The organism is Pseudomonas sp. RIT-PI-S (assembly GCF_025642975.1).
Taxonomy (GTDB): Bacteria; Pseudomonadota; Gammaproteobacteria; order Pseudomonadales; family Pseudomonadaceae; genus Aquipseudomonas.
Genome location: NZ_JANZKJ010000004.1, coordinates 56,796 through 110,241, shown reverse-complemented (window position 1 = coordinate 110,241; position 53,446 = coordinate 56,796). Strand labels below are relative to the sequence as shown.

58 protein-coding genes, 2 tRNA genes and 2 pseudogenes (2 of these 62 only partly in view) are annotated in these 53,446 nt (G+C 63.1%); 24 read left to right on the top strand and 38 right to left on the bottom strand.

The window, feature by feature from the left end; genetic code table 11:
- The 4 genes from nagA to nagE form a co-directional block, all read left to right on the top strand.
- Positions 1–105, top strand: partial view of an N-acetylglucosamine-6-phosphate deacetylase gene (gene nagA / locus OGL93_RS08330; RefSeq protein WP_263262097.1) — the end only. It extends 1,002 nt beyond the left edge of the window; only the last 105 of its 1,107 coding nucleotides appear in the window; its start codon lies beyond the left edge, outside the window; its stop codon occupies positions 103–105.
- The gene (locus OGL93_RS08325) at positions 98–1,108 is read left to right on the top strand and encodes an SIS domain-containing protein (protein ID WP_263262334.1); all 1,011 of its coding nucleotides are present in this window, start codon (positions 98–100) and stop codon (positions 1,106–1,108) included. The genes nagA and OGL93_RS08325 overlap by 8 nt, the downstream gene beginning before the upstream one ends.
- 38 nt (positions 1,109–1,146) lie before the next feature.
- A complete protein-coding gene (gene ptsP / locus OGL93_RS08320; protein ID WP_263262095.1) occupies positions 1,147–3,669 on the top strand; it encodes a phosphoenolpyruvate--protein phosphotransferase in 2,523 nt (840 codons plus the stop codon).
- A 67-nt stretch (positions 3,670–3,736) separates the two neighbouring features.
- The gene (nagE, locus tag OGL93_RS08315) at positions 3,737–5,428 is read left to right on the top strand and encodes an N-acetylglucosamine-specific PTS transporter subunit IIBC (protein ID WP_263262093.1); all 1,692 of its coding nucleotides are present in this window, start codon (positions 3,737–3,739) and stop codon (positions 5,426–5,428) included.
- Positions 5,429–5,484: 56 nt separating this feature from the next.
- Here nagE and OGL93_RS08310 read toward each other — a convergent pair whose 3' ends face one another.
- The 18 genes and pseudogenes from OGL93_RS08310 to thrS all read right to left on the bottom strand — a co-directional run bounded on the left by OGL93_RS08310 (position 5,485) and on the right by thrS (position 22,962).
- Positions 5,485–6,417, bottom strand: coding sequence for an alpha/beta hydrolase (locus OGL93_RS08310; RefSeq protein WP_263262092.1), 933 nt, complete (start codon positions 6,415–6,417; stop codon positions 5,485–5,487).
- Between the two features lie 245 nt (positions 6,418–6,662).
- Positions 6,663–7,181 carry a hypothetical protein gene (locus OGL93_RS08305; RefSeq protein WP_263262091.1) on the bottom strand — a complete coding sequence of 173 codons (519 nt, stop codon included), beginning with the start codon at positions 7,179–7,181 and terminating at the stop codon, positions 6,663–6,665.
- 93 nt (positions 7,182–7,274) lie between these two features.
- Entirely contained in the window at positions 7,275–7,661 is a 387-nt protein-coding gene (locus tag OGL93_RS08300) for a RidA family protein (protein ID WP_263262090.1), read from the bottom strand.
- Complete coding sequence (locus OGL93_RS08295) at positions 7,658–9,151, bottom strand: D-aminoacylase (protein WP_263262088.1); 1,494 nt, start codon at positions 9,149–9,151, stop codon at positions 7,658–7,660. Before OGL93_RS08295 ends, OGL93_RS08300 begins: the two co-directional genes overlap by 4 nt.
- A gap of 2 nt (positions 9,152–9,153) precedes the next feature.
- Complete coding sequence (locus OGL93_RS08290) at positions 9,154–10,011, bottom strand: MurR/RpiR family transcriptional regulator (RefSeq protein WP_263262086.1); 858 nt, start codon at positions 10,009–10,011, stop codon at positions 9,154–9,156.
- A complete protein-coding gene (locus tag OGL93_RS08285) occupies positions 10,011–11,357 on the bottom strand; it encodes a GntP family permease (RefSeq protein ID WP_263262085.1) in 1,347 nt (448 codons plus the stop codon). Before OGL93_RS08285 ends, OGL93_RS08290 begins: the two co-directional genes overlap by 1 nt.
- Before the next feature lie 74 nt (positions 11,358–11,431).
- Complete coding sequence (locus OGL93_RS08280) at positions 11,432–12,544, bottom strand: amino acid deaminase (protein ID WP_263262333.1); 1,113 nt, start codon at positions 12,542–12,544, stop codon at positions 11,432–11,434.
- Positions 12,545–13,067: 523 nt separating this feature from the next.
- Positions 13,068–14,282 (bottom strand): annotated as a pseudogene (locus tag OGL93_RS08275) (ATP-binding protein); the annotation flags it as partial.
- Between the two features lie 186 nt (positions 14,283–14,468).
- A pseudogene (locus OGL93_RS22235) lies at positions 14,469–14,678 on the bottom strand (hypothetical protein); the annotation flags it as partial.
- A gap of 813 nt (positions 14,679–15,491) precedes the next feature.
- Positions 15,492–15,568: transfer RNA gene (locus OGL93_RS08265), tRNA-Pro, on the bottom strand.
- A 97-nt stretch (positions 15,569–15,665) separates the two neighbouring features.
- Entirely contained in the window at positions 15,666–16,022 is a 357-nt protein-coding gene (locus tag OGL93_RS08260) for a MerR family transcriptional regulator (protein WP_263262082.1), read from the bottom strand.
- Positions 16,003–16,305 carry an integration host factor subunit alpha gene (ihfA, locus tag OGL93_RS08255; protein WP_002553164.1) on the bottom strand — a complete coding sequence of 101 codons (303 nt, stop codon included), beginning with the start codon at positions 16,303–16,305 and terminating at the stop codon, positions 16,003–16,005. Before ihfA ends, OGL93_RS08260 begins: the two co-directional genes overlap by 20 nt.
- A 3-nt stretch (positions 16,306–16,308) precedes the next feature.
- Complete coding sequence (gene pheT, locus OGL93_RS08250; RefSeq protein WP_263262081.1) at positions 16,309–18,690, bottom strand: phenylalanine--tRNA ligase subunit beta; 2,382 nt, start codon at positions 18,688–18,690, stop codon at positions 16,309–16,311.
- Positions 18,691–18,717: 27 nt separating this feature from the next.
- Positions 18,718–19,734, bottom strand: coding sequence for a phenylalanine--tRNA ligase subunit alpha (pheS, locus tag OGL93_RS08245; protein WP_263262079.1), 1,017 nt, complete (start codon positions 19,732–19,734; stop codon positions 18,718–18,720).
- 108 nt (positions 19,735–19,842) lie between these two features.
- The gene (gene rplT, locus OGL93_RS08240; protein ID WP_040262863.1) at positions 19,843–20,199 is read right to left on the bottom strand and encodes a 50S ribosomal protein L20; all 357 of its coding nucleotides are present in this window, start codon (positions 20,197–20,199) and stop codon (positions 19,843–19,845) included.
- A 34-nt stretch (positions 20,200–20,233) separates the two neighbouring features.
- Entirely contained in the window at positions 20,234–20,428 is a 195-nt protein-coding gene (gene rpmI, locus OGL93_RS08235) for a 50S ribosomal protein L35 (RefSeq protein ID WP_009394045.1), read from the bottom strand.
- Between the two features lie 60 nt (positions 20,429–20,488).
- On the bottom strand, positions 20,489–21,040 hold the full coding sequence (gene infC / locus OGL93_RS08230) for a translation initiation factor IF-3 (protein ID WP_263262332.1): 552 nt from the start codon (positions 21,038–21,040) through the stop codon (positions 20,489–20,491).
- Positions 21,040–22,962 (bottom strand): threonine--tRNA ligase, encoded by a 1,923-nt coding sequence (gene thrS / locus OGL93_RS08225; RefSeq protein ID WP_263262078.1) that lies wholly within the window; start codon positions 22,960–22,962, stop codon positions 21,040–21,042. Before thrS ends, infC begins: the two co-directional genes overlap by 1 nt.
- 453 nt (positions 22,963–23,415) lie before the next feature.
- On the opposite strand from thrS, the gene OGL93_RS08220 reads away from it, so the two are divergent.
- On the top strand, positions 23,416–23,628 hold the full coding sequence (locus tag OGL93_RS08220; RefSeq protein WP_263262077.1) for a cold-shock protein: 213 nt from the start codon (positions 23,416–23,418) through the stop codon (positions 23,626–23,628).
- 88 nt (positions 23,629–23,716) lie between these two features.
- Here the strand turns inward: OGL93_RS08220 and OGL93_RS08215 are convergent, their stop codons facing one another.
- Together OGL93_RS08215 and OGL93_RS08210 are read right to left on the bottom strand one after the other, a co-directional pair.
- Positions 23,717–24,037 (bottom strand): I78 family peptidase inhibitor, encoded by a 321-nt coding sequence (locus OGL93_RS08215; RefSeq protein WP_263262075.1) that lies wholly within the window; start codon positions 24,035–24,037, stop codon positions 23,717–23,719.
- Between the two features lie 144 nt (positions 24,038–24,181).
- A complete protein-coding gene (locus OGL93_RS08210; protein WP_263262074.1) occupies positions 24,182–24,487 on the bottom strand; it encodes a hypothetical protein in 306 nt (101 codons plus the stop codon).
- A gap of 123 nt (positions 24,488–24,610) precedes the next feature.
- Between OGL93_RS08210 and OGL93_RS08205 the strand changes: the two genes are divergently transcribed.
- A complete protein-coding gene (locus OGL93_RS08205) occupies positions 24,611–24,826 on the top strand; it encodes a hypothetical protein (protein WP_263262073.1) in 216 nt (71 codons plus the stop codon).
- Here OGL93_RS08205 and OGL93_RS08200 read toward each other — a convergent pair whose 3' ends face one another.
- From OGL93_RS08200 to OGL93_RS08175, 6 genes are read right to left on the bottom strand one after another with little or no spacing between them, the layout of a single operon-like run.
- On the bottom strand, positions 24,827–25,759 hold the full coding sequence (locus tag OGL93_RS08200) for a nucleoside hydrolase (RefSeq protein WP_263262072.1): 933 nt from the start codon (positions 25,757–25,759) through the stop codon (positions 24,827–24,829).
- Positions 25,760–25,764: 5 nt separating this feature from the next.
- Entirely contained in the window at positions 25,765–26,706 is a 942-nt protein-coding gene (gene rbsK, locus OGL93_RS08195) for a ribokinase (protein ID WP_263262071.1), read from the bottom strand.
- Positions 26,703–27,743 (bottom strand): LacI family DNA-binding transcriptional regulator, encoded by a 1,041-nt coding sequence (locus tag OGL93_RS08190; RefSeq protein WP_263262069.1) that lies wholly within the window; start codon positions 27,741–27,743, stop codon positions 26,703–26,705. The genes rbsK and OGL93_RS08190 overlap by 4 nt, the downstream gene beginning before the upstream one ends.
- 1 nt (position 27,744) lies before the next feature.
- Positions 27,745–28,734 carry an ABC transporter permease gene (locus tag OGL93_RS08185; protein WP_263262067.1) on the bottom strand — a complete coding sequence of 330 codons (990 nt, stop codon included), beginning with the start codon at positions 28,732–28,734 and terminating at the stop codon, positions 27,745–27,747.
- Positions 28,731–30,269, bottom strand: coding sequence for a sugar ABC transporter ATP-binding protein (locus tag OGL93_RS08180; protein ID WP_263262066.1), 1,539 nt, complete (start codon positions 30,267–30,269; stop codon positions 28,731–28,733). The genes OGL93_RS08185 and OGL93_RS08180 overlap by 4 nt, the downstream gene beginning before the upstream one ends.
- Positions 30,266–31,213, bottom strand: a complete 948-nt coding sequence (locus OGL93_RS08175) for a sugar ABC transporter substrate-binding protein (RefSeq protein ID WP_263262064.1) — start codon at positions 31,211–31,213, stop codon at positions 30,266–30,268. Before OGL93_RS08175 ends, OGL93_RS08180 begins: the two co-directional genes overlap by 4 nt.
- Before the next feature lie 208 nt (positions 31,214–31,421).
- Between OGL93_RS08175 and OGL93_RS08170 the strand changes: the two genes are divergently transcribed.
- Together OGL93_RS08170 and OGL93_RS08165 are read left to right on the top strand one after the other, a co-directional pair.
- Positions 31,422–31,670 (top strand): DUF1654 domain-containing protein, encoded by a 249-nt coding sequence (locus OGL93_RS08170; protein WP_263262063.1) that lies wholly within the window; start codon positions 31,422–31,424, stop codon positions 31,668–31,670.
- Positions 31,671–31,707: 37 nt separating this feature from the next.
- Complete coding sequence (locus OGL93_RS08165; RefSeq protein ID WP_263262331.1) at positions 31,708–32,364, top strand: endonuclease I family protein; 657 nt, start codon at positions 31,708–31,710, stop codon at positions 32,362–32,364.
- A gap of 1 nt (position 32,365) precedes the next feature.
- Here the strand turns inward: OGL93_RS08165 and OGL93_RS08160 are convergent, their stop codons facing one another.
- Positions 32,366–32,923 carry an SPOR domain-containing protein gene (locus tag OGL93_RS08160; RefSeq protein WP_263262061.1) on the bottom strand — a complete coding sequence of 186 codons (558 nt, stop codon included), beginning with the start codon at positions 32,921–32,923 and terminating at the stop codon, positions 32,366–32,368.
- 113 nt (positions 32,924–33,036) lie between these two features.
- Between OGL93_RS08160 and OGL93_RS08155 the strand changes: the two genes are divergently transcribed.
- On the top strand, positions 33,037–33,327 hold the full coding sequence (locus tag OGL93_RS08155; protein ID WP_263262059.1) for a DUF6388 family protein: 291 nt from the start codon (positions 33,037–33,039) through the stop codon (positions 33,325–33,327).
- 102 nt (positions 33,328–33,429) lie between these two features.
- On the opposite strand, the gene OGL93_RS08150 is transcribed toward OGL93_RS08155, so the two are convergent.
- Positions 33,430–33,506 (bottom strand) — tRNA-Val (locus OGL93_RS08150).
- Positions 33,507–33,691: 185 nt separating this feature from the next.
- On the opposite strand from OGL93_RS08150, the gene OGL93_RS08145 reads away from it, so the two are divergent.
- Positions 33,692–34,975: an FAD-binding oxidoreductase gene (locus tag OGL93_RS08145; RefSeq protein WP_263262057.1), complete on the top strand. Its 1,284-nt coding sequence runs from the start codon at positions 33,692–33,694 to the stop codon at positions 34,973–34,975.
- A gap of 2 nt (positions 34,976–34,977) precedes the next feature.
- On the opposite strand, the gene OGL93_RS08140 is transcribed toward OGL93_RS08145, so the two are convergent.
- Positions 34,978–35,658, bottom strand: coding sequence for a peptidase C39 family protein (locus tag OGL93_RS08140; RefSeq protein ID WP_263262056.1), 681 nt, complete (start codon positions 35,656–35,658; stop codon positions 34,978–34,980).
- Positions 35,659–35,878: 220 nt separating this feature from the next.
- Here OGL93_RS08140 and OGL93_RS08135 point away from each other — a divergent pair, with 220 nt between their 5' ends.
- Complete coding sequence (locus tag OGL93_RS08135; RefSeq protein WP_263262055.1) at positions 35,879–36,061, top strand: hypothetical protein; 183 nt, start codon at positions 35,879–35,881, stop codon at positions 36,059–36,061.
- 11 nt (positions 36,062–36,072) lie between these two features.
- Here OGL93_RS08135 and OGL93_RS08130 read toward each other — a convergent pair whose 3' ends face one another.
- Entirely contained in the window at positions 36,073–36,819 is a 747-nt protein-coding gene (locus tag OGL93_RS08130; RefSeq protein ID WP_263262054.1) for a TerC family protein, read from the bottom strand.
- A gap of 109 nt (positions 36,820–36,928) precedes the next feature.
- Between OGL93_RS08130 and nhaR the strand changes: the two genes are divergently transcribed.
- From nhaR to OGL93_RS08115, 3 genes are all read left to right on the top strand, one after another.
- A complete protein-coding gene (gene nhaR, locus OGL93_RS08125) occupies positions 36,929–37,828 on the top strand; it encodes a transcriptional activator NhaR (RefSeq protein WP_263262052.1) in 900 nt (299 codons plus the stop codon).
- A gap of 69 nt (positions 37,829–37,897) precedes the next feature.
- On the top strand, positions 37,898–38,530 hold the full coding sequence (locus OGL93_RS08120) for a DUF480 domain-containing protein (RefSeq protein WP_263262050.1): 633 nt from the start codon (positions 37,898–37,900) through the stop codon (positions 38,528–38,530).
- 292 nt (positions 38,531–38,822) lie between these two features.
- Entirely contained in the window at positions 38,823–39,893 is a 1,071-nt protein-coding gene (locus OGL93_RS08115; protein WP_263262048.1) for a sialidase family protein, read from the top strand.
- 119 nt (positions 39,894–40,012) lie between these two features.
- Here the strand turns inward: OGL93_RS08115 and OGL93_RS08110 are convergent, their stop codons facing one another.
- Positions 40,013–40,834: a shikimate 5-dehydrogenase gene (locus OGL93_RS08110; protein WP_263262046.1), complete on the bottom strand. Its 822-nt coding sequence runs from the start codon at positions 40,832–40,834 to the stop codon at positions 40,013–40,015.
- Between the two features lie 165 nt (positions 40,835–40,999).
- On the opposite strand from OGL93_RS08110, the gene OGL93_RS08105 reads away from it, so the two are divergent.
- The 3 genes from OGL93_RS08105 (at position 41,000) to pbpG (ending at position 42,702) form a co-directional block, all read left to right on the top strand.
- The gene (locus OGL93_RS08105; protein WP_263262045.1) at positions 41,000–41,311 is read left to right on the top strand and encodes a hypothetical protein; all 312 of its coding nucleotides are present in this window, start codon (positions 41,000–41,002) and stop codon (positions 41,309–41,311) included.
- 112 nt (positions 41,312–41,423) lie between these two features.
- Positions 41,424–41,603 carry a hypothetical protein gene (locus OGL93_RS08100; RefSeq protein WP_263262044.1) on the top strand — a complete coding sequence of 60 codons (180 nt, stop codon included), beginning with the start codon at positions 41,424–41,426 and terminating at the stop codon, positions 41,601–41,603.
- 187 nt (positions 41,604–41,790) lie between these two features.
- Positions 41,791–42,702 (top strand): D-alanyl-D-alanine endopeptidase, encoded by a 912-nt coding sequence (gene pbpG, locus OGL93_RS08095; protein ID WP_263262043.1) that lies wholly within the window; start codon positions 41,791–41,793, stop codon positions 42,700–42,702.
- A 140-nt stretch (positions 42,703–42,842) separates the two neighbouring features.
- Here the strand turns inward: pbpG and OGL93_RS08090 are convergent, their stop codons facing one another.
- A complete protein-coding gene (locus OGL93_RS08090) occupies positions 42,843–43,310 on the bottom strand; it encodes a hypothetical protein (protein ID WP_263262042.1) in 468 nt (155 codons plus the stop codon).
- Positions 43,311–43,511: 201 nt separating this feature from the next.
- On the opposite strand from OGL93_RS08090, the gene OGL93_RS08085 reads away from it, so the two are divergent.
- The 3 genes from OGL93_RS08085 to OGL93_RS08075 are packed head-to-tail and all read left to right on the top strand — an operon-like array spanning position 43,512 to position 46,223.
- Positions 43,512–44,195, top strand: a complete 684-nt coding sequence (locus OGL93_RS08085; protein ID WP_263262041.1) for a response regulator transcription factor — start codon at positions 43,512–43,514, stop codon at positions 44,193–44,195.
- Complete coding sequence (locus OGL93_RS08080; protein WP_263262040.1) at positions 44,173–45,567, top strand: HAMP domain-containing sensor histidine kinase; 1,395 nt, start codon at positions 44,173–44,175, stop codon at positions 45,565–45,567. The genes OGL93_RS08085 and OGL93_RS08080 overlap by 23 nt, the downstream gene beginning before the upstream one ends.
- Entirely contained in the window at positions 45,564–46,223 is a 660-nt protein-coding gene (locus tag OGL93_RS08075) for a winged helix-turn-helix domain-containing protein (protein WP_263262038.1), read from the top strand. Before OGL93_RS08080 ends, OGL93_RS08075 begins: the two co-directional genes overlap by 4 nt.
- Positions 46,224–46,228: 5 nt before the next feature.
- On the opposite strand, the gene OGL93_RS08070 is transcribed toward OGL93_RS08075, so the two are convergent.
- The 4 genes from OGL93_RS08070 to OGL93_RS08055 form a co-directional block, all read right to left on the bottom strand.
- Positions 46,229–47,005: an enoyl-CoA hydratase gene (locus tag OGL93_RS08070; RefSeq protein ID WP_263262037.1), complete on the bottom strand. Its 777-nt coding sequence runs from the start codon at positions 47,003–47,005 to the stop codon at positions 46,229–46,231.
- 19 nt (positions 47,006–47,024) lie between these two features.
- Complete coding sequence (locus tag OGL93_RS08065) at positions 47,025–48,209, bottom strand: acetyl-CoA C-acyltransferase (RefSeq protein ID WP_263262036.1); 1,185 nt, start codon at positions 48,207–48,209, stop codon at positions 47,025–47,027.
- Positions 48,210–48,219: 10 nt separating this feature from the next.
- Entirely contained in the window at positions 48,220–48,981 is a 762-nt protein-coding gene (locus OGL93_RS08060) for an SDR family NAD(P)-dependent oxidoreductase (RefSeq protein WP_263262035.1), read from the bottom strand.
- 72 nt (positions 48,982–49,053) lie between these two features.
- Complete coding sequence (locus tag OGL93_RS08055; protein WP_263262034.1) at positions 49,054–50,073, bottom strand: AraC family transcriptional regulator; 1,020 nt, start codon at positions 50,071–50,073, stop codon at positions 49,054–49,056.
- Positions 50,074–50,190: 117 nt separating this feature from the next.
- Here OGL93_RS08055 and OGL93_RS08050 point away from each other — a divergent pair, with 117 nt between their 5' ends.
- Positions 50,191–51,219, top strand: a complete 1,029-nt coding sequence (locus tag OGL93_RS08050; protein ID WP_263262033.1) for an alpha/beta hydrolase — start codon at positions 50,191–50,193, stop codon at positions 51,217–51,219.
- A 5-nt stretch (positions 51,220–51,224) separates the two neighbouring features.
- Entirely contained in the window at positions 51,225–52,199 is a 975-nt protein-coding gene (locus OGL93_RS08045) for a D-2-hydroxyacid dehydrogenase family protein (protein WP_263262032.1), read from the top strand.
- Here OGL93_RS08045 and OGL93_RS08040 read toward each other — a convergent pair.
- Positions 52,196–52,465 carry a hypothetical protein gene (locus tag OGL93_RS08040; protein WP_263262330.1) on the bottom strand — a complete coding sequence of 90 codons (270 nt, stop codon included), beginning with the start codon at positions 52,463–52,465 and terminating at the stop codon, positions 52,196–52,198. The genes OGL93_RS08045 and OGL93_RS08040 overlap by 4 nt on opposite strands.
- Positions 52,466–52,569: 104 nt before the next feature.
- Between OGL93_RS08040 and OGL93_RS08035 the strand changes: the two genes are divergently transcribed.
- Entirely contained in the window at positions 52,570–53,055 is a 486-nt protein-coding gene (locus tag OGL93_RS08035; protein ID WP_263262031.1) for an LEA type 2 family protein, read from the top strand.
- 3 nt (positions 53,056–53,058) lie between these two features.
- Here the strand turns inward: OGL93_RS08035 and OGL93_RS08030 are convergent, their stop codons facing one another.
- On the bottom strand, positions 53,059–53,313 hold the full coding sequence (locus OGL93_RS08030) for a hypothetical protein (protein ID WP_263262030.1): 255 nt from the start codon (positions 53,311–53,313) through the stop codon (positions 53,059–53,061).
- Between the two features lie 107 nt (positions 53,314–53,420).
- Here OGL93_RS08030 and OGL93_RS08025 point away from each other — a divergent pair, with 107 nt between their 5' ends.
- Positions 53,421–53,446, top strand: the beginning of a protein-coding gene (locus OGL93_RS08025; protein ID WP_263262029.1) for a hypothetical protein. 289 nt of this gene lie beyond the right edge of the window; only the first 26 of its 315 coding nucleotides appear in the window; the start codon lies at positions 53,421–53,423; its stop codon lies beyond the right edge, outside the window.

Below are 53,446 nucleotides of genomic sequence, written 5' to 3'. Positions count from 1 at the left end.
CGCCTGCAACCGGGCAGTTGGGCGGATGCCGTGTACCTGGACCGTGATCTGAAGCTGACCGCCGTGATGGTCGAAGGAGAAGCCGTTGAAATCGAAAATGCTTGAAGAGGCCCTGTCCTCCGAGGAAAGCGTGCGCCGTCAACTGGACCTGCTCGAGCCGGGCCTGATCACGCTGGGTGAGCGTCTGCGGCACGCGGCGCCAAGCGTGGTGTTGACGGTCGCCCGTGGCAGTTCTGATCACGCGGCGAGCTATTTTGCCTATCTAACGACGCAAATGACTGGCATCCCGGTGGCGTCGTTGCCGATGTCTGTGGCAACGCTGCATGCCTCCCCGCTCAAGGTCGAAGGCCAGCCGGCGTTCGCGTTCTCGCAGTCTGGCCAGAGCCCAGACCTGGTGGGCACGATGCATAAGCTGCGCGACCATGGCGCCCTGAGCATCGCCGTAGTGAACGCACAAGGCTCCCCTCTCGAACAGGCTTGCGAGTACCTGTTGCCGCTCGGCGCAGGCCCTGAACTGAGTGTCGCCGCCACCAAGAGCTTTATCTGCACCCTTAGCGCCAGCGCGCGGCTGCTCGCCCACTGGCAACAGGACAAGCCTTTGCTGGATGCAGGCAGAACGTTGCCCGAACGCCTGCTGGCGGCGACACAGCAAGAGTGGTCCGCTGCAGTGAACGCCTTGAGAAGCTGTGAGCGCCTGATGGTCATTGGCCGCGGCCTGGGGTTTGCCGTGGCCCAGGAAGCCGCGCTGAAATTCAAGGAAACCTCGGCCATACAGGCCGAAGCGTTCAGCAGTGCGGAGGTGCGACATGGCCCCATGGCGCTGGTCGACGATCAATACCCCTTGCTGATTTTCGCCCTTCGGGGCCCTGAACAAGCCGGGCTGCTGGCGCTGGCCGCCGACATGCGGCAACGCGGCGCGAAGGTGTTGCTGGCGGCGCCGGACGACATCGCTGACCGTGACCTGACGCTGAGCTGCGCCGATCACCCCGCCCTGGACCCGCTCCTGGCCATCCAGTCGTTTTATGTCATGGCCGCAGCCCTTGCCCAGGCGCGAGGGCTGGATCCTGACCAGCCGCGGCACCTGAGCAAAGTGACCCGAACCCGTTGACCCGTCCCGCTCTGGCGGGCTACTGCAAGGACAATGTCATGCCCAATAACAATTACATGACGCTAAACGCGCCGTTCAGCGGCCCGGTGATTACGCTGAACAATATCCCCGATCCGGTGTTCGCCAGCGGCGCCCTGGGCGACGGGATGGCGATCGACCCCCTGGGCGATGTTTTGCATGCGCCCTTCTCCGGCCAGGTGATCAACGTCGCGCGCACCCGGCACGCGATCAACCTGCGAGCGCACAACGGCAGTGAATGGCTGCTGCACGTGGGCATCGACACAGTGGAACTCAATGGCGAGGGCTTCCACGCGCTAGTGACCGAAGGCCAGCGCGTGAGCCAAGGCGAACCGCTGCTGCGCATGGATCTGGACCAGGTCGCCCGTCACAGCCGCAGCCTTGTCAGCGCCTTCATCCTGCTCAACGGGGACCAGTTCAAACTCACGCCGATTGCCGGCCCGCGCTCGGTAAACGTTGGCGACGCCCTGCTGGAAGTCATCCCGCTGTCGGCCGCGGCAGGCGCGCCCTCGACGCTGAACGCAGGGCCTGCCGGCGAAGCCCGCGGCAGGGCCCGGATCGCCCATGGCGGTGGGCTGCATGCACGCCCGGCGGCGCTCGTGCGCGAGGCCGCGCGGCAGTTCGAGAGCCGCGTTCATGTGCATTTCGCTGGCGCCAGCGCTTCTGCCGACAGCGTTACTGCCCTGATGGCGCTTGGTACCCGCGAACAGGATGAAGTCGAGGTGAGGTGCGAGGGGCCCGATTGCGACAGGGCTTTAGAAGCCGTGCTTGCGGCGCTGGCCACGCCCACGGTGCACGAAGCCGCCGGCATGGCGGTATCGACGCCCGCCCCGCACCGTGCTGGCGACAGGGAAAACGGGATGTTCAATGGCGTTCCGGCATCTCCTGGGCTGGTAAGCGGACCGTTGGTCCGGTTGGATGCCCTTGAATTGCCCAAGGATCCGGGCGGCCACTGCGCCAACCAGCAGCGGCACCAACTGACCCAGGCTCTGGCGCAGGTTCGTGCGGACATCAATGCATCGCTTGACTCGCACCCTGGTGAACACAACGCGATCTTCGCGACCCACATGGCGATGCTCGAAGATCCAGCCTTGCTGAGCGCCGCCTATGCCCACATCGAGCAAGGGCATGGCGCCGCCCATGCCTGGAGCCACTCGGTGCTGGCCCAATGCGAGGTACTGGAAACCCTCGGCAACCCCTTGCTTGGCGAGCGCGCCGGTGACCTGCGCGACCTGCGCCAACGCGTGCTGCTGAACCTGCTGGGAGACGCACGGGCGCCCGAGATTCCGCCCGGGGCGATCGTACTGGCCCAAGAGCTGACCCCTTCGGACCTGGTGATGCTGAGCAGTCGCGGGGTCGGCGGGATCTGCATGGCGCTCGGCGGCCCTACCTCGCATGTCGCCATTCTCGCCAGGGGCGCCGGCATACCCTGTGTGGTGGCGCTTGGGGCTGCGGTACTCGAGCCCCTCGCCGCGGCCACTCACCCAGAGGTTGTATTGGACGCCGATGCCGGCCGCCTGGAGCTCAAGCCTGGTGCCGAACGCTTGGCCCTGGTGCGCGCCCAGATGCAGGAACGAGCGCACATCCGCCAGCGTGAGCAACAGCACGCCCACTCGCCGGCCGCCACCTGCGACGGTGTGCGCATAGAAGTGGCAGCGAACGTTGCCTCGGCCGAGGATGCGCAACGTGCCCGCGGCAATGGCGCAGACAGCGTGGGGCTGTTGCGCAGCGAATTTCTCTTCGTTGACCGCGCCACCGCACCGACTCAGGCGGAGCAAACCCTGGCGTACCAGGCCGTTCTCGATGCGATGGTCGATCAGCCAGTGATCATCCGGACCATCGACATCGGCGGTGACAAGCAACTGGACTACCTGCCGCTGCCCGCCGAAGCCAATCCGGTCCTGGGCCTGCGCGGCATCCGCCTGGGCCAGGCCCGCCCGGAGCTGCTCGACGAGCAGCTGCGCGCCTTGCTACAGGTCAAGCCCCTGGCCCGCTGCCGGATACTCCTGCCGATGATCAGCGAGATCGATGAACTGCTCGCCGTGCGCGCCCGCATCGATCACCTGGCGAGCGAGCTGGGCCTGCAAGAGCGCCCGGAGCTGGGCGTGATGATCGAAGTGCCGTCCGCGGCGTTGATGGCAGAACAACTGGCCGAACATGCGGATTTTCTCTCCATCGGCACCAATGACCTCACGCAGTACACGCTGGCCATGGACAGAGACCACACCGGGCTCGCCGAGCGGGTCGACGCCTTGCATCCGGCAGTGTTGCGGTTGATCGGGATGACTTGCCGGGCGGCAGAGGCCCACGGTTGCTGGGTAGGTGTCTGCGGTGCGCTGGCGTCGGACCCTTTGGCCACGGCCGCGTTGATCGGCCTGGGTGTGCGCGAGTTGTCGGTAAGCCCGCCGCAAATCGGCCAGATCAAAGCCCGTGTGCGTGAGCTCGATTCAGCACGTTGCCAAGCTTTGGCAAGTCAGCTCCAGGCCTTGGGCAGCGCAGCGCAAGCCCGAGTGGCATGCGCTGCCTTCGAGCGCCGCCCGTGATGCGCCCCCTAGGGCTTTCCACGGGCAGCCATGAATAAAAATAACGAGAGCAGCAAGGAGAATCGCCGTGTATCAACACTTCATAGAAGGCTTGCAACGGCTGGGGCGCGCATTGATGCTGCCAGTGGCCATTCTTCCCATTGCCGGGCTGTTGTTGCGGCTGGGGGACACTGACCTGCTGAACATCGCCCTCATCCATTCGGCGGGCGGCGCGATCTTCAGCAACCTGCCGCTGATTTTCGCCATCGGCATCTCGGTCGGGTTCGCGCGGGATAACAACGGCACGGCGGGCCTGGCCGGCGCCATCGGTTACCTGGTGCTGACCTCGACGCTCAAGGTGATGGACGAGCAGATCAACATGGGCATGCTGGCCGGGATCATCGCCGGCCTGCTAGGCGGCGCGCTTTACAACCGCTTCAAGGACATTGCCCTGCCCGCGTACCTGGCGTTCTTCGGCGGGCGGCGTTTCGTACCGATCGCGACGGGGCTTTGCGCCTTGATCCTGGGCGTGCTGTTTGGATGGATCTGGCTGCCCGTGCAGCACGGGATCAACGTACTTGGCCAGCTGATGCTGGAAAGCGGCAGCGTGGGCGCGTTCTTCTTCGGGGTGCTCAACCGCATCCTGATCGTTACGGGCCTGCACCATATCCTCAATAACCTGGTGTGGTTTGTGTTCGGCACCTTTACCGACCCCAGCACCGGCCAGGTCGTTACCGGGGACCTGGCCCGCTATTTTGCAGGCGACCGGCAGGCGGGCCAGTTCATGACCGGTATGTTCCCCATGATGGTGTTCGGCCTGCCAGCAGCGTGCCTGGCCATGTACCGCAATGCCTTGCCCGACCAGCGCAAGCTCATCGGCGGCTTGCTTCTGTCCATGGCACTGACCTCGGCCCTGACCGGGGTCACCGAGCCCATCGAGTTCGCCTTTATGTTCCTGGCACCGCTGCTGTATGTGGTGCATGCATTGCTCACCGGGCTTTCCATGGCACTGGCCAACCTGCTGGACATACACCTGGGTTTCACCTTCTCCGGCGGCGCCATCGATATGGTCCTGGGCTGGGGCAAATCGACCCACGGCTGGCGGATACTGCCACTGGGCGCCGCTTACGCGCTCATCTACTACGTGGCGTTCGACCAGTGCATCAAACGCTTCAACCTCAAGACCCCTGGGCGCGAGCGCGCCGCCACCAGCACGGCCGAGGTCGCGCAGAGCGACCGCGCGGCCGCGTACATCCAGGCGTTGGGCGGCGCGCAAAACCTGCTCGGGATCGACGCCTGCACCACGCGCCTGCGCCTCCAAGTGGTCGACCGTAGCAAGGCACAAGACGCTGCCCTCAAAGCCCTGGGCGCCTTGGCGGTCGTGCGCCCGGGCAACGGCGGCAGCCTGCAGGTGGTGGTTGGGCCCATGGCGGACAGCCTGGCGGACGAACTACGCAATGCCCTGCCCCGCACCGCCGACCACTGCGCTGCGCCCGCCCCTGCCGCCTCGACGCAGGACACGCAGCCCGAGGTCGATGCCAATGACGCCGCGCGCTGGCTCCAAGCGTTGGGCGGCGCGAGGGTGGCAGAAGTGGAATGCGTGGCACTGACCCGTTTGCGGGTGCGGCTAAAGGATGGTCAGCTTGCGGCTACCAGCGAACTGGAGACCCTGGGCTGCCAGGGCGTGAGCAGCATGGGGGGTGGCGTTTGGCATGTGCTTGTAGGCGACACCGCCCAGGCGTTGAGTAACCGCTTGCGGGGTTTGATCCAGGCGGCCTGATGGCCCCTGCCAGCCGTGCCAGCCGACGCGAGGGCCTGGCACGGCCGCCAGGGCGGCTACGACGCGAAGAAACGGGCTAATTCAGCAGCGACCCGCTCCGACGCTTCTTCGGGCAGATAATGCCCGGCCCCTTCGATCACCCCACCCTCCACCTGGGTAGCCAAGGGCTCCAGGGCCTTGAGGATGTGCTCTCCCATCCCCCGCTCCGCGCCCCATGCCATCACGGGGATGGCGAGCTGAGTCTCGGAACGTCGACGGTTGGCGGCGACACCTTCGGGCGATAGCGCGCTTTGGTAGTAGCGCCCCGCCGCGCGTATGGCACCGGGGGCGGCCAGTTGCCGGGCATAGACATCGATGTCTTCGGCGGTGATGGTCCAGGGATGAACGGCCTTGGCGCGCAACAGCCAAGTGATGAAGGCGTGCTCACGGCCAGCGATCAGCACCTCCGGCAGGCCGTCCAATTGGTTGAACGCAAAGTGCCAACTGCGCAGGTTCGCCTCACGGTGCTCCAAGTCAGTCCGCGGTGACGACAGCCCGGGAATCGCAGCGTCGAACAGCGCCAACCGGCTGACCGCCTCGGGCGAGTCCGCGGCCAGCGCATAGGCAATCCAGGCACCCACATCATGGCCCGCCACATGGATGGGCCCGCTGTCGAGCAGGCCTGCAAGCCGGGCGAAGGCATGGACCTCGGCCGCCACGGTCGTCAGGTCGTAAGCGCCGTCTGGCGCATCGCTCTCGCCCATGCCGCGGGGGTCGAGGGCCACCACCCGATAGCCCGCGCTCACCAGCTGCGGCATCACATAGCGCCAGGCGTACCAGCTTTGTGGCCAGCCCGGGATAAGGAGCACCACGGGCCCCTCCCCACCTTCCACGTAGTGGAGGTTTACCTCGTTGAGGCGCACACCCTTGTGGTGAAAGGTTTCCCAGAAGTTGGTTCGGTGGAAGAAATGCGCGCCAATGGCGCCAGGTTGGTCTGCAGTAGCTGGCATCACAGCCTCCTCTGTACGGGTTCAGGGCAGCTCAAAAGATGAAGTGCCTGCGTTCTCGGGTGGGATACCGCCCGTCAGCGCGGGTTCAAACTTGTGCCCACGGCGCCGACTTCTGTCATGCCCACTGACCACCCTGGAGTCGACATGAAGCAGATCCTCGCCCTCTTAATGATCGTGACCATTTTCGTAGCGCCGCTGGTGGCCCCGCTGGTGTAGCGTGCCCAGCCCCCTGGCATGCCAGCACTTCAGTAGACGTTCAACTCGAACGGCGTCATCTGAGCTTTGAGTGTGCTGGAGTAGAACGGCTTGGCAGAGGGCTTCTGTTGCGCATCCTGCCAAAGCTGGAGCACCGTGCTTTTCACAGTGCCTGGTGGTTGGGCCGTGGGTTGCAGCGTTCTCATGGTGGCGTACGTCGCGCACAGCATCAGCGTCAAATGCGCCTGATCCTTCACCTCAGCCGCGAACCTGATGTTCGTTAGCTGTCCTGACTGGGCGACGTCAAGCACCATATTGACCTTCGCCCCTTCACGTTCGAGTTGCTGCCGTATCCTTGCACCCTTCAACGGGACGATTTTCCCAAAATCGGTAGAACGGCAATCCGCTTCTTCCTGGATGTATTTCTTCATGCCGGTTTGCAGCCCTTCAGGCGTCAGCTCGAGCGCCTTCGTGGGGGTGGCGTGCTTGGGCGGATGGGTCTTTTTAGCGGCTTCAGCCGCGTGGATCGGCAGCAGTAACACGCTCAACAGCAGCAGGCGGGCAATCATTTCCTTATCCTTGGCTCAGTTCTCAGAGGTGCGGGGGCGGCCGCGAGATGCACCGCGTTGCGGACGAAAGCCCCCTCACCGCAGTCGGAGACCTCAGGCCTTTTTGTAGGCGATGCAATCTACCTCGACCTTGCAGTCGATGACCATGCTTGCCTGCACGCAGGCGCGCGCGGGTGGATGCTCGCCGAAGTACTCCTTGAAGATCCGGTTGAAGGACATGAAGTCCCGCGGATCATCCAGCCACACGCCGCAGCGCACCACATGCTCGGGACCATAGCCGGCTTCAGCCAGGATCGCCATGACGTTGTCCAGGCACTGGCGGGTCTGGGTGACGATGCCACCCTCCACCACCTCGCCGTTGACCATAGGGGTTTGCCCAGACACATACAGCCAGCCATCGGCCTCGGTTGCACGGGCGAAGGGCAGGTGTTGGCCGCCGGTGCCGCTGCCGCCTTCGACGCCGTATCGTTTGATGCTCATAAAGGAAGGTCTCCGTTGGGTTGGGAATTGAACGTTGTGCGCAGGTCGCCGGCGCGCGGCAGGAAGCGCCCGTGTCGGCTGCTTGCCGGAGGCTGCGCCGGACGGTAGGCCAGCGCGCCGTTGACCCATACCGCGTCGATGCCCTCGGCTGGGCGGCAAGGGTCTAAAAAGGTGGCCACGTCGTGGATGCGCCGCGGGTCGAACAACACCAGGTCCGCCGCCTGGCCCAAGGCAATGCGGCCGCGGTCGACGAGGCCAAAGCGCGCGGCGGTGAGGCCGGTCATCTTGTGGACGGCCGTGTGCAGCGGGAACAGCGCCAGGTCTCGGCTGTAATGGCCCAGCACCCGGGCGAACGCGCCCCACAAGCGTGGGTGCGGGTGCGGGTCTTCGGGCAGGCCGTCGGAGCCGACCATGCTCAGGGGGTGGGCGAGGATGCGCTGCACATCGTTTTCATCCATGCCGTAGTAGATCGCCCCGGCCGGTTGCAGGCGGCGCGCGGCCTCCTGCTGGCTAATGCCCCACTCGCTGGCGATGTCCGCCAGGTCACGGCCGCCCATGTGCGGATGCGGCGTGGACCAGGTGATGGTGATGCGGTACTCACCCGTGACCTGCTTCAGATCCAGGGTCGAAGAACTGGCTGAATAAGGGTAGCAATCACAACCCACCGGATGCCCATGGGCCGCCTGCTCCAAGGCCGCAAGCAACTGCCCCGCTCTCCCCCAGTTGCCGGCACCGGCGCATTTCAAGTGAGAGATGATCACCGGCGCGCGGGCGCTGCGGCCGATGTCGAAAGCCTCATCCATTGCCTCCAGCACCGGCTCGAATTCGCTGCGCAGGTGGGTAGCGTACAACCCGCCTACCGCCTCCAACTCGGCGGCCAGGGCCTTGACCTCATCGGTTTCAGCGGCGAACGCGGTGGCGTAGGCCAGCCCGGTGGACAAGCCCAAGGCGCCGTCGGCCAGGCTCTGCCGCAACTCGGCGCGCATCGCGGTGATCTCCTCGGCGCTGGCGCTGCGGTAGAGGTCGCTCAAGTGGTTGCTGCGCAGCGCCGTGTGGCCCACCAGGGCCGCCACGTTCACTGCCGGGCGGGCCTGGTCCACCGCGCGGCGGTAGCTGGCGAAATCAGGGTAGGCGAAGGCGCTGGCATCGCCCAGCAGGTTCATCGGGTCCGGTGGTGCGCCGGTGAGCCGCACCGGGCTGGCGCTGATGCCGCAGTTGCCAACGATGACCGTGGTGACCCCTTGGCTGACCTTGGCAATCATGTCCGGGGCGCGGATCACCACGGTGTCGTCGTGGGTGTGGGCGTCGATAAAACCTGGGGCCAGCACCCGGCCAGTGCCCTCCAGGCGCCGTGTGGCGCTGGCGCCGCTGAGGTCGCCGATGGCCTCTATGCGGCCGGCGCGCACGCCCACGTCGGTGTGCACCCCGGGGCGGTCAGTGCCGTCGATTACCAGGGCGCCGCTGATCAGCCAATCGAAAGGTACAGCCATGTTCAGTCTCCCAGCGGTTGGCGGTCGCCGCCGCCGCGATGTTCGTCCAGCGCCAGTTTGATGCGCCGCAGGTGCTCGCGGCTGCGCGCGGGCGCGCGCAAGGCAAGCTCGGTCGCTAGCAGGTCCACCGCCAGCAGCATGCCGTAGCGCGCCGCGGTGGGTTTGAAGATGAAATCGGTCTCGGCCTGTACCAGCGGCAGGGTCAGGGTGGCCAGGGCCGCCAGGGGTGAGCCAGGTGCAGTCACCGCCAGCACCGGCACGCCGTAATCGCGCGCCAGCCGCGCCACAGGCAACAGGTCGGGGTTATGCCCGCTCAAGGAAAACAGCATCAGCGCTTGGCGCGGGCCCAAGGTCGCGGCCGTCACGCGCATCAGGATCGGGTCGTGGCAGGCGGCGATCGGCAAGCCCAGGCGCACCAGGCGCACTTGCAGCTCACTGGCACACAGGCTTGACGCGCCGCCCATGCCGAAGGCATGGATCATCTCAGCACTGGCCAGGCACTCGGCCACCGCCTTGAACGAGGCCTCGTCGAACCCCGCCAGGTGCTGGCGCAGCGTGGTTTCGATGTCCGCCACGATCTGCCCGAAAAACGCCGACGGCGGCTGCTCGGCCTCTTCCAGAAAGCGCGCACCCACCCCGCCCGCCTGGGCCAGTTGCAAGCGCAGATCGCGCAGGTCCTTGCAGCCCACCCGGCGGGCGAAACGCGACAGCGTGGCGCCACTCACCTCGGCGCGCTCGGCCAGGTCATCCAGGCTGGCGGCCGCCGCCCAGGCCACATCATCGAGGATCAACCGCGCGATGCGGCCTTCCCCTGCGCTGAAGTCGCCTTGCTGGGTCCGTAGTTTGTACAACACATCCATTAAACGACGCTCGCGAGTAACAAGGTGAAGCCCAGGCCGCCCACGGAGATCAGCGTCTCCAGCACGGACCAGGTTTTGAAGGTCTGGCCAACGGTAAGGTTAAAGTACTCTTTGATCAGCCAGAAACCGCCATCGTTGACGTGGGAGAAGATCACCGAGCCGGCCCCGGTGGCCAGCACCAGCAGCTCCAGGTGCGGGTAGCCGACGCTCATGGCCACCGGTGCGACGATGCCGGCGGCGGTGGTCATGGCCACGGTTGCCGAGCCCGTGGCGATGCGCATGGCCGCGGCGAACAGCCAGCCCATCCACAGCGGCGAGAGCTGGAACGCCTGGGCCAGCGCCACTACTTGGTCGGTGATGCCGGCGTCCACCAGGATTTTATTGAGCCCGCCGCCGGCGCCGACCAGCAAAGTAATGCTGGCGGTGGGCGCCAGGCACTCGGTGGTGAACTTCAGAATCGCCGCGCGGTTGAAGCCTTGGGCCAGGCCTAGGGTCCAGAAGCTGACCACGGTAGCGATCAACAGCGCCATCACCGAGTTGCCGATGAACTGCAAGAAGCTATGCAGGCCCGTGCCCTTGGTGGCGAAGGTGTCGGCCCAGCCACCGATCAACATCAGCGCCACTGGCAGGAGGATAGTCGCCAAGGTGATGCCGAAGCCCGGCAGGCGCTGGCGCTCGCTGTGGCGCAAAAACTGCGCTTCCAAGGGGTTCTGGTCAGGCAGAAACACCCGCGGCACGATCACCTTGGCGAACAGCGGCCCTGCGATCAGCGCGGTCGGAATGCCGACCAGCACCGCATAGGCAAGGGTTTTGCCCACCGAGGCGTGGTAGGCCTGCACGGCCAGCATCGCTGCCGGGTGCGGCGGCACCAGCGCGTGAACCACCGACAGCCCCGCGACCATCGGCAGGCCGACCATCAACAGCGGCACCCCGGCACGCTTGGCCACGGTGAAAGCGATCGGCACCAAGAGCACGAAGCCCACTTCGAAGAACAATGGCAGGCCCACCAAGAAGGCGATGCAGACCATCGCCCAGTGCGCATTGCGCTCGCCGAACACCCGCAACAGCGTGCGCGCTACCTGCTCGGCGCCACCGGACTCGGCCATCATCTTGCCAAGCATGGTGCCCAGGGCCACTACCAGCGCGATGTGGCCGAGGGTCTTGCCTACGCCCGCCTCATAACTGGCGATGATGGTGTTGGTGGGCATACCGGCGACGGCGGCCAGGCCCACGGACACCAGCGTGATGACGATAAAAGGGTTGAGCCGATAGCGCGCGATCAACACGATCAGCAGCACGATGGCGACAGCGGCGTAGATGAGCAGAACGGTACCGTTGCTGGGCATGGCAAGCTCCTGCGAAAGGGTGGCGATCAAAACCGGTCGGGGTGGTGTGGCGCGTTAATGGCCGCGTGACCGGCTTAGAAAAACGTGGTGATCGCACCGGTGACCCGATACGCGTCGTCCACCAGCAGCAGGTGCTTCCATTTGTCGAAGGTCAGGCACGGATGCGAGATTTCGAACCCCAGCAGGTCGCCTACCTGCACGTCCGCCTCGGCGGGTACTTGCAGGAACGCGTGTTGGTCCATCATCGCGGTCAGCGCCCAGCCATCCGGAACGTCGCCAGGCGCCTCGGCCCCAGGGCGGTAGTGCATGGACGGCACCGGCAGGCCGGCATCGAACGCCGCGTCACGCTTGCCCAAGGCAACGATCACCCGCGTAGGCTCCGGTCGGCTCTGCACGTAGGCCCATACTTGCAAGGCCGGCAACAGGCTGCCCTGCAAACTGGCCGCGATGGGGTTGTCGCGGTCGATGCGCGCCTGGGCGGCCTTGTAGATGCCCACGTCGTGGGTCAGGTAGCAGCCGGGCCGCAGCACGATGTCCAGCGGCAGCTCGTCCCGCGCCGGGCCCCAGACCGCGGCGACCCGGTCATACCAGGCTGACCCGGCGCCAGAGAGGATCACCTGCGGTTCGGCGAAAGCGCCTTGGGCGTGCAACGCGCGGGTGCGGGCCAGGGCGTGCTGAAGAAAGCCATCCACCGCGTCAGCGGTTTGCAGCACCCCTTCGTAAAGCTCCACCCCCACCAGCTTGAGGGCTTGCGGCCAGCGCGACAGAGCCGCCAGCAGCGCCTGCTCGCCAGCTTCGTCGCGCACCCCGGTGCGCCCGCCCATCACGCCGTACTCCAGCAACACGCGCAGGGCCAGCCCACGGCGTTGGAAGAACGCGCCCAGAGCCTCGACATTGGCGACCGAGTCCACCAGACAGCAACATTCGAAGGTCGGGTCCGCCGCCAGCAGGTCAGCGAGGATCGCCATATTGGCCTTGCCCACCACTTGGTTGGCTAGGATCACTCGGCGCACGCCATGGGCGTGGGCGATACGCACCTGCCCGGCAGTGCCTAGCGTGATGCCCCAAGCGCCCGCCGCCAGTTGCCGCGCAAACAGTTGCGGGCTCAAGGTGGTTTTACCGTGGGGTGCCAGCTTCACGCCGTAGCGCTCGATAAATGCCTGCATCCATTGAAGGTTGTGAACCATGCGGCTTTCGCGCAGCACTGCGGTGGGCAACGCCACATCTTCGGCCAGCAGGTTCCAGCCCAGGGCACCCACCTGCTCGCATGGCGTGGGGTCGGGCAACGGGCCTAGGCCTTTGCCAAGGGGAGACAGGGGCGACTCAGCGGGGGAATACAGGGCGGGCATTGGGCGATATCTCCGGCGATGAAATTTTTATTTAAATAAAGCCTTAAATACCTCACCAATATGAAAATAGTTTTCACCGCTGTCAATGGGTAGATTGATTGTTGGCGGCATATTCGTTCGCCAATCACTAAGCACGGGAGAGGAACTGCCAACGCTGCTCCATGTGCAGCGGCGGCTCATGGACGACCAGATGACAGCCGACCAGGGCAATGAAGGCCCGCGGTTGCTAGGGCATGAGTGCATAGCGGGAGGCGTGCAGGCGCTTGTGGGCGACATTGCTCAGCGAGTAGTCGCTTGCGGAAGGCTGATCATAGCGGCCTGCCGGCCGCCACGACCTGGGAATGCTCAAACGAGGTTGCTGTTAACGCATGGCCAGCAATTCGCGCACACGGCTTTCAAGTGTTTCAACCGCGAACGGTTTAGTTAGCACCCGCATCCCGGGTGGCTGCTGGCCGCTGATTAAGTCAGCGCTCTGCGCATAACCCGTAATGAAGAGCGTCTTGAGGCTGGGCCGGTGCGCCGATCCTGCGTCGGCCATTTGCCTGCCATTCATGCCTCCGGGCAAGCCTACGTCGGTGATCAGCAAGTCTATGTGTATGTCCGAGCGCAACAGCTTGAGGCCTGCGGCGCTATCGGCCGCCTCGATGACGGTGTAGCCAAGGTCGCCCAAGGTGTCTGCGAGCAGCATGCGAACCGTAGGCTCGTCGTCCACCAGCAGCACGGTTTCGTTATGGCGGGTGGCCGCTGACTCTGGCTTTTCGAGCGTAGGCTCCTCCAGCAGCACGCGGCCGTGATGCCGGGGGAGATAGATAGTCACCGACGTGCCTTCGCCCACCTTGGAGCGAATGCGCACCTGGCCCCCAGACTGTTGCGCAAAACCATAGATCATTGACAGCCCGAGCCCGGTTCCCTGGCCAATAGGCTTGGTGGTGAAAAAGGGCTCGAACACATGGGCCATGATCTCCGGCGACATGCCTTGGCCGGTATCACTGACGCTGAGACACAGGTACTGCCCTGGGGGAATATCCAATGCCTGGGCCGCTGCTTCATCGAACCACTGGTTAGCCGTTTCAAGGTTGATCCGGCCTGCATCGGGCATCGCATCGCGGGCGTTGATGCACAGGTTGAGCAAAGCGTTTTCGAGCTGGCTGGCGTCCACGAATGCGGGCCATAGATCAGCTGCAGCCCTGGTCTCGATTTGAATGCCAGGCCCGACCGTACGCTGGATAAGCTCGATCATTCCGTACATGAGTGCGTTTATATCGGTAGGGCGTGCGTCGAGCGTCTGCTGGCGCGAGAACGCCAACAGCCGATGTGTCAAAGACCCCGCACGCTTCGCAGCGCTCTGGGCCGCAACCACGTACTTATCTATGTCGTTCAATCGCCCTTGACCAATGCGCCGCTCCAACAGTTCGAGCGCGCCTGAAATCCCTGCGACCAGGTTGTTGAAGTCATGGGCAAGGCCACCGGTCAGTTGACCAACCGCTTCCATCTTCTGCGACTGCCGCAACTTCTCTTCTGCTTGCATGAGCTTTGCCGTGCGCTCGCTCACACGTTGTTCAAGGGTCTCATTGAGCTTGAGCAACCGCGCTTCGGCCAGGCGCTGCTGCTCTTCGATCTTCAGCAACTGGGTGCAGGTGCGGTCGAGTTCCTGTTCCCTAGCCCGCAGCGTCTCCTCCCCTATCGTGCGCTCAAGCAGGTCGGCAGCCTGCCGTGCGAGGATATCGAGCAACCGCAGATCCCGGTCGGAAGGCTGATGAGGCGTACGCCAATGGGTCGAGATCATGCCGAGTAGGTTGCCGTTACGTGACAGCAGTGGCGTGGTCTGAGCAGAGCGGACCCCGCGCGTCGAAAGGCAAGCAAGTCCTCGCTGCCGGCGATGTCCGGCCAGCGCTCGAAATCCGGGATGACGGCCCGGCGCCCGAACTTCAGCGCCATGGTGCAACTGCTGTATGCCGTCGGGCTTACCCACTGCCAGAACGTCACCGCCTCGGGTGGCAACCCTCGGGAGCAAAGAAGCTGAAGCTCACCGCCATGCCCCGAGCTATGCCCTTTAGGGCAGAGCAGTTGCATCGTCCCGAACTGAGAGCCTGTGATAGCCACTGCGGCATCGACGATCTTGCCGTAAAGCGCTTCCCGGTCATGCTCCCCAATGAGCGCGATACTGATGTTATGCAGCAGCTCAATATCAGAAATCTCGCCATCTGAGGCGTTGGCACTCTCGGGAAGCTCTTCGGTAATAACAGCGTTCAAGGCTTGCATGATTGCTCCGATGACTTAGAGTCAGGCTGCAGGCAGCGCGCGGCATCCACTGCACACGAGACGCGAAAGGCAGCCAAACAGCGGATCACACTGAGAGAAGAGGTTATAAGCCCAAGTTAACGTCTGACGGGCCTTGGCGACGGTTAAAGCACGGGCGCCATTTGACATGGCAATGCTAGCTTTGCCGATTGGGCGGAGCCAGCAATACCGATACAGAACGGCGCATAGCTGTTCACGGGCTTCGCAGTGACAACCGATTACACAGGCCGCGCCATATGAACCGAAGCGGCGAATAAGGTTCCGGCGCACGGCTCGCCACTATCGAATGGAAATCGGGATTCTCTAAGCGCAGGGATATCTTCCGAAGGCACAGGTTTCTCGGCAAAGTGTTTTGCCCACAAACCCAAGCGTTCCCGTACTGGCAATTGAAGAGCAACGCGGCAAGGAAAAAAGAAGCCGCTTGGAAATTCACTGACTTCAGAAACAACAAAGCCACCCGAAGGTGGCTAAGTCATTGAATAAATGGTCGGGACGGAGTGATTCGAACACTCGACCCCTTGCACCCCATGCAAGTGCGCTACCGGGCTGCGCTACGCCCCGACTAGGCGTTTAAACCTGCTCTCGTTAGCAGCGAGAACGGAGAGGAAGATACCTTAACCTTTTGAATTATGGAAGCTTTTTCTCCGATATTTTTTGCTTACTTCTTCAGCACCTGCAACACATCTTCCAACTCGCTGATCATCTGGCGAATGAGCTGCTTGTACTGGGTCGTGTCTTCCTTGGCTTCGTCGCCGGAAAGGCGTAGGCGCGCCCCGCCGATGGTAAAGCCTTGGTCGTAAAGCAGCGCGCGGATCTGCCGGATCATCAACACATCCTGGCGCTGATAGTAACGGCGGTTGCCACGACGCTTTACGGGGTTGAGCTGGGGAAATTCCTGTTCCCAATACCGCAGCACGTGCGGCTTGACGGCACACAAGTCGCTAACCTCACCAATGGTGAAGTAGCGCTTGCCAGGAATGGGCGGGAGCTCGTCGTTATGACTTGGTTCCAGCATAGGCTTCCACTCGGGCCTTTAGTTTCTGCCCTGGACGAAAGGTGACGACGCGGCGCGCGGTGATCGGGATTTCCTCACCCGTTTTCGGGTTGCGGCCCGGCCGCTGGCGCTTGTCTCGGAGGTCGAAGTTGCCGAACCCGGATAACTTGACCTGTTCGTTGTCTTCGAGCGCATGCCGGATTTCCTCGAAGAAGAGCTCTACCAATTCCTTGGCTTCGCGCTTGTTCAGGCCCAGCTCCTCATAAAGACGTTCTGCCATCTCAGCTTTCGTCAGAGCCCCCATACGTCACTTCCTTAACGTGGCGTTCAACCTTTGTTCGAGCGAGGTGAGGATTTGCGAAGTGGTCGAGTTCACCTCATCGTCGGTAAGAGTGCGCGATGGATGCTGCCAGGTCAAGCCAACTGCCAGGCTTTTTCTATGCGGATCAATACCTTTACCTTGGTACACGTCAAACAGCCTGAGGTCGGCCAGCCACTCCCCCGCATTTTCGCGGATCACTGCCAAAACCGCCTCGCTTGCCACGGTTTGATCGACTACAAGGGCGATGTCCCGACGCACTTCAGGGAAGCGCGATAGCTCCTTGAACTTGGGCAGGCGTCCTTCCACTACCGTTTCCAGCAACAGCTCGAACACATAGACAGCACGGTCGAGGCCCAGTTTCTTTTGCAACTCGGGATGCAGAGCGCCAAGGTAGCCCACGTTCTGACCGTCCCGCTCGATACGCGCAGTTTGGCCAGGATGCAGCGCGGGGTGGCTGCCCGGTACGAAGGTAAACGCCGCCAATGCGCCGGCATGCCCCAGCACCGCTTCTACGTCCGCCTTGATATCGAAGAAGTCCACCTTCGCGTCGCCTTGAGCCCAGCCTTCGGGTAGGCGGCTACCGCACACCACGCCAGCCAGCATCGGTTCCTGCTTCAAGTCGCCCAGCTGGCCCACGAAACGCAGCCCGCTTTCGAACAGGCGCACACGGTTCTGTTGGCGGTTGAGGTTGTGTTGCAGTGCCTGGATCAGCCCTGGCCACAACGATACCCGCATGGCGGCCATGTCCGAGGAAATAGGGTTTGCCAGCGTCAACGGCTGTACGCCCGGGCTGAACAGCTCGAACAGCTTAGGATCGATGAAGCTATAGGTAATTGCTTCCTGATAACCACGCGCAACCAGCAACCGCCGCAGCGCTGGCAACTCTGCCTTGGCCTCGGTGCGCAACTGCGGGGCGAGGCGTGCCTGGGGGTAGCGCACTGGCAAACGGTTGTAGCCATACAGGCGGCCGAGTTCCTCGATCAGGTCCACTTCCAGGCTGATGTCGAAGCGGTGGCTGGGGACGGTGACGTTCCACTGCCCGGCCCCTTCAGCGCTCACGCCCAGATCGAGGCCCTTGAGCAACCCTTCGATAGTAGCCACGCCCATGTCCAGGCCAAGCATCTGCTCCACCCGCTCCGCACGCAGGGTGATCGGGGCGACCTTGGGCAGGTGCGTTTCGCTGCTGGCGTCGATGATGGGCCCGGCTTCGCCGCCGGTGATTTCCAGCAGCAGTGCAGTGGCGCGCTCCATGGCTTCGCGGGCCAGGTTGAAGTCCACGCCCCGCTCGTAGCGATGCGAGGCATCAGTATGCAGGCCATAGGAGCGCGCTTTGCCAGCCACGGAAATCGGTTCGAAGAAAGCGCTTTCCAGGAACAGGTCGCGGGTGGTGGCCGTGCTCACGCCGCTGTGCTCGCCACCCATCACGCCGGCGATCGCCAGGGCGCGCTCATGGTCGGCAATGACCAGGGTATCGCTGCGCAGAGCGACTTCCTGGCCGTCCAGCAATACCAGCTTCTCGCCTTCTTCGGCCATGCGTACGCGGATGCCACCGTTGATCTGGGCAAGGTCGAACGCGTGCATCGGCTGGCCCAACTCGAGCATCACATAGTTGGTAATGTCCACGGCGGCGTCGATGCTGCGCACTTCAGCACGGCGCAGGCGCTCGACCATCCACAACGGCGTTGGGCGGCTGAGGTCCACATTGCGGATGACGCGGCCCAGATAGCGTGGGCAGGCCGCCGCTGCGAGCACTTCGACCGGGCGAACGTCGTCGATGGCGGGCGCCACCGGCTTGATCTGTGGGCGAGTGACAGGCGCAGCGTAAAGCGCGCCCACTTCCCGAGCCAGGCCGGCCAAGGACAGGCAGTCCCCACGGTTGGGGGTCAGGCCCAACTCGATGATCACATCGTCGAAGTCGAGGTATTCGCGCATGTCCTTGCCGACCGGCGCGTCGGCTGGCAACTCGAACAGCCCGTCATTGCCCTCGCCCACTTGCAACTCGGCCTGCGAGCAGAGCATGCCATTGGACTCCACGCCCCGCAGCTTGGCTTTCTTGATCTTGAAGTCGCCGGGCAATTGGGCGCCGATCATGGCGAACGGAATTTTCAGGCCGGGGCGCACGTTAGGGGCGCCGCACACTACCTGAAAAGTTTCGCTGCCATCGCTGACCTGGCATACGCGCAGTTTGTCCGCATCGGGATGTTGCTCGGTGCTTAGCACCTCGCCAACTACTACACCGCTGAAGGCACCGGCGACCGGGGACACACTGTCGACCTCAAGGCCGGCCATGGACAGACGCGCTACTAGGTCATCGCGGGAAACCTGCGGGCTCACCCAGCCGCGCAGCCATTGTTCACTGAATTTCATCCTGTTCTCCTGAAAATGTCGTTATGGCTAGCGAAATTGCGCAAGGAATCGCAAGTCATTGTCGAAGAACAAGCGCAGATCATTCACACCGTAACGCAGCATGGCCAGGCGCTCGGCGCCCATGCCAAAGGCAAATCCGGAAAACACCTCCGGATCGATGCCGGACATCCGCAGCACGTTAGGGTGAACCATGCCGCATCCCATCACTTCCAGCCAGCCGGTCTGCTTGCAGACGCGGCAACCGCCACCGCTGCAGATCACGCATTGGATATCCACCTCAGCCGACGGCTCGGTGAAGGGGAAGAACGAGGGACGGAAACGTACCGCTAATTCTTTCTCGAAGAACACCCGAAGAAACTCTTCGATCGTGCCCTTGAGGTCCGCGAAGTTGATATCACGGTCAATCAACAGCCCTTCGACTTGATGGAACATAGGCGAATGGGTCAGGTCCGAGTCGCAGCGGTAAACACGCCCCGGGCACACGATACGAATAGGCGGCTGGCTGGACTCCATCGTCCGCACCTGTACAGGCGAGGTATGGGTGCGCAGCAGCATGTTCGCGTTGAAATAGAAGGTGTCGTGCATTGCACGCGCGGGATGATGACCCGGAATGTTAAGGGCTTCGAAGTTGTGATAGTCGTCCTCGACTTCCGGCCCTTCCGCAATGCCATAGCCTATATGGGTGAAAAACTGCTCGATGCGCTCCAGGGTGCGAGTGATCGGGTGCAGGCCGCCACTGGCCTGGCCGCGCCCCGGAAGGGTCACGTCGATCTGCTCTGCCGCCAGCCGGGCGTTCAGTTCAGCTTGCTCGAACGCCGTCATGCGGGCGTTGAGCACTTCGGTGACACGCTCCTTGGCTTCGTTGATCAGCGCACCGACCTTAGGCCGGTCCTCAGCGGGCAGGTTGCCCAAGGTCTTCATGACCTGGGTCAGTTCGCCTTTCTTGCCGAGGTATTGAACCCGGATCTGCTCCAGGGCGTTGATGTCTTGCGCATTGTGCACGGCCTCCAAAGCTTGGCTGACCAGCGCATCCAGGTTTTCCATGTACAGGCTCCAGATACGAAATAGGGGAAGAGCGCAGGCCCTTCCCCTATTCAAAGACGTTCTACACCGCTACCTACACTGGTACGCAACGGTGATTGTCGGGGGTACTCAAGCCAGCGAGGCTTTAGCTTTCTCGACAATCGCAGCAAACGCCGCTTTTTCGTTCACTGCCAGATCGGCCAGTACCTTACGGTCGATCTCGATGGCTGCCTTTTTCAGGCCAGCGATCAAGCGGCTGTAGGACAAGCCGTTGGTACGAGCACCAGCGTTGATACGAGCGATCCACAGAGCGCGGAACTGGCGTTTCTTCTGACGACGATCTCGGTAGGCGTACTGGCCTGCCTTGATGACAGCCTGCTTGGCAACGCGGAATACGCGCGAACGCGCACCGTAGTAGCCTTTAGCAAGTTTCAGAATTTTCTTGTGACGCTTACGGGCAATGACGCCACGCTTAACACGAGCCATGAGTTATATCCTCTATCTTTGACCGAAAACGGAATCAACGAACGCGCAGCATGCGCTCCACTTTTGCCACGTCAGACGGGTGCAGCAGGCTGCTACCACGCAGTTGACGCTTACGCTTGGTGGACATCTTGGTCAGGATGTGGCTCTTGAAAGCGTGTTTGTGTTTGAAGCCGGAAGCGGTTTTCAGGAAACGCTTCGCGGCGCCACTTTTGGTTTTCATTTTTGGCATGTTCGGATACTCCGCATTCAGTGAATAAACATAACCACAAGGCCTGCCGTGCCCTGGAGGTTATTTCTTGCGTTTGGGGGCGATGACCATGATCAGCTGGCGTCCTTCCATCTTAGGATGCTGTTCAACGGCGCCGTATTCCGCGAGGTCACCTTCGACCCGCTTCAACAGATCCATGCCCAGCTCCTGGTGGGCCATCTCACGACCACGAAATCTCAAGGAAATCTTGGCCCTGTCCCCATCACTCAGGAAACGTACCAGGTTGCGCAGTTTTACCTGGTAATCCCCTTCTTCCGTCCCTGGACGAAACTTGATTTCTTTAATCTGGATCTGCTTCTGGTTCTTCTTGGCTTCGTTAGCCTGCTTCTTCTTTTCGAAGAGGTGCTTGCCGTAGTCCATGACCTTGCAGACGGGCGGTTGCGCGTCCGCGGAGATCTCAACCAGATCCAGCTTCGCTTCTTCAGCGATACGAAGCGCTTCATCAATAGAGACGATGCCAACCTGCTCACCGTCAGCACCGATTAACCGAACCTCGCGGGCCGAGATATTCTCGTTGATCGGGGCCTTCGGTGCAGTTCGTTTATCCTGTCTCATTTCACGCTTAATAATGATTACTCCAAATCTTGGCGACCACGCCGGGAAACCGCCTGTGCGAGGTACTCCTGGAACTGGGCGACCGGCATCGAGCCAAGGTCAGCACCTTCACGGGTACGCACGGCGACAGTTTGCGTCTCCACCTCACGATCCCCGATAACGAGCAAGAACGGGACCTTGAGCAGAGTATGCTCGCGGATTTTAAAGCCAATTTTCTCGTTTCTCAAGTCCGACTTGGCACGGAACCCGCTTCCATTGAGCATTCCTTCCACTTGGCGAGCAAAATCGGCCTGGTTGTCGGTGATATTCATGATCACCGCTTGAGTCGGTGCCAGCCATGCAGGGAAGGCGCCAGCGTAGTGCTCGATGAGCATGCCGATGAAGCGCTCGAACGAGCCGAGGATTGCCCGATGCAGCATCACTGGGCGCTTGCGGCCATTGTCTTCGGCGATATAGCTGGCGTCGAGGCGGTCCGGAAGGTTCGGATCGTACTGCAAGGTACCGCACTGCCAGCTACGGCCAAGGCAATCCTTGAGGGTGAATTCGATCTTCGGCCCATAAAACGCGCCTTCGCCCGGGAGATATTCCCACGGCAAGCCGGACTCGGTCAGGGCATCGGCCAAGGCTTTCTCGGCACGGTCCCACAGCTCTTCGGAGCCCACGCGCTTGGCGGGACGAGTGGAGAGTTTCATGGTGACGTCATGGAAGCCGAAGTCCTTGTAGACCTGCAGGGTCAACCGGATGAAATCGGCCGACTCGCGCTGCACTTGATCCTCGGTGCAGAAAATATGTGCGTCGTCCTGGGTAAAGCCACGTACCCGCATGATGCCGTGCAGTGCGCCCGAGGCCTCGTTGCGGTGGCAAGAGCCGAACTCGGCCATGCGCAGCGGCAAGTCGCGATAGGACTTGAGCCCCTGGTTGAAGATCTGCACATGACAGGGGCAGTTCATAGGCTTGACCGCATAGTCGCGGTTTTCCGACGCCGTGGTGAACATGTTCTCGGCGTAGTTGGACCAATGCCCAGAGCGCTCCCAGAGCACACGATCCACTACCTGCGGCGTGCGCACCTCAACATAACCGCTCTCACGCTGCACCTGGCGCATGTACTGTTCGAGCACCTGGTAGATGGTCCAGCCATTGGGATGCCAGAACACCATGCCCGGTGCTTCTTCCTGGAGATGGAAGAGGTCCAGTTGCTTGCCGATACGACGGTGGTCGCGTTTTTCGGCTTCTTCGATGCGCTGGATATAAGCCGCCAGCTGCTTTTTATCTGCCCAGGCAGTGCCGTAGACGCGCTGCAACTGCTCGTTCTTCGCGTCGCCGCGCCAGTAAGCCCCAGACAACTTGGTCAGCTTGAAGGCCTTCAGGAAGCGGGTATTGGGCACGTGCGGCCCACGACACATGTCCACGTACTCTTCGTGATAATACAGGCCCATGGCGGTTTCACCCGGCATGTCTTCGACCAGCCGCAGCTTGTAGTCCTCGCCACGCCCTTGGAACACTTCGATCACTTCTGCGCGAGGGGTCACCTTCTTGATGACGTCATACTCGGTATCGATCAGCTCACGCATGCGAGCTTCGATAGCGGCCATGTCGTCTGGGGTGAAGGGGCGCTCATAGGCAATATCGTAGTAAAAGCCGTCGTCGATGACCGGCCCGATGACCATTTTAGCGGTGGGATACAGCTGTTTCACCGCATGACCGACAAGGTGCGCACAGGAGTGGCGAATGATTTCCAGCCCGTCCTGATCCTTTGGCGTAATGATCTGAAGGGTGGCGTCGCTGTCGATCAGGTCGCAGGCATCGACCAGTTTGCCATCGACTTTGCCGGCGACCGTGGCCTTGGCCAGGCCAGCGCCGATGGATGCGGCGACTTCGGCTACGGATACAGGATGATCGAACGAACGCTGACTGCCGTCAGGAAGAGTGATGATGGGCATGGCGCCTCCTCTCCTAGTGGTGACCCCTACCAAAGGTCACGTGGGTTGGGATGAGCCAGTACAGGATTCGGCGGTATGCCTGCCTCACAGTGGCAGGAGCCAATGGCCAACCAGGAAACCGAACCGGAGTGACTGGAAATGGATTAAGTAGCCGCTTTATAAGCGGGCGGCCATCCTACCATAGTTGGCTCCAAGTGCTGGCTTGGATTGTTCCCAACTGCTCTACCGCATGGGCCAGGACGCATCTGCACAGAGCGAATCCGGAAACTTGCCTAGCGATGGCGCCTTGCGAGCTGGCCCAATGCCAGAATGCCGTTTGGAGCTTTTTCGCTTAATTTCAGCTTTTTTACCTTCCACGGGGTTCCCAAAGCCCCGTTTGTGTCTATGATGGCTGAGTGCTGTTCAGCAGAACGCACCCGCACTAGATACTTTTGTTTCCTGGAGATACACCCCATGTCCAATCGCCAAACCGGCACCGTCAAGTGGTTCAACGATGAGAAGGGCTTCGGCTTCATCACCCCTACTGGCGGTGGCGATGACCTGTTCGTCCATTTCAAGGCGATCGAATCTGACGGTTTCAAAAGCCTGAAAGAAGGTCAGAACGTTTCTTTCGTGGCTGAGAAAGGCCAGAAAGGGATGCAGGCCGCGCAGGTTCGTCCCGAGTAAGCTCGCGGGCTCCAGTGCTTGAAGAACCCGTCAGGGGAACCGCAAGATGCGGTCGACCTGGCGGGTTTTTCTTTGCCTGAGCGAACGGTCAGCCGCAATTGGCGCGGATGATCTTGCCGCTGTCATCGGCGTTGAGGTTCAACCGCTCAGAACGGTAATCCATGGTCACCGCATCGTGCGGGCCGAGGATTCGCCCCATCAGCGAACCCGAACGGGCCTTGGCTTGCTCGAGCAACGCTGCGGACGCCTGCTGCCCTACCGCGAACTGCGCGCCCTCGGCATTGCAGCGTCCCGCCTCCACGACCGGAGTGGCCTCCGCGCTTGCTGGTGCTTTCGGTGCAGAATTGGAACAGCCGCCCAGTAGCGCGGTCAGGGCCAATGCCCACCCGGCTTTACCCACATAACCCATGTAGCCTCCTCAGAATTAAAGCATTGCCACCCTGCGACCACATCGTGGCGGGGAGGTTGCAGCGCCCAAGTGTGCCTGTTAAGGCCCGGAGCGCGCTCGAGGAAAGGTGACAGAATGTTACGCGGTGGCGATGCAAGACGAGGCTCAATAGATATCGAGATAATCCGAGCGCGGATGGGGCCAGTTGCTCTGCAGGACGGCCTGGATCTTGGCAACCCAGGCATCGTCCTGGGCAGCGGCCGGCCCTACGCAGCCCGAGCCGGCTGCCCAGGTTTCGAGTCGAAAGCGTAGGCCCGCGAGGGCTTGGCCACCGATTGCCGAGGTCGAGAGCCAAGCGATGCCGGCTTCGTTTACCCGCAGTTGGCTGTGGGCTCGATCGCTGCCTTCGGCAAGCAAGCGGCGCACGGACACAAGGGAGGGTTCGCCGGGCAGGGTGAGATCTATAGGCATGGGGAAAACGCGCTGTTTTATACCTGGCCAGTGTGCCACGGCGCTTGGCTTATGCCTAAGTATCAGTGTCAAATGCCGTACAAAGTGATTAACTAATGCGCTCATCCTCGCGGCGGACCTGCCATGAACCTGACCCTTGTCACCGACATCAAGGCCAAATGGCCCGACGGGCAGTGCTCTTACAGCCCGGGAAATCCAGAAGAGCTCGCGATCATCAGCGTAGACCTGCTGGTGCGCGAGCTGGGCACCGAAGCGGCGCGGGCATTCATCGACCAGGTTTTCGAGCGCTTCGCCCACGAACCACGCTGCCCCGCGCCGGAGCCCATGCAGGCAGTGTAATCAAGGCAGGCGTGACAAGGCCGCCTCCAGCAGGCTGAAGAAGCCCTCGCTATCGGCGCCCGTCAGCCAGGTCACGCTCCCCGCCCCCATCGCCTCTTCGCGCAGCACGCTCCTGCCAAAATCCTCGCCTTCCTCGCAGGTCACTTCAACACTCGCAGCAATGCCCTCATAGAGCCCCGGGTCGAGCAGCCATCCGATGACATTGGCGTCGTGCACCGGCCCACCGGGCAAGCCATAGCGTTCGATGTCATGTTGGATATAGGGAGCTACCACGGCCGCTACCCGCTCACTCGCCCGAGTGCCCAGCGCCCCAATGTGCTCGAGGCGCTGATGACTGGTGAGCACCTTATGGGTGACATCCAGCGGGATATAAACCAGCGGAACATCGCTGGCCAGGACTTCGGCCGCAGCGTGAGGGTCGGCGAACAGGTTGAATTCAGCTGTGGGGGTAACGTTGCCCGCATTGAACCAGGCGCCACCCATGATCACTACCTGGCGCAGCGCACGAGCGATCTCCGGAGCGCGCCGCAACGCCAGGGCCAGGTTGGTCTGAGGCCCAAGCATCGCCAGGGTGATGCTAGCGGGGGCCGCGCCCCCGAGCGTGCGCACCAGGTAATCCACCGCAGGCTCGGCGGCCGCACCCTCTGCCGGAGGGTGCACGGCAAATTCGGGCAGGCCCTCGCTGCCATGAACGTGTTCGGCATACAAAGGTGCCCGCTGTAGGGGGCGGTCCGCACCGGCATACACAGGTACATCGCCGCGGCGCGCCCATTCGCGGATCAGGCAGGCGTTACGGGTGGTTTTTTCCAGCGTGACATTGCCGGCAACCGTAGTGATCGCCATCAGGTTCAGCGCTTCAGGATGGGCCATGGCCAGCAGCAGTGCGACCATGTCGTCCACGCCTGGATCGGTATCGATGATCAGGTTAAGCATAGGGGTCACCAGGGCCACGCCAGCACCTGCTGGCGATTCGGAATGGAAGGCTGAGCGCCCTCGCGGGTCACTGAGAGCGCCGCGGCTTGCTGCGCGAAGCGGATGGCTTCGACCTCGGCGCAGCCCTGTGCCAGCGCGGCGGCGAAGGCGCCAATAAAAGTATCGCCGGCTGCGGTTGCGTCAACGGCGCTCACCTGGAACGCCGGGAAGTGTTGCACCCCTTCAGGCCCGGCCAGTGCGGCCCCGGCCTCGCCCAGGGTGAGCAATACCTTGCCGGCGCCGCGCTCAAGCAACACCTGCGCCGCCGCTTCCGCCCCCTCCCGCCCGGCCACCGCCACGCCGGAAAGCAGCTGCGCCTCGCTTTCGTTAGGCACCAGATAGTCAATCCAGGGTAACCATTGAGCCGGCAACGGGCCGGTGGCAGGCGCGGGGTTCAGTATCACGGTCTTACCCAAGGCTTTTGCCCGGGCCAAGGTATGGCCCACGACGTGTTCAGGCACCTCCAGCTGGCAAACCACCACCTTGGCCGCCTGCAAGGCGCTCTCCAGCGCGTCCACCTGCCCAGGCGCCAGCGCGGCATTGGCGCCCGGCACAATCACAATGGTGTTCTGGCCAGCGGCGTCTACGGTGATCAATGCAACGCCGGTGGGGGCATCCGGGATGACACGCAGGCCATCGCAATCCACCCCATCATCCAACAAGGCCTGGCGCAGGGCGCGCCCGTTAGGATCGTCCCCGACACAGCCGATCATGCTCACCTGAGCCCCCAACCGGGCTGCCGCTACCGCCTGGTTAGCGCCCTTCCCGCCCGCCGCCGTGGCGAAGCTGGACCCAGAAATGGTCTGGCCTGGCCGCGGCAAGTCAGCGGCGCGCACGATCAAGTCCATATTCAGGCTGCCCACTACGACCACAACGGCTTGAGCCGGGGTATTTTCTTCGACGCTCATCGGTTCACTTCTTCCTGACTATGTTCGCGCGCTGCCTGCCCACCGGGCAGTGGCGCGGTGGATTCCCGCCTCACGATACGCGGGCTTATCACCTGCCGCCGTGGCGCGCCGGTTGCTTTGCCCTGCACCCGCTGCAGCAGACGGTCCGCGGCCAGCTCACCGAGCTCACGGATCGACTGGCCCACGGTGGTCAACGCGGGGTACACGTAACGGCACATCTGTATATCGTCAAACCCTATGACCGACAGGTCTCCAGGCACCTGCAGCCCCCGCTCGGCCGCGGCTCGCAATACGCCCATGCCCAACATATCGTTGGCGGCGAACACCGCGGTCGGCCGCGAATCGTTGAACAAGGCCGCGCCAGCCCGGTACCCCCCGTCTGCGCTGAAGTCACTGCCCAAGCGCCAGTGCGCGGGCACACTGAGCCCGGCTTCGGCCATGGCGCGATCGAAGCCCGCCTGGCGCAAGCGCGCTACGGACGCGCGAGCAGGCCCATTGACGCAAGCGATGCGGCGATGCCCCAACTCCAGCAAATGGCGAGTGGCGAGGTACGCGCCTTCAGTGTGGTCGATGCACACCAGGTCTGCTTCCACACCCGGCATTTCGCGGTCGACCACCACCAGCGGCGTGCTGAGCCACGCTCCTTCGCTGGGGCTGGCGTCGTCGACGGCGGCCAACACCAGGCCATCGATGCGTTTTTCCTGGAGCATGCGCAGATAGTTGCGCTGCTTGACCGGGTTGTCGTCGGAGTTGCACAGGATCACGCAGTAGCCGTTGCGCTCGCAGAAGTCTTCGATGCCGCGAGCGAGCTCAGCGAAATACGGGTTCATATTGTTTGGCAACACCAGCCCGATGGTCGCGGTAGCGCGTGCCTTGAGCGAGCGCGCAACGCCGCTGGGCACGTAGTCCAGCTGGGCGATGGCAGCCTCGACTTTCAAGCGCACGGCATCGCTCACCGGCCGGCTCTTGTTCAATACATGGGACACGGTGGTATAGGAAATGCCAGCCAGTGCCGCGACGTCCTTGATCGTGGCCATGTCAACCGCGCTGCCTGGCGCGACGGCTGCGGTAGGTGTCGAGAATGACCGCCACCACGATCACCGCGCCGGTAATCAAGCGCTTGGTGGGCTCGCTCGCGCCGATCTGGGCAAGGCCCGCCGCTAAAACGGAAATGATCAACACGCCGAACAGGGTGCTGACCACCGAACCGCGGCCCCCCATCAAGCTGGTGCCGCCGATGACGACCGCGGCAATCACCTGCAACTCCAGGCCAGCGCCGGCGTTAGGGTCCGCGGCCTCCAGACGCGAGACCTGGAATAACGCCGCCAGCCCCGCCAGCAGGCCCATGAACGAAAACACCAGTACTTTGTAGGGCCGCGGATCCACACCCACCAAGCGGACCGCCTCTTCATTGGTGCCGATCCCGACCAGATAACGGCCGAACACGCTACGGCTCAGTACCAGTTGAGCGCCCACCACGACCGCCAGGGCAATCAAGAAGGACGGCGAAATCCCCCACAGCAGGGGCTCGGATAACGCGCTATAGGCATCGCCGATATAGGCCGTGCGCGAGTCCGTCAGTTGATAAGCCGCGCCCCGGGCCATTTCCAGCACGCCGAGGGACACGATGAACGAGGGGATTCTCCAGGCTACCGTGACGGCGCCGGTAACAGTGCCGGCCAAGGTGGCACAGGCCAGGCCCAGGGCCGCCGAAGGCAATGCGCCCCAACCCCAGCCCAGCATCGCCACGCTGACCGCCCCAGCGGCCAGGGCCAGCACGGAGCCGACCGAAAGATCGATGCCGCCGATGATCAGCACGAAGGTCATGCCTACGGCCAGGACCATCAGGTCAGGGATCTGGTTAGCCAGCATGCTGAAAGTGCTATACGACAAAAAATGGCTGCTGAGCAGCGAAAACAGCACCACCAGCGCTAGCAGTGCGCCGCCCAGCCCCAGGTAGGTGCGCAGGGCCGCTGGCGCGTGGCGAAGGCGGCCAGGCCTTGGCGTGGGAGCAACGGTCGTTTTCATGAGTATTCCTTCGCCCCCACAGGGGCTTGATAAGGACGGCCGCCGGCAAGCGCCGCGGCCATCAGTTGTTCTTGGCTCCACTCGGCCCGGTCGAAGATGCCGGTCATGGCGCCCTCGCACATCACGCCGATCCTGTCGCACAGCAGCATCAGCTCGCGCAGGTCGCTGGACACCACGACCAGCGCCTTGCCCTGCCGGGTTAGGTCGCCAAGCAAGCGATAGATATCGAACTTGGCGCCCACGTCGATGCCTCGCGTAGGCTCATCGAACAGCAACACCTGGCAATCGCGCTCCAACCAGCGCCCGATCACCACCTTCTGCTGGTTGCCACCGGAGAGTTCCCCCACCGCCTGTTCAGGCCCGGCAGTGCGAATACGCATGGCGTCGATCTGTCGCCGCGCCAACGCATGCTCCTTGGCACTGTTCATCCAGCCCAGCGAAGACACCCGCGGCATATTGCCCAGCGCCAGGTTGGCGCTGATCGGCTGGTTGAGCAGCAGGCCCTCACCCTTACGGTCTTCACTGATCAGAGCGATGCCCTGGCGCACAGCCTCGGCCGGGGAACCGAGCGTCAGCGGCCGAGATGGGCTCCCCAGGCAGACCTGACCGGTGTCGGCCTGGTCCGCGGCGAAGATCAGCCGCAACAGCTCAGTGCGGCCGGCGCCGATCAGCCCGGAGATGCCGAAGATTTCCCCCTTCCGGACCTCGAAGCTGACCTCGCGCACCTTCTGCCCACGGCCCAGCCGCTGCACGCTCAACAGGGGAGCGCCTATGCGCCGCTCGCCCAGGTCGATGCGCTCGCCCAGCTCACGGCCCACCATAAGGTTGACCATCTGCGCTTCACTGAGGTCGCCGGTGCGCGCCACGGACACCAAGCGCCCATCACGCAACACCGCCACGCGCTGGGTGATGCGGGCGATCTCTTCCAGGCGGTGAGAGATGTACACCAGGGCCACGCCCGCCGCACGCAGGCGCTCGATCTGGGCGAACAGCAGCTCGACCTCACGGCCCGTCAGCATGGCCGTAGGCTCATCGAGGATCAGTACCCGGCAGTCCCCGATCAGGTTGCGGGCGATTTCCACCATCTGCTGATGGCCGATGCCCAGCTCTGCCACCAATGTGTCAGGGTCGAGCCCCTCCAGCCCGACCTTGGCCATGGCCTGGAGGGCCTGCTCACGCAGGCGCGGGCGATCCACCCAGCCCAAGCGCCGGGGCAGGCGCTCGAGGAACAGGTTTTCAGCGATGCTCAAGGTTGGCAGCAGGTTCAGCTCCTGCAGCACCATGCGCACGCCCTGGCGCTCCGCCTCGCGGCGGCTACCGGGGAGCCAGGGCTGATCCAGAAAACTCATGTGCCCGGTGGTCGGTGTTTCCAAACCGGCGATGATGCGCGACAAGGTACTCTTGCCTGCACCGTTTTCGCCGGTGAGGGCAAGTACCTCACCACCGATCAGCTCCAGGTCCACACCCCCCAGCACCGGCTGGTTGTAGGTCTTGCCGATCCCCTGCAGCCGCAGCAGCGGCACATTGGCACTCATTGCGCGGCCTGGGTAACCAGGTCAACGGGCGTTTGCACATTGCCGCCGCTTTCGGTTTTCTCACCCTTCACCCGACGCAACGCTTCTTCGATGCCGAACACCGCCTGGCGCGCCGCATATTGGTCGGCGGTAGCCAGCACTCGCCCGTCTTTGAGCATGGGCGCGATCGCCTTGATATTGTCGTAGCCCACCACCTGCACCTTGCCCGTCTTGCCGGCCGCGCGGACCGCCGAGACAGCACCCAAGGCCATGCTGTCGTTGCCAGCCAACAGGGCCTTGAGATCCGGGTATTCATTGAGCATGGCAGTGGCGACCGCATTGCCCTTGTCGATCTCCCAATTGCCCGACTGCACCGACACCACCTTCATGCCAGCGCTGCCCATGGCATCCTGGAAGCCAGCGGTGCGCTGCCGGGCGTTGGTAGTGGTAGGCACGCCTTCGATAATGCCTACCTCATCCCCCTTCGTCAGGCGACTGGCCAGGTATTCACCGACCTTACGCGCACCGGCACGGTTATCGGGGCCCACGAAAGGCACTTCCAGGCCTTTGCCCTTGAGCACGGTGGCGTCGAGCTGGTTATCGATGTTCACCACCTTGATGCCGGCATCCGTCGCTTTCTTGAGCACAGAAACCAAGGCCTTGGAGTCCGCCGGGGCGATGACCAGCGCATCGACTTTCGAGTTGATCATCTGCTCGACGATGCGAATTTGCGCGGCCGTGTCGGATTCATCCTTGATGCCATTAGAAATCAGGTCGAATTCAGCGGCGTGCTCCTTTTGATAATCCTTCGCGCCGTTTTCCATGGTCAGGAAAAACTCATTGGCGAGGGATTTCATTACCAGGGCGACTTGAGGCTTGTCCGCCGCGTAGGCAGGCGCGCCGGCGAGGCAGGCGGCAGTGAGAAGAGATACGGAAAGGCAGCGGAGAAACGGCAGCTTGTGCATGGGGCGTCCCTTTTTATGATTATTGGGCTCGTTGCCAGAGGAGGCAAACGTTTGCGCAACAAATATGGAAGGGGATTCGGCTGCTGTCAACCTGCGCGCGACATGTAGGAACCGTCCACGCCATAGGTAAGCGGATGCACGTGATAGGTTGCGAAAAACATTCGCTGATAATACTGTATGCGCATACAGCAACAAAAGGAAATGCCCAGTGCCCTCCCCTGCAGCTTCTGCTTTACCAGCAACGGCTTACGAACAACTTGCCCAGCGCGTTCAAAAAATCATTAACGCCCCAGCCGCTCAGCGCTCGCGCTCTGCACTGTTGTTCCGCCAGCCTCAGGAAACATCGGAGGACTTCCAGCGGCTGCTGGATGAAATCGCCGAAAACGACAACGTGACGCTGGCCTGGCGCGACGATGGCGGTATCCAGCTGTTCTGGGTGGTGCAGAGCGATGATTGAGCGGCGTTTACTGGCAGGCCTCGCTGGCCTGTGCCTGATGTTGGCCCTACCCGTTCAAGCCGAGGCACCGCGCACGTTCTCGGAGGCAAAGAAGATCGGCTGGCGCCTTTATGCACCGCAATCGACCGAGTTTTATTGCGGCTGCAAATACACCGGTAACAAGGTGGACCTCAAAGGCTGCGGCTACGTACCGAGGAAAAACCTCGTACGCGCCTCCCGCATCGAATGGGAGCATATCGTGCCTGCCTGGCAGATCGGCCATCAATTGCGCTGTTGGCAGGATGGCGGCCGGAAGAACTGCACCCGTAACGACAAGCTCTATCAACAAGCTGAAGCCGACTTGCACAACTTGGTGCCGAGCATCGGCGAGGTCAACGGCGATCGAAATAACTTCAGCTTCGGTTGGCTGCCCGAACAGCCCGGGCAGTACGGCAGCTGCCTGACCCAAGTGGACTTCAAGGCGCGTAAGGTCATGCCGCGCCCCACTATCCGCGGGATGATCGCTCGTACGTACTTCTATATGAGCAAGCGCTACAACCTTAAACTTTCACGCCAAGACATCCAGCTTTATCAAGCCTGGAACAAGACCTATCCGGTGCAGGCCTGGGAGCGCCAGCGCAACCAGCGGGTGGCCTGCGTGATGGGCCATGGCAACGAGTTCGTCGGCCCGGTCAACCTCAAGGCGTGCGGCTGAATCAGGGTGCCGGATGGGGCTCCACCACCGACTCGATGCCCTGGGTCGCCATCAGCCGGTCTCGCGTGGAGTCGGCCTCAGCACGGCTGGTGAAGGGGCCGAGGAATATCCGCGGCTGGCCATTCTGGCTAACCACGCTCGCCATGAAGCCATGCTCCACCAGCCGCGAGGTCATGTCGCTCAATGCGCCGCGGTTGTTGTCGGCAATGCGCACATCCCACCCGTTCGCGGCGTCGCCCGGCGCAACCTCAGGCGTCTCGGCCACCGGGGCGCCGCAAGCTGCACGTACCACTATGTTGGTGCCGTCCCGATCCAGCACGGCCTGATAGCCACTGTCGGTCTTGATGGCCGCATAGCTCTGGAAGCTGCCATAGTTGCCGCTGGCGTCCTTGCCCTTTACCTGCCCGCACACATTGCCCTGAGGAGTGGTGCGCACGTTGGTGAATTTTGCCGAGCCGGGGTTTTCCAGTTGAGCTGCCACTGCCTTGTGCCCTTCTTCCACCGCACTACCACAGCCAGCCAAGGCCAACACCACCGCCACACCTATCAGTTTGCGCACGCGCCCACCTCCATCGTTCGATGGCGCGCATTCTACCACCCTCGCCCGGCTGTCGGCTTGCGCGGCACGCTGTGGCATCATGTCGCTCCGATAACGTTCTGACCGAGACATCCATGCTTCCTACAGACGCCCGCCAGCAGTTGGCCTACGACCGCTTCCTGGCCTTGAACCCTGAGCTCGCCGAGGAAATCCGCGACCTCGACGCACGCGAACAACAGCAGCAAGTGCAGTGGGCTTTCGAGGATGCCGCCCAGAACGCGGGGCTGGAACCGTGGGAATACGTCCTGGAGCTGACTGCCGAGAGCCCCGAGGCCCTTGCCGCCATGCGCGAGGAAGTGCACCGGGAAGTCGCCGAGGCACTGGGCATGAGCTGGGACGACTATCGCGAGCTCAATGGGCTGTGACTGGCGGCGGGCTCGCGCGCTTCTCGCCGGGCTGCTCCAGTATCGCACAGCAAAAAGGGCGACCCTTGCGGATCGCCCTTTTTGTGCGCCTTGCGACGAAGCTGGTAGGCACAATTGGACTCGAACCAACGACCCCCACCATGTCAAGGTGGTGCTCTAACCAACTGAGCTATGTGCCTGCTGTGGGTGCGCATTCTACCCCTGCTTGCGAGCCTGTCAATGCGTTTTTACGTAAGCTGCTGAAATAATGAAGGTAAATTGCAGCAGGCTGCCGGTCTGGTTCCATCTCGGCCCGCTAGCGGTGATTAAAAAATTGGGGTAGGATTCGGCCGTCGTCAAGAATATTAAACAAAAGGTTGCTGAAATGGCGAACACCGCTTACCCGCCCTCCTACTACGCCGCGTCGGCTAATGCCGCCCCCGCGCGCCCTGCCCTGCAGGAAACCATCGAAGCCGACGTGTGCGTGGTTGGCGCCGGTTACACCGGGTTGTCTAGCGCATTGCACCTGCTCGAGCAGGGCTTTAGCGTAGTCATCGTTGAAGCCGCCAAAGTAGGTTTCGGCGCTTCGGGCCGTAATGGCGGCCAGATCGTCAACAGCTATAGCCGCGACATCGACGTCATCGAACGCACCGTCGGCCAACGTCAGGCCGAGTTGCTAGGTGCGATGGCGTTCGAAGGCGGGCGGATCATCCGTGAGCGCGTTGCCCGTTACAACATCGACTGCGACCTGAAGGATGGCGGTGTATTCGCGGCCATCACCAGCAAGCAGATGGGCCACCTCGAAGCGCAGAAGCGCCTCTGGGAGCGCTACGGCCATACTCAGCTGGAGCTGATGGACCAACGCCGCATCCGTGAGGTCGTCGCCTGCGACCAATACCTGGGCGGGATGCTGGATATGAGCGGCGGGCACATCCACCCGTTGAACCTGGCGCTGGGCGAGGCCGCTGCGGTCGAGTCCCTCGGCGGGCGAATCTTCGAACAAACCCCGGCCACGCGGATCGATCGCGGCCCTAACCCTGTGGTGCATACGCCTCAAGGGCAGGTGAAGGCCAAGTTCGTGATCGTCGCCGGCAACGCCTACCTTGGCAACCTGGTTCCGGAACTAAGCGCCAAATCCATGCCCTGCGGCACCCAGGTCGTCACTACCGAGCCGCTGAGCGATGAGCTGGCGCACAGCCTGTTGCCACAGGACTACTGCGTAGAAGACTGCAACTACCTGCTCGATTACTACCGCCTGACCTCGGACAAACGGCTGATCTTCGGCGGCGGCGTAGTCTACGGCGCGCGGGATCCGGCCAACATCGAGGCGATCATCCGGCCGAAAATGCTCAAGGCGTTTCCCCAGCTCAAGAATGTGAAGATCGACTTCGCCTGGACCGGCAACTTCCTGCTGACGCTGTCGCGCCTGCCCCAGGTCGGCCGTATCGGCGACAGTATCTATTATTCCCAAGGGTGCAGTGGGCACGGCGTGACCTATACCCACTTGGCGGGCAAGGTGCTGGCCGAGGCCCTGCGTGGCCAGGCCGAGCGCTTCGATGCCTTCGCCGCGCTGCCGCACTATCCCTTCCCTGGTGGCCACGCGCTGCGAGTGCCGTTGTCGGCGTTGGGCGCCTGGTACTACAGCCTTCGCGACAAGCTGGGCGTCTGACCTCAGCGCCCGCCCAGGGCATTGAGCGCTTTCGCCGCTGCCTGCTCTTGCCCCGCCTGGCCTAGCCGGGCGGCGGCCTCTCGCCAGCGAGCCGGATCGACATCTGCCGGCAATTGCGTTGGCCCTTGCACCAGTACGGCCCAATTCCCCGCTGCCTGCCACGCCGAAACGAAGTCTGAGAAAGTCATGAGTTGCCGGCGCTCTTCCCCAGAGCGCAGCAGCACATGGCTCTTGAAACGATCGTAGCCGACCAGCAGCGCATAGCGGTCCGTGCCCCAGAACGCCGCTCCGCCGCGATACCGCAATAGCACGGGGTTACCGGCGGCCACCTGGGCGAGCAGTGCCTGGAATTGATCATCGAGGGAATACACGACCATCCCGTAGGCGCGCGCCGCCTGTTCCATGCTCCGGTCCAAGGCAGGAGGCTTGGCGGGCAGCTTCAAATAGGGTGCGACCAGGCCGGGCGTGACGCTCACACCTCGCTCGCGAAGCAATGCAGCCAAGGCGGTCGGCGCGCCCTGATCGTCATCCCCGCGATAAAACGGCACCGCGGTCAGCTCTACACGGTCCGGCAACTGGCCAATGCGCGGCGCCGGTAGGTCCGCGCAACTCGACAGCAAAGTCGCCAAAGCCAACGCCAAGGCACCACGTTTGAACGAGCGGTTTAAAATATCTGACGGCATGACGTCCTCGAACCCATACCGGAAACCCGTTTCCGGCCAGCCCGCATCATAGGTGGACCCACGCTTGAGGTACAGGCCAGGCGAAGCCTGTTCGAATGGTCTGCAATGCGCTGCGCTACTGCCCGGTGGCAACCGCTCGTCACACCCCGGAAACATAGTGGCCACTAGACTGCTCCTATAACAAACGCCTGCGTTTGTTAAGCCAGAAGGAGGTACGCTGATGAGCCTGACAGTGGCGATACTCATGATGATAACGGCTTGGTTGCTGGTGGCAGCCGCCATGCTCTGGGGAGTGCTGCGGATTGCTCGCCGTCACCACTCCACCGCCGCGCCCAAATCACGGGCCAAGGCTGCCCAGCCTAACCGGGCAGCAGGGCGGCACCGTCTCGCGAGCGCTCACTAGGCAGCGCCTGTTCAGTTCGCGCTGCTGGCCCTGCGACGGGCCCGGCGGGCCCACAGGTTGAGGCACTCGACCCCGGCGGCAAAGGCCATGGCGGTATAAACGTAACCCTTGGGCACATGCGCGCCGAAGCCCTCGGCGATCAGGATCATGCCGATCATGATCAAAAAGCCCAGCGCCAGCATGACCACGGTCGGGTTGTGATTTATAAACCGGGCCAGGGGCTCGGAAGCCAGCAGCATCACCAGAACGGCCACCACGACTGCCACGACCATGATAGGCAGGTGCTGGGTCATGCCCACCGCCGTAATGATGCTGTCGACGGAAAATACCAAGTCCAGCATTAGAATCTGCCCGATCGCGGCAGCGAAGCCTATCCCAACCTTTGCGCTGGCGCTGGCGTCTGCCTGCGCCTCGGGGTCCACACTATGGTGGATCTCGGTGGTGGCCTTCCAGAGCAGGAACAGGCCACCTGCGATCAGGATCATGTCCTTCCAGGACAGCCCATGCCCTGCTATCTCGATCACCGGCGTGGTGAGGGTGACGATGAAGGCAACGGTGCTCAGCAGCCCCAGGCGCAGCACCAGTGCCATGCCGATCCCTAGGCGCCGCGCCTTGGTGCGGTGCGCCTCGGGCAGCTTGTTGGTAAGGATGGAAATGAAAATCAGGTTGTCGATGCCCAACACCACTTCCATCACGATCAGCGTAGCCAGCGCCGCCCAGGCGGCCGGGCTTGCCAACAGGTCCATCAGGTATTCCATAACGCGACTCCAGGCCGGGGATGAATGACGCTCATTCTAGTTCGGCCTATACTTCCGGAAAATTCGTATTTCTAACTTCAATTGTTCGTTAATAACGAAGTATAGGCTCATGCTCAATTACCGTCAGTTGCACTATTTCTGGATGGTTGCCCGCACCGGAAGCATCACCCGCGCCTGTGAGCAACTGAACCTGACGGCACCGACGATCAGCGGGCAATTGTCACTGCTCGAGGGTAGCCTGGGTCTGCGTTTGTTTCAGAAAGTTGGCCGGCACCTGGAGTTGACCGAAGACGGCCGGCGAGTGCTGACCTACGCCGAGCCGATGTTCGAAGCCGGGGCCGCCTTGGAAGCGATGATTCGCGCGCAACCCGGCCAGCAGCCGTTGATGTTTCGAGTAGGGGTTGCCGATGTGGTGCCTAAATCCATCGTTTATCGGCTATTGGCCCCGACCATGGCGCCCGATGCCTTGCCGCTACGCCTGACCTGCCGGGAGGACAAGCTCGAGCGGCTTCTGGCGGACCTGGCGATCCAGCGGCTTGACCTGGTGATTTCCGACAGCCCTGTGCCGCCGCAGTTGGACATCAAAAGCCGTACGCTCAAGCTAGGGGAATGTGGCATCGGTTTTTTTGCCACCCAACGCCTGGCCAAGGCTTGCACCGGCCCCTTCCCCGCCTGCCTGGAGAATGCCCCGCTATTGATTCCCGGATCGCAAAGCGTGGTGCGTGGTCGTCTGCTGCGGTGGCTGGAGGATTGCCAGGTCAATTACCGGGTGGTCGGCGAGTTCGACGACAGCGCCCTGATGCAAGCCTTTGGCTTGGCGGGGAGCGGGGTTTTCGTGGCCCCGCGGGTTATCGCCGATGACCTGCTGCGCCAGGGCGATCTTCACCTGTTGGGTGAAACCGATGCGGTTGCCGAGGCTTTCTATGCCATTTCCGTGGAACGCCGGGTGAATCATCCGGGCATCCTGGCCGTCGCTGAAGGCGCGCGGCTGGGCCTTTTCCAGCAATAGTCGCCTCCCCCTACCGCAACCGTAGGCAAGACCCTACTCTATGAACCCGGCCCGAACAGGAACTGCGTGATGACTGAAGAACACCCCGAGCCGCAACTGCCGGAATTGAACGCTGCGGATGTGCGCATCCTCGGCTGCCTGGTGGAAAAGCAGGCGAGCAACCCGGAAACCTACCCACTAACCCTCAACGCACTGGTGCTGGCGTGTAACCAGAAAACCAGCCGCGATCCACTGATGCAGCTCTCGCCAGGCGAAGTGGGCCAACGCTTGAGGTCGCTAGAAGGCGCAGGGCTGACGCGGCTGGTCATGGGTAACCGCGCCGACCGCTGGGAGCATCGGCTGGATAAAGCCCTGGAATTGGTCCCGGCACAGGTGGCGCTCATCGGCTTGCTGTTTCTGCGCGGCGCCCAGACCATCGGCGATTTGCTGACCCGCAGCAGCCGCCTGCATGCATTCGATGACGCCGAACAAGTGCGTCATCAGCTCGAGCGGCTGATCGCCCGGGGTTACGCGCATCAACTGCCGCGCCAGGCCGGGCAGCGGGAAGTACGTTACACACATGGCTGGGCGGACCTTGCGCAGATACCCGCCGCCAACGGCCCCGCTGAATCCATCGAAAGCGCGGCTGATAGCCGGATCGAAGCCCTGGAAGCCCGGGTGGCTGCTCTGGAAGCGCGGCTGGCTGGGCTGGGGCTGGATTAGTTCAGGCCTGGTCGATAATCACACTGCGTTGTTCGATCATCGCGTCTAACGCCGCGATACGCTTCGCGATCGTTTTCCGGCAGCGCATCCCGGTGAGCGGCGGCGCGTGTCAGCGCCAGGTCGAAAGGGCCGTACCTGAAGCAGAGGGTTTCAAGGTTTGCACGTTGCACGTCGCTGGCATCACCCGCCAGCGTCAGTGATCTAGGATGCATGCACTAAGGTGCATGCGCGCGGCGCTGAGCACCATTGGACTTCTGTGCGTGCAGCGCAGCACCCAGCGAGGCGAAGCGAGATGACAAGACTGCTGATCGGGCTCAAGCACGGCCTGTTCGGGTACGACTCCGAGACCGGTGGCGCCCCCGTGTCGCTATTCCCGGGAATCCAGCCACTGTCGGTCGCCGTCGACCCCGGGCAACCTGCGCGGCTCTACTGCGCCACCTATGACCGCGGCCTATGGCGGAGCGAGGACTTCGGTAGAACCTGGGTTCCGGTCGGCACGCCGCAAGATTACTTCGGGCCACCTGCGCCGGGGAGCATAGAGCCGCGCGCAACGACCTATGTCTCGGTTTGTTCCATACCTGAGGCGGACGGTCGGCATGCGGTTTGGGTCGGCACGGAGCCAAGCCGGCTTTACTGCTCGACCGATCATGGTCAGACGTTTACCTGCGTGTCGCCGCTCGAGCTGCCTTCCCGCGCACAGTGGTCATTCCCGCCGCGGCCCGCCACGCATCATGTACAACGCATTGCGCAGGGGGCGAACGGCTGGTTGCATGTGGCGATCGAGGCCGGTGCAATGTTGCGCAGCTGCGACGGCGGGCGGACCTTCCACGATCGCCTCCCAGACAGCCCGATCGACGCACACGTGCTACTCACGCATCCAAAGGCCCCGGGCAGGCTCTATGCGGCGCTTGGCGATGCCCTGTTCACGGCCGGGCGGTCCTTCGCCGAAAGCTTCGATGATGGCGACAGTTGGAGTTATTCCGGCCAGGGCCTGGAGTCGATGCCGTATCTCTATGGGTTGGCGATCAATCCGGAAGATCCGGATGACATCCGGGTCGCTGCCTCCCGGAATCCGCAAGCAGCGCATGCCGGTGGCGGATCATCCATATGGCGACGCGAAGCGCAGAGGTGGGTGGAGGACGGCGACGGCTTTGCGCGCGAGCAGAGCCTGGTGCCCGTGCTGGCGGCCGATCCCGCAGATCAGGGTAGCTGGTTCGCGCTGTCGGACCAGGGCCTGTTTGCAAAGAAGCGTGGCGCCACTGCCTGGGCCCGGTTGGCGGCACCTGACGATTGGCGCGGCATGCACCCCACTACCCTCACCGTCTTGCAACACCAAACGAAAGGGCAGCTCAAGCAGCCTTAGCGGAAAAACGTACCCATGACCGGAGCAGCAACGGGCATTGTTGCTTCATTGGAAGGCTCTGGCGCTGGAAGTGCCATTGTCGGCGCGCCGAGCCTTCCTGAGCGTGAGCAGCCAGACGATCACTCAGCAGCGGCGAAAGCAGTCGCCTCTTCCACCAAGGCCAATTCCGGGCGCACTCCGGTGTAAAGCACGAACTGCTCCAGCGCCTGCAGCGCTACTACATCCTGCCCGTTGATCACAGGCTTGCCCGCAGCCTCTGCCGCGACAATGAGCGGGGTCCGCGCCGGGATCGCCACCACGTCGAATACCACCGTGGCGCGGTCGATGGCTTGTTGGCTGAACGCCAGGGTATCGGCTTCAGGCCCGCCGGCCATGCCAAGGGGGGTTACGTTAACCAGCAAGTCTGCCTGCAGCCCGCTTTCGTCCGCCTGCCATGTAAAGCCGCAACGCTCGGCCAGGGCTTTGCCGGCATCAGCGTTACGAGCGATCAGCACGCCATTGCGAAAGCCCGCATCACGAAAGGCGCAGGCCACCGCCTGGGCCATGCCCCCACTGCCGCGCAGGGCCAAGCGCAGGGTGGGCGCCAAGGCATGACGGTCGATGAGCTGACGGATGGCCAGGTAATCGGTGTTGTAGGCTTTCAAGTAGCCGGCGTCGTTGACGATAGTGTTAATAGAGTCGATGGCTGCCGCTGAGGCGTCCAACTCATCCACTAGAGGAATGCAGGCCTGCTTGAACGGCATGGATACCGCGCAACCGCGAATGCCAAGCGCGCGAATACCGGAAATAGCCGCCGGCAGGTCGGTGGTAGTGAATGCCTTGTAGAAAAAGTCCAGGTCCAGGGCACGGTACAGGAAGTTATGGAAGCGAGTACCGAAGTTGCCAGGGCGCGCCGCTAGAGACATGCAGAGCTGAGTGTGTTTATTCGGGTAAATAGCCATTGAAGATCCGGCAGAGGGTGGATAGTTAAAGAATACGATACGTGAACTTACAGAACCTTTACCGTTCGCGCCCGCAAGTTTGACCCCTTTAGCTGTCATAGTGTTTACGGCAGTCCCAGGACCCGAGGGCGGGCTCCAGGCTCCGTCGTATTACGAGGAACCATCATGATTCGTCATCTACCCAAGATCGCCCTTCTCGTCGGCGCTTTGAGCCTCGCTGGCCAGGCGTCCGCACACGGCGGCGGCGTTGGCCCAGGTGTACTTGGCGCGGTGCTCGGCGCCGCGGTCGTAGGCGCGGTCGTGGCCCGACCAGCTCCGGTATATGTGCAGCAGCCGGTGTATGTCGCGCCGCAGCCCGTGTACGTGCAGGCGCCCCTACCGCCGGTTTATTACCAACCCGCGCCGGTCTATGTCGCACCGCCACCGCCGCCTGGCTACTATGCGCCGCGCCCCTATTACGGCCCGCCACGCTGGTAGAATCTCTCGCCCTCGAATGGCCAATGATGTAAAATGGCCACTATCGAGGGCGCCCCTGTCGCCGGCTCGCTCAGGCCTACATTGAGCGCATTGAGTCCGCGAGGTTCCTTGCATGTTTGGTTATCGCATCATGAACGTTATCGGTAGCGCCGTGCCTGAGCGCCTGCGCGACCTCGGCCTGCTCGCGTGCTGGTATGTAGTGCTGGACGGGCACGTCATCAGCCCGCCATTGATGTCTCGCAAGGATGCCGAACAGTACCGTTCCGACCTTCGTAAAGGCATTGCCGCCTGATCGGCCGACGCGCTGATTTTCTACGCCGCCGGTCGCGGTATCACGCAATTGAGCACCAACCGCTCGCCCGAGATGAAGAAACATTTAGCCGCCTGGGCAATCGACAGGCACTTGGCCATAAATTTACAATGCGGCTACTTTCGATGGCATGGCTGCCATACTTCTCCCTTTCTTGCGAGCGATCTTCGTGAAAACCCCTCTTTCGATACTCAGCCTATGCCTCGTGCTCGCAGGCGCTTGCATCTCGTCGAATGTGTCGGCCGGCGAAACCACGCTGGCACGGGATCCGTCCCAACTGCACCTGGCCTCGCACAGTGCCTTGCTGGTAGACCTGCAAACCAACCAGGTCATCTATGAAAACAAGCCGGACCAAGTAGTGCCTATCGCTTCGGTCACCAAGTTGATGACGGCCATGGTAGTGCTTGATGCCAAGCAGTCGATGACGGAAGACATCACTGTCGATATCAGCCAGACCAAAGAAATGAAAGGTGTGTTTTCCCGGGTAAAGCTTGGCAGCACCCTTAACCGCCACGACATGTTGCTGATCGCGCTGATGTCCTCGGAAAACCGCGCCGCAGCGAGCCTTGCACATCACTACCCGGGCGGTTACAGCGCCTTTATCGCGGCGATGAACGCCAAGGCCAAGGCCCTTGGGATGAGCCACACTCGCTACGTGGAACCGACGGGATTATCCGAGCAGAACGTCTCCACCGCTCGCGACCTCAGCAAGTTGCTGATAGCTGCGCGGCGCTACCCCATGTTGTCGGAATTGAGCACGACCAAGGAAAAGACGGTCGCGTTCAAGAAGCCTAATTACACCCTGGGCTTCCATAACACCGACCATTTGCTGAATCAAAAGAACTGGGACATCCAGATCACCAAGACTGGCTTTACCGACAAAGCCGGTCATTGCCTGGTGCTGGTGACCAGCATGGGCGGCCGGCCCGTGGCCATGGTGATCCTTGACGCGTTTGGCAAGTACACCCACTTCGCCGATGCCAGCCGTTTGCGCAGCTGGGTCGAGACCGGCCGTAGCACCAAGGCGCCGGCGGTGGCCATGCAATACAAGGCCGAGAAGCACCGCCAGCTGGCGGATTGAAGCAGCCACGGCCTGGGTAGGCCGTAGCCACCAGGCTCAGCCTGCGGGGGCGCAGGCCAGGCATGGCGCCTTCGGCGTTCATAACCGAGCCTGCGCCGAACCCTGGAATCTCCCACAGGCTGGGCCTAGCCGTGACTGGATCAGGCCGTGGTGCTGACACCCGTGCCGCTGGTGCCGCTACCCTCTTCGGCCAAGGCCTGAACAAGTTCCGCGGTCGCGGTTTGCAACTGCGAGTTGGTGGCCGTCACCTGGGCCTGGGCCGCGGCCACCGCCGCCGCCTTCTGCTCTTCGCTGCCATTGCCACTCATGGCCTTCTGCAAGGCCTGCTGCTCTTGGGCCAATTCCTTGCGCAACTCGGCGATCTGCTTTTGCAGCTTGGTAATCTTGGTGTCGGAGCTATCGCTGGAGCTGGCGCTGCCTGCCGCCCCACCCGCCACGGGCGCGGGCCCAGCGGTCTTGACAGCGGCCTGGCTGCTGGCGGTCGCCGTAGCGGCGGCGCTCGCCGTGGTATCGTCGGTCGCGGCCGTCGTGGTAGAGGTGGCAGCCTTGGTGCCGCTGCTCACGGTCTGGATGTTGATGTTCGAAGCGATGGCTGAAATGCTGGTCATACGGGAACCCTGTAGACGGTTTATGGGCCTACCTTTGATCGGCAGCAACCGCGCAGGCTTTAGAACAGATTGGTATCGCCCGTGTATCAACACGCTTACTCGCCCGAGCGGCGTGGCGAGCAGATGAAATAATCTTCAAATAGCGCTTAACCGAAACTTGGCACAATGCCACGGTCCGCTTTCGACCTGCAGGTACCTTCCATGACACGTGTATTGACCATCGAAGACGATGCCGTTACCGCCCGGGAAATAGTGGCGGAACTGAGCAACCATGGCCTGGAAGTGGATTGGGTCGACAACGGCCGCGAGGGCTTGGTCAAGGCGGTCAGCGGCGTGTATGACGTGATCACCCTGGATCGCATGCTTCCGGAGCTCGATGGCCTGGCGATCGTCACCACGCTGCGCACCATCGGCGTGTCCACCCCGGTGCTGATGATCAGCGCGTTATCCGACGTAGATGAGCGTGTGCGCGGCCTGCGCGCCGGCGGCGACGATTACCTGACCAAGCCATTCGCTTCGGACGAAATGGCCGCCCGTGTGGAAGTCCTGCTGCGCCGCAAGCAGGCCAGCGCTGCCCAGGACAACACCCTCAGGGTGGCTGACCTGGAGCTGGACTTGATCACCCGCGAGGCCCGGCGCGGCGGCCAGCCACTGAACCTGTTGCCCACCGAGTTCAAGCTGCTGGAATTTCTAATGCGTAACGCCGGCCAGGTGCTGACCCGAATGATGATCTTCGAAGAGGTGTGGGGCTATCACTTCGATCCGGGGACCAACCTGATCGACGTGCACATCGGCCGCCTGCGCAAGAAAATCGACCCTGCCGGCACACCGCCGCTGATCAAGACCGTGCGGGGCTCCGGCTATGTCATTGCCGAACCCGTCTAAGGGTTGGCGATCTTCCAGCAGCCGGCTGCTGGCGCTATACAGCTTTCTTTTCGTCGCCTGGAGCAGCATCTTGCTCGGCGTGCTGTATTTCGAAGTATCGGACTACCTCAACAGCCTGGCGCGGCAGTCGCTGATGGAGCGCCAGCATCTGTTTGCCCGCTTTGCCGGGCGTGACCTGGAAGACGCCCTGGCGGCGAGCCAGGCCTTCGACGACCGCGCTTTCGATGCCTACGGCCTGTTCGACGACGAACTCTACCCGGTGGCCGGTGAACTTCGGCGCATTCCCCGTGGCCTGGCGCTGGACGGCGAGATCTACGAGCTGGACGACTGCATCGACACCAATGACCCCAAACTGCCGCAGGACAGCTGCGCCGCCGTCGCCATGCCCACCCGGGACGGCCGCTGGCTGGTGCTGGTGCGGGACAATGGCTCGGTGTTCGCGGTCACCCACATCATTCTGCGAGCCCTGCTATGGGGCGTGTCGCTGACCATCCTGCCGGGTGCCGCAGGCTGGCACCTGTTGCGTCGCCGCCCACTGCGGCGAATTCGAAAAATCCAGGCCAGCGCCGAAGCGATCATGGCTGGCGACCTCGCCGGGCGCCTGCCGCTGTCCAACCGCCGCGACGAACTGGACATGCTGGCGGCGATCGTCAACGCCATGCTCGACCGTATCGAGAAATTAATGCTCGAGGTCAAAGGGGTGTGCGATAACATCGCTCACGACTTGCGCACGCCCCTCACCCGCCTTCGGGCCCAGCTCTATCGGATCAAGCAACAGACTGACGACAGCTCCGCCCAGGCGCAGCAGCTCGACCAGGCCATTGCCGACACCGATACCCTGATGGCGCGGTTTCGCGGCCTGCTGCGGATTTCCGAGATCGAGGACCATCGCCGCCGTTCCGGCTTCGTGGAACTGGACCCGCTGGAACTGCTGCGTGAGCTGCATGACTTCTACCTGCCACTGGCCGAGGAAGGCGAGCTGACGCTAGACCTCGAAACCCCTGCGACGCTACCGCCTATCGTTGGCGACCGTGCCCTGCTGTTCGAGGCGATCGGCAACCTGCTGAGCAATTCGATCAAGTTCACCCCTGCCGGTGGCCGCGTGCTGCTGCGCGCCGAGCTGCACAATGGCAGTACCCGCCTCAGCGTCGAGGATTCCGGCCCTGGCATCCCACAAGGCGAACGCCAGGCGATCTTCCAGCGCTTCTACCGCAGCGATGATTCCGCCCAAGGCGGCTTCGGCCTGGGGTTGTCGATTGTGGGGGCGGTGGTGAACCTGCATGGCTTCGGCCTGGAAGTGACCGACAGCACCCTTGGCGGGGCCAGCCTGGTGCTGGACTGCCGCCCCACCAATGCACTGGTTGCCACATGAACGTCCTCTACATTGCCGAACAACCTGATCAGGCGCTGATGCAGGTGTTCGCCGACCATGCCGGGGCTATCGTCAGCACCGCGCCAGAGCACGCCGACCGGCACTGGCAAGGGCGCTACCGGTTCATCGTGCTGGACCTGCCCCAGGCCCGACAGGATCTGCTGACCAAGGCGGTGGGCCGGCGTGGGCATGCCCGATTGTTGGTAGTGCTCGACCAGAGCGATTCGAGCACCCGCGCCCGCGTGCTTAAAGCCGGCGCCGACTTGTGCCTGCCTCGGCCGCTGAGCGCCGAGGAGTTGCAAGCGCGCATGCAGGCCCTCAGCCGCCAGTATGCGGCGCCAGCGCCCGAGCCCGCGCCAGGGCTGTGGTTGTCCAGCAACCGCCTGTTGCTGGGCCGGGGCAATTGCCAGCAAAGCGTCACCGTTACCGAGCAACGGTTGCTGGCATTGCTCGCGGCCCATGACGAGCCGATCAGCCGGCAAATGATCGAAGACCACCTCTGGGGCGCCACCCAGCCTTCTCGGGGCCCGCTGATCGAACGGCATATCTGCAACCTGCGGCGCAAACTGGCCGAGCTGGGCTTGCCCTATGCGCTGCAAACCCTGCGTGGCTACGGCTATTGCCTCAACGAGGCGCTGCGCCTACGCATCGATTGAGCCACTCAGCCGTGCACGAAGCCGGGTGAGCGTTTGTCGATGAAAGCGGCCATGCCCTCTTTTTGATCCTGGGTGGCGAAGGCGGCATGGAACACCCGCCGCTCGAAGCGCACCCCTTCGGCCAGGCCCAGTTCCATGGCGCGGTTCACGCTCTCCTTGACCATCATCGCTACCGGCAAGGATTTTTCAGCGATGACCGCGGCCACCGCCAGCGCCTCTTCCACCAGCGACGCCTTCGGCACGATCCGCGCGACCAAGCCAGCCCGCTCGGCTTCCTCGGCGTCCATCAGCCGGCCAGTGAGGCACAGCTCCATGGCTTTGGCCTTGCCGATGGCGCGGGTCAAGCGCTGGGTGCCGCCCATGCCCGGCAGCACCCCGAGGTTGATTTCCGGCTGGCCGAAGCGGGCGTTGTCTGCCGCGAGAATGAAATCGCACATCATGGCCAGCTCACAGCCACCGCCCAGGGCGTAACCCGCCACCGCGGCGATGATCGGCTTGCGGCGAGCGGCAATACGGTCCGCCTCGTGGAAGAGGTCGTCCATGTAGATGCCGGGGTAGTCCAGCGTGGCCATTTCCTTGATATCGGCGCCGGCGGCGAAGGCTTTCTCCGAGCCGGTGATGACCACGCAGCCGATGCCGGGGTCGCGCTCGACCTGATCCAGCACTCGATTCAGTTCACTGATCACCTGGGCGTTCAGGGCATTCAGCGCCTGCGGCCGGTTCAGGGTGATCAGCGCTACGCGCTGGTGAAAGGTCAGCACTATGGTTTCGAATTCGGGCATTTGTAGCTCCTTATGAGGCTTAGCCGAGGCATTCAATGGCGATCGCGGTCGCTTCGCCGCCACCGATACAAATGGCGGCGATCCCGCGCTTCAGGCCGCGCTGGCGCAGGGCGGCCAGCAGGCTCACCACGATGCGCGCGCCGGAAGCACCGATCGGGTGGCCCAACGCGCAGGCGCCACCGTTGACGTTCACCTTCTCGTGGGGCAGCTCCAGGCGGCGCATGCACGCCAGCGCGACCACGGCGAAGGCTTCGTTGATCTCGAACAGGTCCACGTCTTCCAGCGCCCAGCCGGTACGGGTCAGCAGCCGCTTGATGGCGCCCACAGGGGCCAAGGGGAACAAGGCTGGCTCGTCAGCGAAGGCGGCGTGCCCATGAATCACCGCCAGCGGTTGCAGCCCACGGGCCTGGGCCTGGCTCTGGCGCATGAGCACCAGCGCGGCGGCGCCGTCCGAGATAGAGCTGGCGTTGGCCGCGGTCACGCTTCCGCCTTCGCGGAAGGCGGGCTTGAGCGTGGGGATTTTTTCCGGCCGGGCCTTGGGTGGCTGCTCATCCTGGCTTACCGAGCGCGTTTCGCGGCCGGCTGGCGCGGTGACGGCGACAATCTCCTCCTCGAAGCTGCCGTCACTGATGGCCCGCATCGCGCGTTCCAGGGATGCCACGGCGTAGTCATCCTGGGCCTGGCGATCGATACCCTCGCTGGCAGCGCAGTCTTCTGCGAAGGTCCCCATCAGCCGCCCCGGGGTGTAGGCATCTTCGAGGCCGTCTAGGAACATGTGGTCGATGACCTTGCCATGGCCCATGCGGTAGCCGTTGCGGGCCTTGTCCAGCAGGTACGGCGCATTGGACATGCTCTCCATGCCGCCGGCGACCACGGTATCGGCGCTGCCGGCGAGCAACAGGTCATGGCCGAGGATGACCGCCTGCATACCCGAGCCGCACATCTTGTTGAGCGTGGTGCAGGGCGTACTCTTCGCCAGCCCGGCGCCCAGGGCCGCCTGGCGCGCGGGCGCCTGACCGAGCCCGGCAGGCAACACGCAGCCCATCAGCACTTCATCCACCGCGCCGGGCGCCACACCGGCACGCTCCACCGCGGCGGCTATGGCCGCGCTGCCCAAGCGGGTGGCGCTCAAGCCGCTGAGCGCGCCTTGCAGGCCGCCCATGGGGGTGCGGGCGGCGCCTACGATGACTACTGGATCATTCATGTTGGTTCTCCTAGCGAGCGGCCATGCGCAAGGCGCCGTCGAGGCGGATCACTTCGCCGTTGAGCATGTCGTTGGTAATGATGTGCAACGCCAAGGCGGCATATTCGGCAGGCTTGCCGAGCCTGGGGGGAAAGGGCACGGCCGCGGCCAAGGACGCGCGCACGTCATCGGTCATCCCAGCCATCATCGGCGTTTCGAACAGCCCTGGCGCGATGGTCATCACGCGAATGCCATGGCGCGCCAGCTCTCGCGCCGCCGGCAAGGTCAGGCTGGCGATCGCGCCCTTGGACGCCGCATAGGCGGCCTGGCCGATCTGCCCGTCGTAGGCCGCCACCGAGGCAGTATTGATGATCACTCCACGGCTGCCGCTGGCATCGGGGGAATTATTGGCCATGGCCGCAGCGGCCAGGCGCAGCAAGTTGAAGCTGCCGATCAGGTTGACGTCGATCACCCGCTTGAACGCTTCCAGCCCATGGGGCCCGTCGCGCCCAAGAATGCGTTCACCGAGCACCACGCCCGCGCAATTGACCAGGCCGTGCAAGGAGCCAAAGGCCTCGATGCCGGCGTCGATGGCCGCCTGAGCCTGGGCCACGTCGGTGATGTCGGCCACCGCCGACGGCATGCCCAAAGCGTCGGCGGTAGCCGCCACGCCTGCGGCGTTGAGGTCGACCAGTAACACTCGGGCACCGGCGTGGACCAGCGCCGTCGCGGTCGCTGCGCCCAATCCTGAGGCGGCACCGCTGACCACAAAGTTATTGTTTTGAATGTTCATGCTCAGCTCCTGGGAAACACCGTCACGCCGCATGCTCCGCGCTCGCGCGGAGTTCGGCAATGGCGTGGCCGGTCAATCGCGGTGAGCGTTTTCGCCAGTGCCCAGTACCAGGCTGCGGTAATGCCCGGGGTTGGAGCCGAACCACTGGCGGAAGGCGCGGTAGAACGAGCTTTCATCGGCGAAGCCCAGGCGCTCGGCGATCTGCGCCATGCTTACGCCCTCCTCGGCCAGCCAGGTGACCGCGCGCTCCTTGCGCACGCTGGCCTTCACCTGCTGCAAGCTCTGGCCCTCGGCCGCCAGCCGCCGGCGTAAGGTGGCCACCGACATGCCGTAGTCCACTGCCAGCTGGCTCGCTTCTGGCCAGGCGGCGGGTGGCGTTGTGCGCAGGCGGTCGCGCACCCTGCGTGCCAACCCGCCCGGGTCTCGATATTTCACCAATAGGTTGCCTGGCAGCTCGGCGCACACGGCCTGAAGGTCGGCCTCGGTGCGACGCACGGGCAGGTCCAGGCAATCAGCTGCGAAGATCAGGCGTGTGCAGGGCTGATCGAAGCGCAGGTTGGTGCCGAAAAACCGCCGGTAGTCCTCGCAATATTCCGGCGCCGGGCCACGCAGCTCCACGGCCAGGATCGGCACCCGCCGCCCCGCCAGCCAGCAGGTAAGCCCATGCACGATCATCCAGAACGTAAAGTACGTGAACGCAGGCGCTGGCTGCGCGGCTTCCTCGAGGCTGATCACCGCCACGCTGCGCTGGCGTTCCAGGCTGGCGCAAAAGCCGCCAAGCATCAGCCGAAGAAACTCCAGCCCCAGGCCCAAGCCGTCGGCCACACTGGCCTGGCCCATGGCGCTGCGCCACAAAAAAGCCAGGCTGCCGGCTCTCAGGGGGCGAGGCGCCATGTTGAAGAATTCGTCGTCGATGGCAACGGCCAGCTCCCGCCACAGGCCGGCGTACGTACTGGCCGATACCCGCGCGCTGTCGTCAGCGAGGGCCGCTGCCGGGATGTGGGCCTGGGCCAGCGCCTGTGCGGCGCAGCCGGGAGCAATCGCGTGCAGCGCCTGGCGCACCAACTCGATGGAAATGCTGTCTTTGATCATGGCCGTCCGCGCTGGCTTTTGGCGACCCATGGTAGAGTGCCGCGGCGGGAAAGTCAGCGGACCGCCCCCTCGCCGTTCCGCGGGCTTGGCCAATACTTTCGTTCAAGGAAAACCGCCATGCGCCTGCGCCTCATCGCTTTCGCCCTCGCCGCGCTGCTCGCCCCTTCGCTCCACGCCGACCAGCAGCCCCTGTATGGGCCACAACTCGAGGGGTTCGATTACCCCTACACCCTGCAACACTACCGCTTCGAATCCCAGGGCGCCTCGCTGGAGATGGGCTACATGGACGTGGCCGCCGGCGGCAGGGCCAACGGCCATACGGTGGTGCTGCTGCATGGCAAGAACTTCTGCGCCGCGACTTGGGAGGCCACCATCAAGGTGCTGAGCGACGCCGGCTACCGGGTTATCGCGCCGGACCAGGTTGGCTTCTGCACGTCCAGCAAGCCCGAGCACTATCAGTACAGCTTCCAGCAACTGGCGAACAATACCCACAACCTGCTGCTGGAATTGGGCATCAAGGATGCGATCGTCCTGGGCCACTCCACCGGCGGCATGCTCGCAGCCCGTTACGCGCTGCTCTATCCCGAGGAAACCGAGCGCCTGCTGTTGGTGAACCCCATCGGCCTGGAGGACTGGAAGGCCCTTGGCGTGCCCTACCGTAGCGTGGATGAGTGGTTTGCCCGGGAGGTCAAACTCAATGTCGACAGCATTCGCGAATACGAGCGCAAAACGTATTACAGCGGCCGCTGGGCGCCGGCCTACGAACGTTGGGTGACCATGCTTGCCGGGCTCAACCAAGGCCCCGGTCACAACGTGGTGGCGTGGAACTCGGCGCTGATCTACGACATGATTTTCACCCAGCCGGTGTACTACGAATTCGGCAACATCAAGGTGCCCACACTGCTGCTGATCGGGACCGCCGACACCACGGCCATCGGCAGCGATGTAGCGCCACCGGAGGTCAAAGCCAGGCTGGGGCACTACGATGTGTTGGGCAAGCAGGCCAGCCAGCGAATTCCTGGGGCCACCCTAGTCGAATTCCCGGGCCTGGGCCACGCCCCGCAGATGGAAGAACCGAAGCGCTTCCACAAAGCGGTGCTGGACTGGCTCGGGCAGCCGGCCACGCCCCCTACCAAGCAGGAGTAAAACGGATGAGCGAACTGCGGATTGCCGTGCTGGACGACTGGCAAGGCGTTGCCCAAGGCGTGGTGGATTGGACGGCTTTGGCCCAGGTGGGCCAGGTGGAGTTTTTACATCAGTACCCGGCGGGCGTTGACACCTTGGCAGAGCGCCTGGCGCCCTATGCCGTGATCTGCGTGATGCGTGAGCGAACTTCGTTCAACGCCGAACTGCTGCGCCGCCTGCCCAGGCTCAAGCTGATTGTGACCGGCGGCATGCGCAACGCCGCGATCGACCTGGCGGCAGCCGAAGCCCAAGGCATTACCGTGTGCGGTGGCGACAGTTATCGGCACGCCACGCCGGAGCTGACCTGGGCGTTGCTGATGGCGCTCAATCGCAACCTGGTGCAGGAGGCGCTTTCGCTACGCAGTGGCGGCTGGCAGGTTGGCTTGGGCGGTGACTTGCACGGTAAGACCCTTGGCCTCCTAGGGTTAGGTAACATCGGCGGCACCCTTGCGGGCTATGCCAAGGCCTTTGGCATGCAGGTGATCGCCTGGAGCCAGAACTTGACCCCGGAGCGCGCTGCCGCAGCAGGCGCCCGCCTGGTAGACAAACAGGCGCTGTTCGAACAAGCGGATATCCTCAGCGTGCACCTGGTGCTGAGTGAGCGCACCCAGCACTTGGTCGACGCCCAGGCGCTGGCCTGGATGAAGCGCGGCGCGCTGCTGGTCAACACTTCGCGGGGCCCGATCGTGAACGAGCAGGCGCTGTTGGCGGCCTTGGAAAGCGGCCGGCTGGGCGGAGCGGCGCTGGACGTGTTCGACCAGGAGCCGCTTGGCTTGGACCATCCCTTCCGGCGCCTGCCGAACGTCCTCGCCACACCACACATCGGTTACGTCAGCGAGAACAACTACCGAGCCTTTTTCAGCGCCATGATCGAAGACATTCTCGCCTGGCATGCAGGCCAACCGATTCGCCTGCTCGGGCCAAGGCCGGGCAGCGCTTAGCGCCGCTCGCCGGGCTTGGCTGGCATAGGCGCTGGCGCTGGGGCAGGAAAACGCTGCCCATTGCCAATGCCACCGTTCTCCAGCGTAGGCGGCCGGCCACCTGGCATTGCTTGCAGGCCCTGGCGCTGAGCTGGATTGCTGGGCACGCTGCCTTGGCGGCTATTAGGGTTCGCCCGCCGTATCGGGCTACTCAGCGGGTTTGCGTTCACCCCCGCGTTGGCCGCTGCCGTCGGTGCGGACGTAGCCTGCGGGGCTGCGGTCATCATCAAAACCAGCAGGCAAAACGCGGTTGAAAGTCTCGACATAGGGCCGTCCTCGCGAACCCCGCCTGCCCTGTGGTGTCGCAACACTGAGCCCTACGGAGTTTGCCATGGTTGTTTTGCTTCGCCGCGCCTTGCTATTCATGCTCTGCGGGAGCCTCGGCGCCTGTGCAGTGTTCAGCCCGCGGGATCCGCTGATCGTACAGGTAGCGGGCTTGGAGCCCGCACCTGGCGCTGACCTTGAGTGGCGCGCTCAGGTAAAGCTTAGAGTGCAAAACCCTAATCGCGAACCGGTGGACTATGCCGGGGTCGCCCTTGCGCTGGAGGTCAATGGCCAGCCGTTAGCCAGTGGTGTAAGTGCCGAAAAGGGCACCCTGGGCGGCTATAGCGAGGCGCTGCTGACCATCCCGGTGACGGTTTCGGCGTTTTCCGTGCTGCGCCAAGCCTGGGCCTTGGCCGACCTGCAAGCGAGCAAGGGGGTGGCCTATCGGCTCAACGGCAAACTGGATACGCCCGGGCTGATGGGCGCGGTACGCTTCAGCGACAGCGGTCGCCTGGACCCGCTCACGTTGGCCCCGCCGGGGACCCTGCCGTGAAGATCAGCGGGCGGCGGCCATCAGCTTGTTGACTTCGCCACGAACCAGGTTGGCGTAGTCCGGCGGGGAGAGCTGTTCGAGCTCCGTGCGCACCCACTCAGCCCATTTGCCCTTGCGCCGGGGCTTTTCCGCGATAAGCCGGGCGGCCTCGGCCTTGGCGCGGCCAAGGTTGGCTTTCCAGCTTTCGAAATGCCGAGCTTTTTCGGCTTCGATGGCCTGGCGTTCGGCGAATGTTTTGTTGGCAAGATTCAGACTCATGCACCCCACCTGCGGTGATTGTTTCAAGTGCCGTAGTTTACACCGCCCTGCAACTTTCAGGGTCACGGGCAATCCCATTGACCACAGTCGCGAACGAGGAAGCCGCCATGGCCCGAAAACCTTCTAACCCCTT

Bases quoted from the DNA above. Each gene is read 5' to 3' on its own strand.
- OGL93_RS08210 (WP_263262074.1), bottom strand. From the start codon at position 24,487: ATGCCTATAGATCTCACCCTGCCCGGCGAACCCTCCCTTGTGTCCGTG.
- OGL93_RS08325 (WP_263262334.1), top strand. From the start codon at position 98: ATGCTTGAAGAGGCCCTGTCCTCCGAGGAAAGCGTGCGCCGTCAACTG.
- OGL93_RS08310 (WP_263262092.1), bottom strand. From the start codon at position 6,417: ATGCCAGCTACTGCAGACCAACCTGGCGCCATTGGCGCGCATTTCTTC.
- OGL93_RS08030 (WP_263262030.1), bottom strand. From the start codon at position 53,313: ATGAGTCTGAATCTTGCCAACAAAACATTCGCCGAACGCCAGGCCATC.
- OGL93_RS08110 (WP_263262046.1), bottom strand. From the start codon at position 40,834: ATGGCTATTTACCCGAATAAACACACTCAGCTCTGCATGTCTCTAGCG.
- OGL93_RS08295 (WP_263262088.1), bottom strand. From the start codon at position 9,151: ATGGCTGTACCTTTCGATTGGCTGATCAGCGGCGCCCTGGTAATCGAC.
- OGL93_RS08050 (WP_263262033.1), top strand. From the start codon at position 50,191: ATGCGCCTGCGCCTCATCGCTTTCGCCCTCGCCGCGCTGCTCGCCCCT.
- OGL93_RS08215 (WP_263262075.1), bottom strand. From the start codon at position 24,037: ATGGGTTATGTGGGTAAAGCCGGGTGGGCATTGGCCCTGACCGCGCTA.
- rplT (WP_040262863.1), bottom strand. From the start codon at position 20,199: ATGGCTCGTGTTAAGCGTGGCGTCATTGCCCGTAAGCGTCACAAGAAA.
- OGL93_RS08115 (WP_263262048.1), top strand. From the start codon at position 38,823: ATGACAAGACTGCTGATCGGGCTCAAGCACGGCCTGTTCGGGTACGAC.
- OGL93_RS08260 (WP_263262082.1), bottom strand. From the start codon at position 16,022: ATGCTGGAACCAAGTCATAACGACGAGCTCCCGCCCATTCCTGGCAAG.
- OGL93_RS08085 (WP_263262041.1), top strand. From the start codon at position 43,512: ATGACACGTGTATTGACCATCGAAGACGATGCCGTTACCGCCCGGGAA.
- OGL93_RS08055 (WP_263262034.1), bottom strand. From the start codon at position 50,073: ATGATCAAAGACAGCATTTCCATCGAGTTGGTGCGCCAGGCGCTGCAC.
- OGL93_RS08105 (WP_263262045.1), top strand. From the start codon at position 41,000: ATGATTCGTCATCTACCCAAGATCGCCCTTCTCGTCGGCGCTTTGAGC.
- OGL93_RS08070 (WP_263262037.1), bottom strand. From the start codon at position 47,005: ATGCCCGAATTCGAAACCATAGTGCTGACCTTTCACCAGCGCGTAGCG.
- ihfA (WP_002553164.1), bottom strand. From the start codon at position 16,305: ATGGGGGCTCTGACGAAAGCTGAGATGGCAGAACGTCTTTATGAGGAG.
- pheS (WP_263262079.1), bottom strand. From the start codon at position 19,734: ATGGAAAACCTGGATGCGCTGGTCAGCCAAGCTTTGGAGGCCGTGCAC.
- OGL93_RS08205 (WP_263262073.1), top strand. From the start codon at position 24,611: ATGAACCTGACCCTTGTCACCGACATCAAGGCCAAATGGCCCGACGGG.
- OGL93_RS08200 (WP_263262072.1), bottom strand. From the start codon at position 25,759: ATGCTTAACCTGATCATCGATACCGATCCAGGCGTGGACGACATGGTC.
- OGL93_RS08045 (WP_263262032.1), top strand. From the start codon at position 51,225: ATGAGCGAACTGCGGATTGCCGTGCTGGACGACTGGCAAGGCGTTGCC.
- OGL93_RS08175 (WP_263262064.1), bottom strand. From the start codon at position 31,213: ATGCACAAGCTGCCGTTTCTCCGCTGCCTTTCCGTATCTCTTCTCACT.
- OGL93_RS08280 (WP_263262333.1), bottom strand. From the start codon at position 12,544: ATGGTTCACAACCTTCAATGGATGCAGGCATTTATCGAGCGCTACGGC.
- thrS (WP_263262078.1), bottom strand. From the start codon at position 22,962: ATGCCCATCATCACTCTTCCTGACGGCAGTCAGCGTTCGTTCGATCAT.
- OGL93_RS08180 (WP_263262066.1), bottom strand. From the start codon at position 30,269: ATGAGTGCCAATGTGCCGCTGCTGCGGCTGCAGGGGATCGGCAAGACC.
- pheT (WP_263262081.1), bottom strand. From the start codon at position 18,690: ATGAAATTCAGTGAACAATGGCTGCGCGGCTGGGTGAGCCCGCAGGTT.
- OGL93_RS08035 (WP_263262031.1), top strand. From the start codon at position 52,570: ATGGTTGTTTTGCTTCGCCGCGCCTTGCTATTCATGCTCTGCGGGAGC.
- rbsK (WP_263262071.1), bottom strand. From the start codon at position 26,706: ATGAGCGTCGAAGAAAATACCCCGGCTCAAGCCGTTGTGGTCGTAGTG.
- OGL93_RS08065 (WP_263262036.1), bottom strand. From the start codon at position 48,209: ATGAATGATCCAGTAGTCATCGTAGGCGCCGCCCGCACCCCCATGGGC.
- rpmI (WP_009394045.1), bottom strand. From the start codon at position 20,428: ATGCCAAAAATGAAAACCAAAAGTGGCGCCGCGAAGCGTTTCCTGAAA.
- OGL93_RS08290 (WP_263262086.1), bottom strand. From the start codon at position 10,011: ATGGATGTGTTGTACAAACTACGGACCCAGCAAGGCGACTTCAGCGCA.
- OGL93_RS08080 (WP_263262040.1), top strand. From the start codon at position 44,173: ATGTCATTGCCGAACCCGTCTAAGGGTTGGCGATCTTCCAGCAGCCGG.
- OGL93_RS08185 (WP_263262067.1), bottom strand. From the start codon at position 28,734: ATGAAAACGACCGTTGCTCCCACGCCAAGGCCTGGCCGCCTTCGCCAC.
- OGL93_RS08090 (WP_263262042.1), bottom strand. From the start codon at position 43,310: ATGACCAGCATTTCAGCCATCGCTTCGAACATCAACATCCAGACCGTG.
- OGL93_RS08165 (WP_263262331.1), top strand. From the start codon at position 31,708: ATGTTGGCCCTACCCGTTCAAGCCGAGGCACCGCGCACGTTCTCGGAG.
- OGL93_RS08145 (WP_263262057.1), top strand. From the start codon at position 33,692: ATGGCGAACACCGCTTACCCGCCCTCCTACTACGCCGCGTCGGCTAAT.
- OGL93_RS08305 (WP_263262091.1), bottom strand. From the start codon at position 7,181: ATGATTGCCCGCCTGCTGCTGTTGAGCGTGTTACTGCTGCCGATCCAC.
- OGL93_RS08190 (WP_263262069.1), bottom strand. From the start codon at position 27,743: ATGGCCACGATCAAGGACGTCGCGGCACTGGCTGGCATTTCCTATACC.
- OGL93_RS08060 (WP_263262035.1), bottom strand. From the start codon at position 48,981: ATGAACATTCAAAACAATAACTTTGTGGTCAGCGGTGCCGCCTCAGGA.
- OGL93_RS08220 (WP_263262077.1), top strand. From the start codon at position 23,416: ATGTCCAATCGCCAAACCGGCACCGTCAAGTGGTTCAACGATGAGAAG.
- OGL93_RS08285 (WP_263262085.1), bottom strand. From the start codon at position 11,357: ATGCCCAGCAACGGTACCGTTCTGCTCATCTACGCCGCTGTCGCCATC.
- OGL93_RS08140 (WP_263262056.1), bottom strand. From the start codon at position 35,658: ATGCCGTCAGATATTTTAAACCGCTCGTTCAAACGTGGTGCCTTGGCG.
- ptsP (WP_263262095.1), top strand. From the start codon at position 1,147: ATGCCCAATAACAATTACATGACGCTAAACGCGCCGTTCAGCGGCCCG.
- OGL93_RS08130 (WP_263262054.1), bottom strand. From the start codon at position 36,819: ATGGAATACCTGATGGACCTGTTGGCAAGCCCGGCCGCCTGGGCGGCG.
- OGL93_RS08120 (WP_263262050.1), top strand. From the start codon at position 37,898: ATGACTGAAGAACACCCCGAGCCGCAACTGCCGGAATTGAACGCTGCG.
- OGL93_RS08100 (WP_263262044.1), top strand. From the start codon at position 41,424: ATGTTTGGTTATCGCATCATGAACGTTATCGGTAGCGCCGTGCCTGAG.
- OGL93_RS08300 (WP_263262090.1), bottom strand. From the start codon at position 7,661: ATGAGCATCAAACGATACGGCGTCGAAGGCGGCAGCGGCACCGGCGGC.
- OGL93_RS08040 (WP_263262330.1), bottom strand. From the start codon at position 52,465: ATGATGACCGCAGCCCCGCAGGCTACGTCCGCACCGACGGCAGCGGCC.
- nhaR (WP_263262052.1), top strand. From the start codon at position 36,929: ATGCTCAATTACCGTCAGTTGCACTATTTCTGGATGGTTGCCCGCACC.
- OGL93_RS08135 (WP_263262055.1), top strand. From the start codon at position 35,879: ATGAGCCTGACAGTGGCGATACTCATGATGATAACGGCTTGGTTGCTG.
- OGL93_RS08075 (WP_263262038.1), top strand. From the start codon at position 45,564: ATGAACGTCCTCTACATTGCCGAACAACCTGATCAGGCGCTGATGCAG.
- OGL93_RS08155 (WP_263262059.1), top strand. From the start codon at position 33,037: ATGCTTCCTACAGACGCCCGCCAGCAGTTGGCCTACGACCGCTTCCTG.